Source organism: Microvirga calopogonii (assembly GCF_003347665.1).
GTDB lineage: Bacteria > Pseudomonadota > Alphaproteobacteria > Rhizobiales > Beijerinckiaceae > Microvirga > Microvirga calopogonii.
This window is the reverse complement of the sequence record NZ_QDGA01000002.1, coordinates 55,234-112,904: the sequence shown is the minus strand read 5'-3', so window position 1 is coordinate 112,904 and position 57,671 is coordinate 55,234. Positions and strand designations below refer to the sequence as shown.

Genomic DNA, 57,671 nt, shown 5'->3' with positions numbered 1-57,671 from the left:
GGCCTCAATCTCGACGTGGACCATGTGGCGTTCGCGTCCGACAAGAAATTCGACGGGTTCCAGTTCCGCAAGCTCAACAATCCGGAACTCGCCCAGATCGCCGGCCGGGCCGGCCGTTACATGCGCGACGGCACCTTCGGCTCCACGGGCCGCTGCCCGCCTTTCGATGCGGAAACCGTCGAGGCGCTCGAGAACCACACCTTCGACCCGGTGCGCATCCTGCAGTGGCGCAACCCCGACCTGGATTTCTCCTCGCTCGCCCGCCTGCGCGATTCCCTCGGGATGCAGCCGAGGGAGCATGGCCTCGTGCGGGCGCCCACGGGCGAGGACGTGACGGCCCTCGAGGTCCTGGCGCGGGAGGACGACATCCGGGCGATGACCCGCTCCCAATATGCCGTGGAGCGGCTCTGGCAGATCTGCCAGGTGCCGGATTACCGGAAAGTTTCCCCGCAAACCCACGCGGATCTTGTCGGCCAGCTCTATCGTTTCCTTATGAAGGATGGGGCCATCCCGGCCGACTGGTTTGCACGCCATCTGTCCGCCATGGACCGGACGGACGGGGATATCGACACCCTCTCCAACCGCATCGCCCAGGTCCGCACCTGGTCCTTCGTCGCTAACCGTCCCGACTGGTTGAAGGATCCAGAGCATTGGCAGGATGTTGCGCGTCAGGTAGAGGACAAGCTATCGGATGCGCTCCATGAACGCCTCGCCCAACGATTCATCGACCGGCGGACGAGCGTTCTCATGCGGCGCTTGAGAGAGAAAACGATGCTCGAAGCGGAAATTACGACCACCGGCGACGTCACCGTCGAGGGTCAGCACATCGGTCACCTGCACGGCTTTCATTTCGTGCCTGATCCCCAGGCCGACACGACGGAGGCCAAGACCCTGCGCAATGCGGCCAGCAAGGCGCTGGCCGGGGAGATCGAGGCGCGGGCGGACCGGTTCGCCGAGGCTCCCGATGCCATGCTGGTGCTGTCGAACGACGGCACGATCCGCTGGATGGGCGACCCGGTCGCCAAGCTGGAAGCCGGCGACAAGCTGTTCGAGCCCCGTGTGCGCATCCTCTCGGACGAGCATCTCACGGGCCCGGCCCGGGAGAAGGTGGACACTCGCCTGCGCGCCTGGCTGAAGGCCTATGTCGTGCGCCTGCTCGGGCCCCTGCTGCAGCTCGAGGACAGCGCCGAGCTGTCGGGCCTTGCCCGCGGCATCGGGTTCCAGATCGGCGAGGCCCTGGGCGTCCTGGAGCGCGCGAAGGTTCTCAACGATGTGCGCAGCCTCGACCAGGATGCCCGCGGCGCCCTGCGCAAGGCCGGCGTCCGGTTCGGCGCCTATCATCTTTATCTTCCCGCTCTCCTGAAGCCGGCGCCCCGCGTTCTGGCGACGCAGCTCTGGGCTCTGCAGAACGGCGGCCTCGAGCAGAAGGGCATCGACGAGATCGCCCATCTCGCCCAGTCCGGCCGGACCTCGATCCCGGTCGATCCGGAGATCGGCCATGGGCTCTATCGCGCGGCCGGCTTCCGCGTGCTCGGTGGCCGGGCCGTGCGCGTCGACATCCTGGAGCGTCTCGCCGACCTGATCCGCCCCGCCATCGCCTACCGTCCCGGCATCACCCCCGGGGAGCCGCCGGCCGGTGCGGCCGATGGGGAGAGCTTCGTCCCGACCGTGTCCATGACCTCGCTCGTGGGCTGCGCGGGCGAGGATTTCGCCACGATCCTCAAGTCCCTCGGCTACGTGATGGAGCGCCGTCCCGGCCCCGCCATCACCGTGCCGCTGGTCGAGGCTCCGAAGGCCGTCGAGCCCCAGGCTGTCGCAGCCCCGTCCGCGGCAGCCGAGGGCGATGTTGCCGCTCAGGCCCCGACCGAGGCAGCCGAAACCGCTGTCGGTACGGAAGAGATCGGTGCGGTCGCTGTGGCCGAGCCCGAGGCGAGCGTCTCCGAGCAGGAGTTGGCGACGAGCGCCGCCGAGGCCGTGGCTTCGCCCGAGGGGCAGCTTCTGGCTCCCGCAGAGGCTCCGACCGAGGCTGCCGCGGCTGAAACCCCGGCCGAACCCGAGATGATCGAGGTCTGGCGCCAGGGCCGCCGCCATCACGAGGGCGGACAGGCCAGGCACGGCCGCGAGGCCCGGGGCGGGCGTCACCAGGAACGCGGCGAGCGTCGCCAGCGTCAGGGCGGCGAAGCCCAGGGCGAACCCGGTGAGCGCCGTCCGCGTCCGGAGCGTCGCGAGGCGCAAGGGGAGGGCGGGCGTCCGCAGAACCGTCCGCCGCGCGGTCCGGGTCGTGGAGAGGACCTTCGCGGTCCTCGTCCTGACAAGCGTCCCGACAACCGGCGCGAGGGCGGCCATGAGCGCCGCGAGAAGCAGCCGGACCCGAACTCGCCCTTCGCTAAGCTGATGGCCCTCAAGGCGCAGCTCGAGGACAACAAGAAGTGAGGATGTGACGCGCATGCGTGAGGACCGGCAGCGGCTCGACAAGTGGCTGTGGTTCGCACGCTTTGCGAAGACGCGGACGCTGGCGGCCAAGCTGGTCACCGGCGGCTTCGTCCGGCTCAACGGCCAGCGCACCGACAATGCCGCCAAGGCGGTGGCCGTCGGCGACGTGATCACCCTTGCGCTTGCCCAGACCACGCTGGTGGTGCGGGTCGAAAGCCTCGGCGAGCGGCGCGGCCCTGCGCCGGAAGCAAGGCAGCTCTACATAGATCTCAGCCATGACAACGCGGCGCTTGTCAGCGACGGCGACAACGGCTAGAGCGGCGGCGTTGGCTACCTTTTGTTTGCGAACAGACCCTCGAAGGACCGTTCATGACCTACGTCGTCACTGAAAATTGCATCAAGTGCAAATACATGGACTGCGTCGAGGTGTGCCCGGTCGATTGTTTCTACGAGGGCGAGAACATGCTCGTCATCCATCCCGACGAGTGCATCGATTGCGGCGTCTGCGAGCCGGAATGCCCCGCCGAGGCGATCAAGCCGGATGCGGAGCCGGGGCTCGAGCAATGGCTGAAGCTCAATGCCGACATGGCGAAGAGCTGGCCCAACATCACCATCAAGAAGGATCCGCCGGCCGACGCCAAGGAATTCGACGGCGTCGCGGGCAAGTTCGAGACGTATTTCTCGACCAATCCGGGCGAGGGCGACTGAAGCCGGACGAGGCGGAGGCCCGCCTGCCGGGCCGCTTGCTGCCCATCTTCCTTCACGGTCACGGCCCTGCCTGCAGCGGAAACGGGAACTAGTTCCCTCACGATGCGTTAGCTTCCAAAGCGCGGCCATAAACGGGCCTGCTTAACGCTGTCCTTTGAAATATTTTTGCTTTTTCGGCCGGACTGTGATAGGGTCCGCAAATGCCGTCGCTTGCGCTCAAGCCGTGCACCGTCCTTGCAGACCGGCGGTTCACATCATTGAAGCAAAGATTCGCGTCCTTTGACTTAAGGGAGCGCTGCTGCCTTGGTCAAGGGTATGAGCGTATTTAGCCGCTGGCTTAAATCAGGGAGACGAGCGGAATAGTCAAGTTCCGTGACGCTCAATCTCGATCCTCGTTCCCCTGGGTCCCTGCCCAGTGGAACCAAAGCCCCTCGCTGCCAAGCGAGGACCATGCAAGGAGGCCTCTCTCGCATGACAACCGCCAAGAAGTCCGCCCAGCGCCTTGGGTTCAAGTCCGGTGAAGCGATTGTGTATCCCGCTCACGGTGTCGGCCGCATCACGGCCATCGAAGAGCAGGAAATTGCAGGCTTCAAGCTGGAGCTCTACGTGGTCTCCTTCGACAAGGACAAGATGGTCCTTCGCGTTCCGACCGGTAAGGCTTCCAGCGTGGGCATGCGCAAGCTTGCCGAACCGGCCCTGGTGCAGAAGGCTCTGGACGTGCTGACGGGTCGTGCCCGCGTGAAGCGCACCATGTGGTCGCGCCGCGCCCAGGAATACGAGGCGAAGATCAATTCAGGCGACCTGATCTCCGTTACGGAAGTCGTGCGTGACCTTTACCGCTCCGAGGCTCAGCCCGAGCAGTCCTACAGCGAGCGTCAGCTCTATGAATCCGCCCTTGACCGGGTGGTTCGCGAAATCGCCGCCGTCAACAAGATCACGGACACCGAAGCCCTCAAGCTCATCGAGCAGAGCCTTGCCAAGTCCCCGCGCCGCGTGAAGGGCGCCGAGGCCGAAGCCGAGGGTGACGACCTTCAGGAAGAAGCCGCCTGATTCGAAGGCGCCTTTTCATCCTGCAAAAAGCCCGGCGCCAAGCCGGGCTTTTTTCTTGGCTGAAGCCTTGTTTTCCAAGGTTTGGAATCTATTTTGCAAAACTTGGCTGTGAGAAGTGAACTTTTCGCGGCCTCGCTCGTTGTGTCTCTGCCAAGGGAGAGCACACAATGGGAGAAATCTCAGGGGTTCGCCGCCGGTTCGTCCGCGCTGCCATGAATGCACCTTTTCTCGAACGGGAAGAGGAGCATCTTCTTGCCGTGCGCTGGAAGGAGAACCGTGATGAAGCGGCGCTTCATCAACTGACCGCTGCCCACATGCGCCTCGTGATCGCGCTGGCAGCCCGTTTCCGCCACTACGGCCTTCCGATGGCCGATCTCGTTCAGGAGGGCCATGTCGGTCTTCTCGAAGCCGCCGCGCGTTTCGAGCCCGAGCGCGAAGTCCGCTTTTCGACCTATGCGACCTGGTGGATCCGCGCGTCCGTGCAAGATTACATCCTTCGCAATTGGTCAATCGTTCGCGGCGGAACGAGTTCCGCCCAAAAAGCACTTTTCTTCAACCTGCGCCGCCTGCGGGCCCGCCTGACGCGCGGTGGCGAGGAGCGCATTTCTTCCGACGTGCATGCGAAGATCGCCGAGGCGATCGGTGTGTCCAAGGCCGACGTCGCTCTCATGGACGCCCGGCTCTCCGCGCCCGACACATCCCTCAATGCGCCCGTCCTGGATGCCGATGCGGGCAATTCCGCGGAACGCGTCGAATTCCTGGTCGACAACAGCCCGTTGCCGGATGAGAGCGTCACCGACGTGATCGACACCGAACGCCGCGTGCGCTGGCTGCAGCAGGCCCTGGAAGTGCTCAACGAGCGCGAATTGCGGATCCTGCGCGCCCGCCGCCTCGACGACGAGCAGGTGACCTTGGAATTCCTGGGAGACAGGCTCGGAATCTCGAAGGAGCGCGTGCGCCAGATCGAGAACCGGGCGCTCGAAAAGCTCAAGCGCGCCCTGGTGGAAAAATATCCCCAGGCCTCGGGCGCTTTCGTTTAGGCGCCTGACAGGTCGAGCATCCCCATCGGCGAAGCGAGCAACCGCTTCGCCGATTTCTTTTTTGCAACGTACGCAGGATTACTCGACGACGATCTTGTAACGCTCGCCCACCTTGAGGGCATCGCTCCTGTTGAGCCCGTTGAGCAACAGGAACTTGTCGAGCGCCCGGTCGACGGGCATCCGGGCTGCAAGGGTCTGGACCGTGTCGCCCCGCTGGGCGGTGACGACCTGCAGCTTCAGAGGCCTGATCCGACGGGCTTCGTCGGGCTGAACCTGCCGGACGCTGTTGAGGGTCTGCTGGAAGATGCCTTCCAGGTCTCCCCGGTTGCCGCGGGTCGCCATGATGAGCCGGAAGGTGGTGTTGCCGATCCGGATAGCCGAAAGGCGGAAGGTCCATTCCTTGCCGTTGGACACGGCCGTGACGATGGGCAGGCCGTTCACCATGCCGGTCGTCAGGGTGCCGGGCTCGATCGTATCCGTCCAGGTGGAGCGCAGCACATCCTCCAGGCTCTGTCCGATGGGCGTATCGGCGGCATCGAACAGGAGGCGGCGTTCTCCGTCACCCGAGGAGCCCAGCACTGCCTGGGAGGTATTCTCCAGCGTGAAGCCCTCCGGAGCCTCGAAGGCGACGCCGAGCCTCGAATGGATGAACCGGCGGCCCTTCACGACGCCGTCGGCCGGATCGTCCCCATAGGAGAGGCCGTCGAGAGCCGTCAGATAGGCGAGGCGCCCCGTTTCGCCCGTTCCCTGCATGCCCGTGCGGCGCGCCGCCTGGAGCGAGCGCGCCACCCGGTCGTCCGTGCGCGGGTGGGAGGCGTTTCGCTCGGCCGTGGAGGAATCCGAACTGGCGCTCGAGCGCCCGAGAGCCGTCAGGAAGCGCGAAGCCCCATAAGGATCGAAGCCGGCCCGGGCCAGGACCTTGACGCCCGTCTGGTCCGCTTCGAGCTCCTGTGCGCGCGAGAAGCTGGCAAGGGCCGAACGGGCCTGGTTCTGAGCCATGGCAGCCTCTTCGGCATCGTTCAGCACGTTCTCGGCCACGCGTTCGATCAGGTCCGACCGGGCCTGCAGCTCGCTGCGCTGGGACGCGTGGCGCAGGGTGACGTGCGCGATCTCGTGCGAGAGCACGGCCGCGACCTCGGAGGTATCATTGGCGAGAGCCAGAAGTCCGCGCGTGACGTAAAGGCGTCCGTTCGGCAGGGCGAAGGCATTGACCACGGGCGAATTGAGGATCGTCACCTGGAAGGCCTCGTCGGGCCTGTCGGTAGCCATCACGAGACGGTTCGTCACGTCGGTCAGCATCTGCTGGAGCTGCGGAGCCCTGCCTTCGCCGCCGAACGCCCTCACGAGCCGGAGATGGTCCCGGTCGCGGTCCGGGCCGATGACGCGTGGCGCATTGGCCGGCAGCGAGACGTCGCTGCCGAAGCCCGAGCAGCCGGCAAGAAGGACTGCAAGCATCACGCTGCCGAGGATCGGAAGGCTACCTTTTCGACGTGTTGTGCTCATGCTCGTTCATCGTGGCAGGCGGCCGCCTTCAAGGCGTTCGATCATGTCCGGGATGAGAATGGAGAACGATGTCCCTTGCCAAGGCTGCAAAACGCCTCGGGCCCTGATCCATCGACCCTTGAGCGCCTCGGCGCCCATGCCGCGGTCGGACATCTGTCTCCAGGTTTTCCTAGGAATGATGATCGTGAAGTCTTCTGCCCATTGCCCCCCGAAGTTCAAATAGGTCCGCTGCTTGCGCTCGCCGATGCTTCTGACGCGACCCTCGACCAGGATGAAGCTGCCGATTCGGTCCCGCAGACGCTCGGGTTGATTGACGTCCATCGGCTTATAACGGTCATCGGCCCAAAGACCAAGGCGTCGTTCGCGGGCGGTGGCCTCGAGGGCGAGCAATTCAGGTTGGCAGAAGGTATCGTCCAGGCCGGCATCCGTGATCGCAAGGCCCGCTTCCACCAGGCTGTGGCTCCAATCGAGGGAGGGCATCGCACCGCCGGATCGGATCCGGACGGATTTCCGGCCCCAGCGGTCGGAGCGTTCCCCGGCTTGGACGAGGTTGGGCTCGCCCGCGCGCTCCCGGAGCCAAGCCAGGGCCTGATCGCGATAAGGCGGCGCATCCGGAAGCCGGACTCCGGCAAGCAGGGCCGGACCAAGGGATGCCAGAACGAGATCGCCTTCCGGGGAAAGATCTTGCAGGCGGTCCGGCCGAGCCTCGGCCGAGCAGACCGCGCCCGCCCCCTCGCCCGGCGCAGACCGCGCCAGTCCGCCGAGAGAGGCGAACGCGAGGCCGGCCCCGAGGCCGATGGTCAGCGATGTCCGCAGGGCTGATCCCGTCATGGGACGGGATCATACCCATTCAGAGCGAAACGGCTACGCTTGTTCTACCACCGGATGACCACGACCCTCTGGCGTCCGTTGCCGAGCTCCACCGCCTCCGTGCCTTCCGCCTTGCGGTTCTGCGACTTCGCATCCTCGATGATTTCGATTTCGGCCACGTGAGCCGCAAAGGCCTCATCCACCTCGGCGACACAGAGGAGGGTGTCGGGGGGGAGATTCTCGACCTGTTTCAGGAAATCTCGAAGCGTCTGCGCCATGATATGCCTCCGGTTCCTTCTCAACCGGGTCGGGCCAAGCTCGGTTCCTTGGGGCCTCACGGACGTGGTCGCGATGAGCTCTCCCCTGACGGGGCTTGCAGGCGTAGAATGATGATGCCGGTCGCGCAGCAACAGGAGGTGAGCCATGAATGGGCATCGCACTCTCGCCTGGTTCGCGTGCAGCGTCATCTCGACATTCGGCTTCATCGCCCCGGTATCCGCCCAGCATCAGGGCATGGCGGGCTCCATGAGCGACGAGGACATCATCAAGAGCGCCATGGCGGCGGCACCGCCCGCAGTCGCCAAGGACGCGACCATCGTGGATGTTTCGCCGGACGGAACAGCCCGGGTCGTCCGCAAGGGAACGAACGGCTTCACCTGTCTGGCGGACAATCCGAACACGCCTGGGCCTGATCCCATGTGCGGCGACCAGAACGCCATGGAATGGGCTCAGGCCTGGCTCGAGAAGAAGGAGCCGCCGCACGACAAGGTCGGCTTCCTGTACATGCTCTCCGGCGGCACGGATGCCAGCAACACCGATCCCTATGCCCAGAAGCCCGATCCCAACAACAACTGGATCGAGACCGGGCCTCACGTGATGGTGGTCGGGGCCAAGGGCATGATGGCGGGCTATCCCCGCACCCCGAAGCCCGACACCACGCAGCCCTACGTGATGTGGCCGGATACGCCCTACGAGCACCTGATGCTCCCGGTTCGGGCGCCGGAACCCGTGACCCGGTAGCCCCTCGCCCGGGCCGCCGTGCCCCTGACCGGCGACACGACGGCCCCGGTTCGCCGAAATTTCCTCGATGCTCGTTGCGAATGAAGGGCCACATCCCCCTGGAATGACCCTGCCGACCATGCTAAATCCCCGTCCTTACGCGGTCCCGTAGCTCAGCAGGACAGAGCAGCGGTTTCCTAAACCGAAGGTCGGAAGTTCGAGTCTTCCCGGGATCGCCAACCTTTTCGAAGCACCAGATCAACCGCGGTACTGTTCGTCGGTGACGTGCTCCAGCCAGTCGACGGGCGAGCCGTTGAGCTTCTCCTGGATGGCGATGTGGCTCATGGCCGTGGTCGGCGATGCGCCGTGCCAGTGCTTCTCGCCAGGTTCGAACCAGACCACGTCGCCGGGCCGGATCTCCTCGATCGGGCCGCCCTCGCGCTGGACGAGGCCGAGGCCCGTCATCACGATCAGGGTTTGACCGAGAGGGTGCGTGTGCCACGCCGTGCGGGCGCCGGGCTCGAAGGTCACGAGGGTTCCGACCACGCGGGCCGGGTCAGGCGGGCTGAACAGCGGGTCGATGCGAACCGTTCCCGTAAAGTACTCCGCCGGTCCTTTGCCGGAGGCTTGAGAACCAGCTCTCTTGATGTCCATGGTTTCATCCTTGAAGGGCAGATCGTCGGGCCCGGAGAGCCGCGCCCGACGTTGCGCCGGGCTCAGGCTTTCACGAAGGCGAGCAGGTCCGGATTGATGACTTCGGCATGGGTCGTAAGCATCCCATGCGGGTAGCCCTTGTAGACCTTGAGCGTGCCGTTCTTCAGCAGCTTGATCGACTTCAACGCGGCGTCTGCAATCGGCACGATCTGATCGTCGTCGCCGTGCATGACGAGCGTCGGCACCGAGATCGCTTTGAGATCTTCCGTCTGGTCCGTCTCGGAGAAGGCCTTGATGCCTTCGTAATGCGCCTTGGCCGAGCCGATCATGCCCTGGCGCCACCAGTTCTGGATCACGCCGGGAGAGACCTTGGCTCCATCGCGGTTGAAGCCGTAGAACGGGCCTGATGCCACATCGAGGTAGAGCTGTGCCCGGTTATCGGCGACCCCTTTGCGGAAACCGTCGAACACCTCGATCGGTAGGCCTTCCGGGTTGTTCTCGGTCTTGAGCATGAGCGGCGGAACCGCGCTCACCAGCACCGCCTTGGCGACGCGGCCCGCCGGCTCGCCGTGCTTTGCCACATAGCGGGCGACCTCGCCGCCGCCGGTCGAGTGGCCGATATGGACGGCGTTCTTCAGGTCGAGCGCTTCGACCACCGCGAAGGCGTCGGCGGCGTAGTGGTCCATGTCGTGGCCTTCGGAGACCTGCGCCGAGCGTCCGTGTCCGCGCCGGTCGTGGGCCACGACGCGGTACCCGTGCTGCAGGAAGAACAGCATCTGCGCGTCCCAGTCATCGGCGGAGAGGGGCCAGCCGTGGTGGAACATGATTGGCTGGGCATTCTTCGGGCCCCAGTCCTTGTAGAAGATCTCGGTGCCGTCCTTGGTGGTGATCGTCGCCATGGCAGTCGTTCCTTTCGCTTGGGTGGGAGGTGTCGCCGCTTCCGGGGAATCCGGAAGAGCAAGGGAGGCCGTGAGGGCCGCCGCCGCCGCCAGGGTGTCGCGGCGGGTCAGGGAGACGGGAGAAGCGGGTGACGCAGGCATCGCGATTTCTCCTTTCAGGCTGCGGTCGGCTTTCCACCAGGCCTGTCGACCGCGAGGAAGTGTTGGACCAGCGGTGCATCCGGCCCCTGGTGGAATCGACGGGCCTCGGCCTGAATGTCGGCGTCGGACTTGGAGACGCGCCTGTGCTGGCGCATGTGCTCGGCCCAGGACTCGACGAAGAACCATTCGACGATGTGCTCCGGATCGGCCGCGTTCTCCGAGATGCCCCAGGCATAGGCCCCATCCCGGCGCCGTTCCTCCGAGAGCCGGTGCAAGGCCGTGAGAAAGGCGGGGCGGTCGTCTTGCCGGACCCGATAGGTGATCATGATCAGAACGGGCCCACGGTCGTGTGCCACGGGCTCGGCCATGGCAGGCTCGGGCCAGTGCAGTGAGGGTGTGAGGTCTCCTTCCCCGGAGGGCAGCGGCGCCCGATGGGCCAGGATCCCACTCAGGACCAGAACGGCTCCGGCGACGAGAAGAGTGGTGTCGGTGCCGATCTCCTGGGCCACGAAGCCCCAGCCCAGGCTTCCAGCCGCCATGGCGCCGTTGAAGACAGTGAGATAGATCGCCAGTCCCCGGCCCCGGATCCAGTTCGGCAGGATGGCCTGCATCGTCCCGTTGAGGGTGGTCAGCATCGTGATCCACGCGATCCCGAGCACGAATGTCGCGATCAGGCCCACGGCTTCGAAATCCGTCAGCGCGAGAAGGATGGTCGCTCCAGCGGTGATCAGGGTCGCGGCCAGCACCAGACCATCCTGACCGAGACGGACACGGGCGCGAGGCATGACCAGAGCGCCGCAGATCGCACCGGCCCCGACGCTGCCGAGCATGAGACCGTAGAAGCCCGGACCGCCGCCGATTTCCTGGCGAGCCACGAGAGGCAGGAGGGCCCAGACCGCGCTGGCGGAGCCGAAGAACAGGACCGTGCGCCAGAGGATGCGATGAAGGCTGCGACTGGCGCGGGCGTAGCGGATACCGGCCCGCAGGGCTCCCCCGAAATGCTCCCGCAAGCCATCCTCGGCGCCGGCGTCGCGCTTCCACCACAGGAGGGCAGCGCTGACGATCACGTAGGTCAGGACATCGATTCCATAGACCGCGGCCGCGCCGAGGCCCGCCAGGATGAAACCGCCGAGAGCCGGACCGATGGAACGGGCGATGTTGATACCGAGAGAGTTGAGCGCCACCGCGCCCTTGATGTCGGCCTTGGGCACGAGCTCAGGTGTGATCGCCTGCCAGGCCGGGGTCGCCAGCGCAGCTCCCGTTCCCCCCAGGAACGTGAGCAGGATCAGGCCCTCCACCGTCACGTTGCCCGTCCAGGCCAGGAAGGCAAGGGAGGAGCTGACGAGCCCGAGGCCGATCTGGATCATGATCAGGAAGCGGCGGCGGTCGAGGATGTCGGACAGGACGCCGGCCGGGATCGCGAAGAGAAAGACCGGAAGGGTCCCGGCGGCCTGGATCATCGCCACCGCCGCAGGCGAGGCCGAGAGGTCCGTGACGAGCCAGGATGACGACACATCGCGCATGAAGGTGCCGATATTGCCGAGCACGGTGGCCGCCCAGATGACCGCGAACAGGCGATGATGCAGCGGCGCGAAGGTGCTGGGCGGGGCGGCGCCCTTTGCCATGCTGGTGTGGGCCTCGGTCATCGGTGCGGCCTCGCGTTATTGACGAACAGCGCTCCGACGGCCAATCCGCCGACGATGGCGACGTGCTCGAAGAAGGTCGCGGTCTGACGTCCGCGATCCGGTCCATCGAAGACCCAGAACGGATGTGCCAGGAGCGTGGCGATGGCCGTGAACACGGCCAGAACGCCGGCGCCCAACCAGCAGAAGCGGCGGGTCAGGAATAGGATGGAACCACCAAGTTGCGTCACGATGACGGCTGCGGCAACGAGAGGGGCAGGTTGCAGCCCTAGACCCGCGACCTCGTTGGTCGCGCCGCCGAAATCCAGGAGCTTCACGATTCCGCTGATCAGGAACGGCGAGGCCAGCGCCACCCGGGCGATGTAATCCAGTGCCGGGACTGCAAGGATGCGGGCGATCGGGCGTGGCACGGCGATGTCATGCATGGTGCATCTTCCTCAAAAGGCCCAGCAGGAGCAGCCGAGAGCGCCCCAGAATGAACGGGAGTCGGAGGCCGGGACATTGCTGGCCCAGGCTCCGGCATGGGCGTGGCCGTGAACGCCGCAGCTGCTCGCGCAGCCGCAGGCTGCCGCCGCGAAGGCGTACTTCATCTCGGCATTCTCAGCCCTCTGCTGGTAGCCGCCGAAGCGCCCCACGGGCGACCAGTCCGGCATGGGTGGCGGCAGGGGCGGCGCCAGATCCTTGAACTCGGCGTCTCCATGGACAGGCTTGCCGCCGAGCAGCGTCAGCACCGAGGTGATGTCCTGGATACCATCCTCCGGCACGGAGAAGTAGTCGTCCGACAGGACTGCCAGGTCGGCGAGCTGCCCCTCCTTGATCTGGCCTTTCTTGCCGATCTCCGTCGAGAACCAGGTGTTGGCCTCGGTCCACAGCCGCAGGGCGGTCTCGCGGTCGAGCCGGTTTGCGGCCGGATAGAGGGTGAGGCCTCCCAGGGTCTTTCCGGTCACGAGCCAGGATAGCGAGACCCAGGGGTTGTAGGAGGCGACGCGGGTCGCGTCGGTTCCGGCTCCCACCGGAACGCCTGCTTCCATCATGCGCCGGATCGGCGGCGTGCGTTGGGCGGCCTTGCTGCCGTAGCGCGCGACGAAGTCCTCGCCCTGGAATGCCATGCGGTGCTGGACCGCGATGCCGCCGCCGAGTGCCGCGATGCGGTCGATGTTGCGATCGTCGATGGTCTCCGCATGGTCGATGAACCAGTTCAGCCCTTGCAGGGGCACATCGCGGTTCACCTTCTCGAAGACGTCGAGGGCGCGCGTGATGGTCTCGTTGTAGGTGGCATGCAGCCGCCACGGCCAGCGATTCTCGGCGAGCAGCCTCACGACCGGCTCGAGGTCCGCTTCCATGGAGGGCGGCATGTCGGGGCGCTCGACCTTGAAGTCTTCGAAATCCGCCGCCGTGTAGACCAGCATCTCGCCGGCGCCGTTGTGGCGGTAGAGGTCGTCGCCCTGACCGGGCTTCACCTGTGACGCCCACGTGTCGAAGTCCTTCAGCTCTTCCTTCGGCTTCTGGGTGAAGAGGTTGTAGGCGAGACGCACCGTGAGCTGACCCTCCCGGTGCAGGTCCTCGATGATGGCGTAATCGTCCGGGTAATTCTGGAATCCGCCGCCCGCATCGATGACGCCGGTGACGCCGAGGCGGTTCACCTCACGCATGAAGTGGCGCGTCGAGTTCTTCTGGTATTCCGGCGGAAGCTTCGGTCCCTTGGCCAATGTCGCGTAGAGGATCGTCGCATTGGGTTTGGCGATGAGCGCGCCGGTGGGATTGCCCTGGGCGTCGCGCTGGATCTCGCCACCGGGTGGGTTCGGCGTGTCCTTGGTGTAGCCGACAGCGCGCAGAGCTGCCGCATTCAGAAGCGCGCGATCATAAAGATGCAGGATGAAGACAGGAGTATCCGGCGACACCGCGTTGATCTCGTCGAGGGTGGGCAGGCGCTTCTCGGCGAACTGGTGCTCGGTGAAGCCGCCGACCACGCGGACCCATTGCGGGGCCGGCGTGCGGTCCACCTGTTCCTTGAGCATGCGCATGGCGTCGGCCAGGGAGCGAACGCCGTCCCAGCGCAGCTCCATGTTGTAGTTGAGCCCGCCGCGGATGATGTGCATGTGGCTGTCGATCAGGCCCGGGATGACGCGCCGGCCCTTGAGGTCGATTCGCCGGGCGGACGGTCCGGCCAGAGGCATCACGTCCTGCTCGCTTCCGACGGCCATGAAGCGGCCGTCGCGGATGGCGGCAGCCGTCGCTTCCGGCTTCTGTCGGTCGAGCGTGGTGATCTTGCCGTTGAACAGGATCAGGTCGGCTTTCATGGATGGGGCTCCCATCGAGGATCGGGTTGTGTCTGTCGCATCGGCCGGCATGTGTGACCCGTGAAGGGCGAAGCCCGCTGCGGCGCCGAGAAAGATGCGGCGCGTGGTCATGACGCTTTATCGCGTGCCTCGGCCGTCTGCTCGGAGCGCCGTGCGCCTTGCGGCAGGTGACCGAAGACGTGCGGACGCACCTGATACAGCCAGGACTGTGTCGGAGTTTCTTTCTGCCAGATGCTTTTGAGCAGCGGCGGGATCTGCTCGCCGGCCAGGATGCCGAACAGCCCGACCAGGGCAACCACGGGCGGTGCCGGCGAGCGCACGTTCAGCATGCTGTAGATGATGCCGACCAGGAGACCGGCTCCGAGCGACATGAGATAGACTTTCATCAAAGCCTCCCTGGCGAATGCATCAGGAGGGGCGGCGCATCGATGACGACGCGCCACCACCTTGTGTGCAGGGCGGTTCCAGGTCGGGCAGGATTGCGGTGCCTGCCCTGACCCACGCTATTCGGCAGCGACTGCGGCAGATGCCTTGTGGTCACCTTCGCTCGCGCCGAACATCGTCTTGGCGTAGATGATGCCGAGCCCGTAGGCGCCGCCGTACTTCTTGGCGATGCCCGTAGTCATGTCGTAGGTCTCGGCGCGGGCCCAGTCGCGCTGAAGTTCGAGCAGGTACTGCAAGGACGTCATGGGCCTGACGCCGGCCTGGACCATCCGCTCCATGGCCCGCTCATGAGCCTCCTCCGAGACATCGCCGCAGGCATCGGCAATCACGTAGACCTCGAAGCCCTGATCGAGCGCTGAAAGGGCCGGGCCGACGATGCAGACCGAGGTCCACAAACCCGACAGCACGATACGGTTTTTGCCGATCTCATTGATGCGCTCGATCACGGCCGCATCTTCCCACGTGTTCATCGACGTGCGGTCAAGAAGCGCCTGGCCCGGGAAGGCATCGGTGATCTCGGAGAACATCGGCCCCGAGAAGCTCTTCTCGGCCACCGTCGTCAGGATGGTCGAGACACCGAAACCTGACGCCGCATGGGCCACGAGGGCAGCGTTGTTGCGCAACATGACAGCGTCGATCGACTTGGTGGCGAACGACATCTGCGACTGGAAGTCGATCATGATGAGGGTGTGGTCCTTCGGCGTGACGAGCTGGACCCCGGGGGTGGGCGTGGCCTTGGTGGTCATGGTCTTCTCCTAGGTTGAGCAGGGCCTGCGGCATCACGGGATGCGCTGGGACGATTCTTCGGGCGCCGAGCACTCTTACGCCGTGCCGACGGATACGCGGGTCGCCCGATACGATGTTTGTTCTTGCCCGACTGGGGTTACGGTTTAATGTCTTCGGGGGCTGCGTTTCCCGGGCTCTCCGGAATGACCGATGGCCGACTGGATGCACGAGAGGAGCTCTTCCGCCTCCAAAGGCTTCGCGAGGTAGATCTTGACGCCTGCCCCCAGAGCCTGTGCGCGGACGCGGTCGTCGGGATAGGCCGTCATGAGGATGGTCGGGATCGGAAAACCCAACCCGACGAGTTCGCGATGAAGTTCAAACCCGCCCATTGCTGGCATCCGCACGTCTGCAATCAGGCAATCCATCTTGTGCAGATTCTCCGAATTCAGGAGCGCCGCCGCTGAAGCGAACCCCGTAGCCGCAAACCCCAATGCCTTCACCAGATCGACGATAGCCTCGCGGGCGGATTCGTCGTCATCCACGATCGCGATCAGCAAGTCGTCCGTCATTCGGAAACCTTCCGAAATCCCGACGACCTTGAGCCGGGATGGCGGCGCGGCAGTTCCAACGCCGTCGTGACTATCGCAACGGAAGGTAAGCGGGTTCAATTGACCTGTGGTGGCGGGTGTCTACGCCTTTGTGGTAACCGCAGCCAGGCTATCGGCGATCCTGACGAGTTCGGGCAGGGAGGCGGCATTCATCTTGCGCATCACCTGAGCCCGATGGACCTTCACGGTCATCTCGCTCAATCCCAATGCAGCCGCGATCTGCTTGTTCATGAGGCCCGAGACGACGAGAGCCATCGTCTCCTGCTCCCGCGGCGTCAGCGAGGCGTATCTCTCGAACAGAGCCGTGCGTTCCGCCTCGCCGGCCCGGCGGCGGCGGTCGAGCGCGATGCCGGCATGGACCGCATCGAGGAGATCCTGGTCCCGGAACGGCTTGGTGAGAAATTCGATTGCCCCTGCCTTCATGGCAGCCACCGACATCGGAATGTCGCCATGTCCGGTGATGAACACGATCGGGAGCCGACTGCCGGTCGAGGCCTGCAATCGCTGGAACTCGAGCCCGCTGGTGCCGGGAAGTCTTACGTCGAGCACAAGGCAGGCGGGGAGATCGATCAGGGGACCGTCGAGGAAGGCCGCGACAGAGTCGTAGGAGCGCACCTCGTGACCGACCGAACGAAGCAAGTCCTCGATTGCCTCGCGGACATAGAAGTCGTCATCGACGACGAAGACCACCGATCCGTCTCTGCTCATCGATCCGATCCTGAAAGGGGCGGGTTGCTGGGCAAGGTGAGGTGGAAGACAGCGCCGTACGGGACGTTGTCGCTCATCCACAATCGGCCGCCATGATCCTCGATGATCGATCGGCTGAACATCAGCCCCATTCCCATTCCTTCCGGCTTCGTGCTGAAGAACGGATCGAAAATCCGGTGACGGACGATGGAATCGATGCCCGGGCCCGTGTCCTCGACCGTCACCAGGACCTCTCCTTCCAGCGAGCGCGACGTGACTCGGACGATCCGGGAGCGGTCGGTGACGGTACTCAAGGCATCGACGGCGTTCGCGACCAGGTTCGAGACGACCTGTTCCATCTGCATCGGATTGGCGGTGACCGGAAGTGCTCCCACCTCCAGGTCCGCCTCGATCGAAACCCGCCCCAGGTGTGTCTCCTCCTCGATCCGGCGCAGGACCCTCACGATGAGGCGGTTCATGTCGACTGGCACGCGCTCGCGAGAGTCCTTCTTGAAGAGGTTCCTGATGCCGTCGACCACATCGCGGGCACGGTGACCGTCACGTACCACGCGCTCGAGAGCGGATCGCGCCTCTCCGACGCGCGGGATGTCGTTGTCGAGCCATCTCAGGCCGGCACTGGCATTGGTGATCATGCTGGCCAGCGGCTGATTGATCTCATGGGCGATCGACGCCGACAGGGCTTCCATGGCCGTCAGCCGACTTTCCCTCGCGAGGCGCTCGGACCGGACCGAGCGGGCGAGCCGGATCTGCAAGGTCGTCGTCTCGGACAGGAGAACGAACAGAACCAGGCTGGCGGATGCAAGGCCGAAGACCCGTCCGGCCCACCAACCAGTGCTCAGACGTGTGCCGCCGCCCAGATACGAGATCAGGATGATCTCGATCAGCAGCGTACCAAGCACCACCATCAGCCAGAGGTCGAGCGTTGAACGAAGCCGGGCCCAGAGTGCAGCGAGGCTGGCCAGATAGAGGACCGCTGACGCGACCGGGATGTAGTGCCAGAACGGGGCAACCTGCCTCGCATCGAGCATGAAAGCCGGAAGGTCCTCCGCACGGAGAGCCACGGCGAGGACCAGGGTCAGCGCCACGCCGGCGACCAGGGCGGCCCGGCCCATGATGACCCTGCCGAGTGAGCCGCGGATACGATCCCGAGGCTTCCGGTCCTTCGTGAGGGCATAGGCGAGGATACAGACGGCGAAGCCGAGACGCCGGCCGGCGGCGATCACGGCCGTGACCTGCATGTCCGCGCCCAACCCAAGAGGGGTGAACACTCCGGGAAAGGTGAGAGCCCACGGGATGACGAGCAGGCCGGAGAACAGATAGCCGGTGCCCAAGAGAAGCACGGCCCGTGAGCGGTCGACCGAGAACAGCGCAAAGAGAAAGGCCGCCGTGAGCAGCTCGATGAGAAAAGCCGCGGCTGCGTAGCCCGGGATCAGGATCTCGGTTCCTGGGAGGCCGACATGGGCAAAGGGAGCGACGAGAAGCATCGCGGCGATCAGGGCCGCCACAATCCCCACGGCCAGTCGCCGCTGCCGGCGGTTGGGGATTGCGGTCGACAGCAGGAACGGGTGTCTTTCCTGCGCTTCTGTCATGGATGCATCGCGATTTTCATCGTCGCGAGTTGATACGGGATTCGCCGATCGGATGGAAGGATTGGTGGGACGCACAATGAGTGCTACGAACCGACCTTCGAAGCGGGTGCGGACATGCGGAGGGGCTTTCCCGCACGATCTGCTCCCTCAATGGGTGCATTCTTGAATTCCGTGCTGCCCGCGTCACCGAGCTGATCGTTATAGAAATACGTTCGCCGGACTCGTGCAGCATGAGCGGCGCCAGCCGATCGGGCGAATTGTGGAATCCGGATCGCCGGTTCGTCAGCCCATGCCGTCCTTCATCGCGCCACCCGCGCAAAGGCCGCTTTGGCGTCGTCGAAATCGGGGGCGTCGATGTGGCGGTAGCGGGCCTGGACGAGGCCGAAGAGACCGAAGGCGAAGAGGCCCAGGGCCGTGAGTGCCAGGAGCACCCAGCCGTAGGGCTGCCGTTGCAGGGCCTGGAGCGCGCCGCCGAGGCCGTGCACGTCCGAGGACGAGGCGTGGAGGGCCGCCAGGATCAGGAAGCCGCCGATCATCAGGAACACGACGCCGCGGGCGGCAAAGCCCATGCGGCCGAGAGTGACGAACCAGTCACGCTTGTCGCTAGGCAGCGAGAGGCGCTCCGCCACTTTCCCCCGCCAGGCTTTCCAGATGAAGGCGAGGCCTGCCCCCGCCACCGAAAGGCCGACCAGGCCGACCAGCCATTGGCCGAAGGGCTGGCTCATGAGCCAGGCCGTCCAGTCCTGGGCCGCCTTGTCTTCGCCGCCTCCCGAGCCCCGTCCGAGGGCGAGATTCAGGGCCGAGACGGCTAGTCCCGCATAGATGATCCCGCTGATCAGATGGGCTCCCCTGATGCCCCAGCCTTTCGCATCGGAGCCGCGATGGTCGGCATCGGTGAGCGCCTCCAGCACCCGCCAGGCGCAGAAACCGAAGAGGCCCAGGGCGATCAGGATCAGCCAGAGCTTGCCGAACGGTTGCGTGAGCAGCGCCTGCAGGGCGCTGCGGCTGCCTCCCGTCTGACCGCCCGAACCGATGGCGGCAAGGAGAGCCAGGCCCCCGACGAGACCATAGACCACCCCTCGCGCTCCATAGCCGAAACGGGCCAGGGCCTCGACGGGGTTGGGACTGATCCTGGGCATGACGGGCGGCTCCACTGTGTTGGGAATGAACCGCCAAGCCTTCATAGATGTTCCTTAAGCCGGATCATCCGGTACGGGCCTGCTCTGCTGGCGCCAGATCGTCAGGAGGGCGGCCATGAGGACCGGGCCGAGGAAGAGGCCGATCAGGCCGAAGGTTTCGAGCCCGCCGAGAATGCCGAACAGGGTCCATAAGAAGGGAATGTGCGCTGCCCCGCCGATCAGGGCCGGTTGGATGAGATTGTCTCCGATCAGCATGACGACCGCGCCCCATCCCACGACGCCCGCGGCAGCGAGAACGGATCCGCCGCCGAGAACCAGCACGATTGCGGCGGTCACGAAGGCAAACCACGCACCCATCGGCAGCATGGCGAAGGCGGCGGTCAGAAACGCGAACAGGACGGCATGCGGCACGCCCGCGACCACGAAGCCGATGCCGATCAGGGCGGCTTCGCCCACGGCGACGAGGATCGTCCCGTTCACCGTCCCGCGCACGGCCGACGCCATGGTTTCCGCCAGCCGCTCGCCCGGCGCACCGAACCAGCGATCGATGGCGGCGAGCACGTGCTGGCCGATCTCCCGGCCGTGACGCAGAAGCATGAACAGGACCAGGAATGTCAGGAAGGTATGCAGAAGACGCGTCAGCAGCGCGCCGCCGAGGGTTTTCGACCACTCGGTCAGAGTTTCGCTGTCGATGCCGCTCAGGAGCTGCCCGGCGGATTCAGGATGTCCTAGATGGGCCTGCCACCAGGTGTCCAAATGCTGCCCGAAGAGCGGCAGGCGATGGATCCAGTCCGGCACCGGCATGCCGTTCTGCTGCAGCCGCGCGAGCCATTCCATGACGAACTGGCTTTCGCGGCCGACCTCGGTCAGCACGAGGGCGATCGGCACGAGGAGGAGAACGGCGAGGCCGATCGTCATCAACAGGGGAGCGGCGAGGCGCGAGCCTCCCAGGCGGGCCTGGAACCTGCGGTAGAGAGGCCAGACGCTGATGGCGATAATCGCCGCCCAGCCGATGGCGGTGAGATAGGAGCCGATCATCCAGAGAGCGAGCCCGATGAGCGCCGCCGCGCCGATGAAGCGCGTGGCCCGCCGGGCGCGGGCATCGGGAGCGTCGCCGTCGAACGGCTGGGAAAATGGAGCCGCGGCTTTCTCTTGCATAGGGGGAATGTAGGCCGCTTTGGCCGCAAGCCAATGGCGCTTCAGCGCTTCGCCATTCGGCGGGCAAGAGTCGTGGCATCTTCCGCGAGGGGCGGCCCGGCTAGCAGGAGCAGCAGGAGAGCGAAGGGAAGCGCGAACAGGAAGCCGATATGGCTGAACCCGATAGCGCCGACGACGCCCCCGATGAAGAACGAGGCGAGCAGCAGGATGAGCAGGCGCAGCTTCTCGCGGTCCGCCACGATCCGATCCGGATTGTGCGCATTCCGGTTCCAGTAGAGAAGCTTGCCGAGCTCGATCCCGATATCGGTGACGATGCCCGTCACGTGGGTGGTGCGCATGCGCGCGCCCGAGATCTTCGTCACCGTGGCGTTCTGCAGGCCCATGATGAAGCAGAGCAGGGGGATTGCAACCGCGACGAAACCCGGCGATGGAGGTGCAAGCCAGCCCAGGATCCCGAAGCCGAGGAGCAGGAAGGATTCGACCATCAGCGGCATGGCGTAGCGGCTGCCCAGGTGATGCCGCCGGCCCCAGTTGATCAGCATGGCCGAACAGGCCGCTCCCATGACGAAGGGCACGAAGCCCAGGAGGCCCAGGCTCGCCAGCCCGAGCGAGCCTAGGGCGAGATTGTCGGCCATGGACGAGAAGATGCCGGACATGTGCGACGTGTACTGTCCGACGGCGAGGAACCCGCCGGCATTGATCGCCCCGGCCACGAAGGTGAGGGACATCCCCAGCAGCGTATCCGTCACGTTCGTCCGCTCGAAAGCCGCGATGGTCTTCACCGCCCGGATGGTGAAGTCGCGCGTTTCCGGCTTTGTCGACTGGGCGCTCATGGCAGCCAGCTTAGCGCATCGTGCGGAAAAATGGACCCGGCTTTCGTCGCGACGCGCTGAGCTGTCAATGGATGGATGGTCTTTCGTCCATTACTGCGCAATGCCGGTCGAGGCCGAGGCACGCCGCTCCATGGGCGGAATGCGGAAGGTCTTGAGGATCTCGGCCTCGCCCACGGAATCCGCAAGCGAAGAGCCGCCGACGAAGACCTGGATGGTGCCTGACTCGACGAGATAGGTGCCGTCATCGAGGTGGAAGCCGAGTGACTCGACAGGCACGCGCAGGGTCACCTGCTTCGTTTCGCCGGGCTTGAGGGCGATCTTCTCGAAGGCCTTCAGCTCGCGCAGGGGCCTGCTGCGGCTTGCCACTGGATCGCGGGTATAGAGCTGCACGACCTCCTGGCCGTCCCGCGCGCCCGTGTTCTTCACGTTGACGGAGACCTCCAGAACCTGGCCTTCGTCGAGCTGCTCGTTCGCAATCTGCGCATCGGAATAGGCGAAGTGCGTGTAGCTGAGGCCCCAGCCGAAGGGATAGAGCGGCGTGATCGGCTCGTCGATGTAATTCAGGGTGAAACGATTGTTCGGCAGGGTAGGACGGCTGCTGGGGAGGCGGTTGTAATAGAATGGAAGCTGCCCCGTGGCACGCGGCCATGTGAGCGGCAGCTTGCCGCTCGGGCTCACATTGCCGAACAGCACGTCGGCCACGGCGGGGCCCGCTTCCGTCCCCGGATACCAGACCATCAGGATCGACGGGATGCGTTCCGCCACCGGGCCCAGCACCTGCGGACGTCCGCCCATGATGACGAGGGCGACGGGCTTGCCGGTCTTGGCGAGCTCCTCCAGCACCTCGATCTGCTTTCCGTTGAGCTCCAGATGAGCCCGGGAGGCCGCCTCGCCCGACAGTTCCTGCGGCTCGCCGAAAACGGCGATCACGAAATCCGACTGCCTGGCGGCGTCGAGCGCTGCGGGCAGATCGTCCGTGGTGCGGCAGAACAGGTCGCAGGCCGGAGCATGCCGCACATCGATCCCCGCGCTCTGCGCGCGACGGCGGATGCCTTCGAGGATCGTGACGCTGTCCTCCTTGTGGCCTCGCGCCGCGTGAGGGCCCATCTGGTCCTGAGGCGCATCGGCGAGCGGTCCGACGACCGCGATGGAACGGACCTTCGGCGGGATCGGCAGCACATCGTCGCGGTTCTGCAGCAGCACGAAGGTTTCGCGGGCAACCTCGCGGGCGGCCTGCCGGGATTCCCGCGATGGGAATTCCGAATCCAGGCGAGAGGGATCGATATCGGGATGATCGAACAGGCCCAGCCGGAACTTGGTGCGCAGCACGCGCCGCACGGATTCGTCGATCACGCTCTCCGGCACACGGCCGGCGCGCACCTCGTCGGGAAGATGCTTGATGTAGAGCTGCCCCATCATGTCCATGTCGACGCCGGCGAGGATTGCCTTGCGGGCGGCCTCCGCTCCATCGGCCGCGATACCGTGGTTGATGAGTTCGCCGATGCCGACCCAATCGGAGGTCACGAAGCCGTCGAAACCCCATTGGGTGCGCAGCACGTCCGTCAGCAGCCACGGATTGGCCGTCGAGGGCTCACCGTTCAGGGCGTTGAAGGCGGCCATGAAGCTCGCCGTGCCCGCTTCCACTGCCGCGCGGAACGGCGGCAGATAAGTGTCGTACATCTCCGTGCGCGGGATATAGGTGGTGTCGTAGTCGCGCCCGCCCTGCGGAGCGCCGTAACCGGCGAAATGCTTGGCGGCCGCAGCGAGACCGCCCTTGCGGAAGCCTTCCACGCGGGCCGCCGTGAGGGCGGCGCCGAGCGTCGGATCCTCGCCGAAGCCTTCGACGATGCGGCCCCAGCGGCTGTCGCGCGACAGGTCGGCCATGGGCGCGAAGGTCCAGTTCACGCCGACATAGGACGCTTCCCTGGCGGCCCATTCGGAGGCGAAGCGGGAGATGCGAGGGCTGAAGGCGGCCGCCTCACCAAGCGGTAACGGAAACTGGGTGCGGAATCCGTGCAGGACGTCGAGCCCGAAAAGCAGCGGGATCTTGAGGCGGCTTTGCCGGACCAGCGCCTGAGCACGCGCCACATCCTGGGCGCTGTTGAAGTTCAGGACGGCCCCCGCCTTCCCTTCGGAGATGTCCTCCCAGCGCAGCGGCGGGCCATGGGAGACAAGATTCAGCTGGCCGACCTTCTCTTCCAGGGTCATCTGCCCGAGAAGCTCGTTCACGCGGCGCTCGATGGCCTGCTCTTGGGATTCCTGGGCGCCTGCCGTTGGGAGAAACGAGACCGTGAGGGTCAATGCAAGCGCCAGTTGCGTCAAGCCAGGGACATCAGAAAGCCGCACAATTAACTCCTTTATGGAACAATAACACTTAATCGCGAGGTCACCCCCGCTTGCCGCCTGCTCGTGTTACATAAGATAGGTCTGCAAGTGGCGTCTGGGGGCCGTCAGGTCAAATCATATTTTAGAGGTCAAATCATATTTTAGAGAAGCCTTATGCATCTGCTGCCAGTCTCGTTGAAGCTGTCTCTGCTGAGCCTGTCCGGTGCCCTGATCATGTCGGGCTTCGCGCTGGCGGCTGCGGCCTATGTCAGGAGTTCGGCCCTCGTCGCCGCAGCCGCGGGGCTTTTCCTGCTGCTCGCTGCCGGGGCGCCTCTGCTGATCGGACGGCAGATCAAGCAGGCCCTCCGCCACGGAGATGACGGTGCGTCCGACGAGTTCACCGTATTCGAGGACGTGACGGCCGCTCCCTTCGAGCCGCCCGCCGAGACCAGCATGTCCTTCGCAGAATTCTCCGTCTTCGAGGAGACGCCCGCTGCCGACGAAGACGACGCGCTGCGCCGCATGCAGAAGGCGCAGGCCGTCGACCGGTTGCGGGACGGCATCGCTCACGATCTCAACAATCGGCTCATGGTGATCAGCGCCAATATCGATGCGGCGGCCCGCCAGTTGAAGGATCAGCCGATCCTGCAGCGCAAGCTGCTCTCCGCTCTCGTGGCCTCCGACCAGGCCGCCAAGCTCATCGCCCAATCGACCGCCTTCGCCCGACAGGGCGAGGCCAAGGTGCAATATGTGAACATTGCCGAGCAGGTGAGTTCGGTGGCCGATCTCATGAGCCATTCCCTGCTGCGCGACACGGTCGAGCTGCGGGTCTCCCTTGCGGATGATCTCTGGTCCATCGAAGCCAACCCGGACGACATCCAGACCGCCATCGTGACCTTGAGCGCCCATGTCCGGGATGCCCTGCCCCAGGGAGGCACCATCACGCTCGAAGCCCGGAACGTGCAGGTCGAAAAGGGCTCGTTGCCGGATCTGACACGCGAGGGCGACTTCGTGCAGCTCGCGATCCGCAGCGCCGGCCCCGAAGAGGTGCGCCATTCTTCGGAGACCGATCTGGAGCAATCCTTTTCCGTGCGGGATCTCGACCTGTCCTCCTGGCTGGCCCTGCGCCAGAGCCTGCACTTCCTGCAGGATCTCGGTGGCGCATCGGAAGTGCGGCGGGACGGGGGGGAAACCTCCATCATTCTCTATATCCCGCGGACCGATGCGGCGACCCTGCTGCCGTCGGGTTCCTTGAGCGAGGACGACGCAACGGATGAGAGCGTGCAGGGCCACACGGAGATTCTCGTCGTGGACGACGAACTCGAGGTCGCGCTCGCGCTGCAATCGACACTGGAGGAATTCGGCTACGTCACCAGCATCGCCACCGATGCGGCGCAGGCCGTGAAATCCTTGAGCGTGCGCAGGCCCGCCCTCGTGCTCGCCGATGTGGCCATGCCCGGAACGATGAACGGCGTCATGCTGGCACGTGAAGTGCGGCAGATCTATCCGAGCCTACCCGTGCTGCTGATCACCGGCAATCCCGACGTCGCAGGCGGGGACAGCGAATTTCCGCTGCTCCAGAAGCCCATCGTCAGCCGGGACCTGCATGTGGCGATCCAGCGGCACCTGAATGTGCACAGCGACAACAAGGTCATTCCGCTGTTCCCGCGCACCTCGAGGCGGGCGCGCTGAATCATTCGGCAAGCGCCGTTGCGGAGAGTGGAGCTGACGCTTCGCGCGCCGCTTCGGTCAAAGCCGCGAACAATCGCTGGTGCGGCTTCTTCCAGACCAGAAGCTCCGGATGCCATTGAACGCCGAGCAGGAACGGGGCGCTTTCGCTCTCGATGGCCTGCACGATGCCGCTCTCGTCGCGGGCGGCGATCTTCAACCCCTGCCCGAGACGGTCGACCGACTGGTGGTGCAGCGCGTTCACCTGACAGGGATTGCAGTTCAGGATCCGGTCCAGCCGAGAGCCGTGCTCGATGGTCACGGTCTTGCGCGGCAGCACGGTGCGCATCTTCGGCGCCTGGACATAAACCTCATAGATGTCCGTGTGCAGGGTGCCTCCGAGCGCCACGTTGATCATCTGCGATCCGCGGCAGATGCCGAGGATCGGAAGTCCCGCCGGGAGCGCCGCCTTGAGAAGACTGAGCTCCAGCTTGTCGCGTTCGGGATCGATGCGCACGTCCGGCAGGACCTGCCCGCCGTAGATCTCCGCGCCGATGTCGTCGCCACCGCCGATCACCAGCCCCTGCAGCGGCTCCGCCGGCAACGGTTGGCCGGGCATCAGGCGGACGGAGCGGGCGCCCGCGCGGTAAAGCGCCAGCCGATGCATGAGGTAGCTGCGCCACCCGCCATGCCTTGACGTGGTGACGCCGATCAGGGGGCTCGTCATGACCGTACGATCTGCTCCACCACGTTGGCCCAGCTCTTGTCCTCCCCTTCGAACGACAGATAGGCGGCGCCGACCGCATCCAGTTTTTCCCGGTCCCCCGCCAGTCGCTCGACGCAGACCCAGCGGTTCCAGTCCGGCGCGATGCTCCAGCCGGGGTCGCTCACCCGGGCATCGGGCAGGCGGTAATGGAAGGTCGGGCGACCGTTGATCTTCTCGTTCGGCAGGACGGCGCGCACCCGCGCGGCATCGAAATGATGCAGGAGAGGAAGGAGATCGAGATCCCGGTTCCGGGTCGCATTGTGCTTGAGATAATCGTCGATGAAGGCGGGAATGTCCGGCCAGTAATCGGAACCGGCGATCCTGCGGACATACTCGGCCGGAAACGGATCGGCAAAGCCCAGAAGGTTGCGGGTCGCGTCCGGCGAGGCCTCGCGCCGGAGCCACGGATTGAGCAGGGCGAAGCTCTTCATGAAGGCCGTGAGCGTGGCTGCATCGCGGCGTGGAATCTCCGGGTTGAAGTGCAGCCCAAAGGCATAGAACGGCCCGTCCTGCGTGCCCTTGGCGCCGACTCCGCGCAGGATCGTCAGGATTCGGTTGAGTTCCTGCAGCCGGTCGACCGGAATCGGTGCGGTGACCAGTTCGCAGGGAACGAGATAACGGGCCGCGAAGCCGAACAGCGCGGCGATCTTGGGCAGGACGCCCTTCTGCGTTCCCGCCTGCTTGCCCGGGTGCAGGATCCGGCTGTCGAGCTCCACCGCGAGGTCGCCGATGGCCGATTCCTTCAGGGCGAAGGCATGCGGATCCATTTCGATGAGCCGGCCGCCGAGTGCTTCCTGCAGGGCCTGCACGGTCCTTTCGGCGGACGGGCCCACGAACTCGATCTCGATCCCGACCGTGCGCATCTGCCCCTCCTCGTTGAGGAGGGCAGGAGGCAGCGAAAAATCGATCTCGGTTGAAAGCGCCGGCTGCGCCATCGAGAACTCCGAAAGACAACACGGAAACGTGAGCAATGGGATGAACGGGCGCGCTTCCGCTCAGGTTCCTTGCACCATTCCTTGAAGAGCGCATCGTCATTGCGGAAAACCGGGTCCACTCTTCACGGACGTGGCCTTCCGGGCCCGCACGATGCGCTGTGAGCACTTCCCCGCATCTCCGCAGGTGTGGCTTTCCGGCTTCGGGTTGGCTACAAGCGCGCCATCATGATCTTGAGAGAATCGACCTTCCAGCGCGCTGCCTGGGTGACGGAGCTGCGCGCAACTTTAGCCCTCGGCTGGCCTCTGGTTCTTGCAACCATTGCCCAGAACGCCCTGATCACGTCCGACGTCATTCTGATGGGCTGGATGGGATCGGAGGTGCTGGCAGCGGGTGCGCTCGGCACCAACCTCTACTTCGCCTTCCTGATCTTCGGGATCGGCCTCGTCAATGCGACCTCGCCCATGATCGCCGAGGAGCTGGGCCGCAAGCGCCATTCCGTCCGTGAGGTGCGCCGCACGGTGCGCCAGGGGCTCTGGGCGTCGGTCACGGTCGCCGTTCCGATCTGGATCGTCGCCTGGAACGGAGAGACGATCCTGCTCGCCATCGGTCAGGCGCCCGAGCTCGCCCACCATGCCGGCCAGTATATCCGGGCGCTGCAATGGAGCCTGCTGCCGTTCCTGCTCTTCCTGGTGCTGCGTTCGTTTCTGGCGGCCCTGGAACGTCCCGGCTGGGCCCTGTTCATCGGCCTGCTCGCCATCCCGGTCAATTTCGGTGCGGCCTATGTCCTGATGTTCGGCGCCCTCGGCTTACCGGCCTTTGGCTTGATCGGGGCAGGGCTCGGCACGGTGATCTCGAGCATCTTCATGTTCGCGGCGCTCGCCCTGGTGATCGTCCTGCATCCCAGGCTCAAGCGCTATCATATCTTTGGGCGCTTCTGGCGGGCCGACTGGCCGCGCTATCGCACCCTCTGGCAGATCGGCCTGCCCATCGGCCTGACGCTGATGTTCGAGGTGACGATCTTCAATGCGGCCGCCATGCTGATGGGCCGGATCGGCGAGAGCGAGCTGGCGGCTCATGCGATTGCCCTGCAGATCGCGTCCTTCTGCTTCTCCGTCCCGCTCGGCATCGGACAGGCCGTGACGGTGCGCGTGGGCCGGGCTTACGGCGCGCAGGACGCGGCAGGCGTCACCCGTGCCGGCTGGACGTCCTTCGCGCTGGGCACCGGCTTCATGATTGTGACGGCATCGCTCATGCTGTTTGCCCCGCACCTGCTGCTCGGGGTCTTCCTTGACGTGAACGATCCCAGGAACGCGCTCGTCATCGATCTGGCGCGCACCTTCCTGGTGGTGGCCGCCATCTTCCAGCTGGTGGACGGCGCACAGGCGGTCGGCGCCGGAATGCTGCGCGGGCTGCAGGATACCCGCGTGCCGATGATGTACGCGGCGCTCGGCTATTGGGGCGTGGGCCTGCCGCTCGGCGCAACCCTGGCCTTCGGCACGTCGCTGCGGGGCGTCGGCATCTGGATCGGGCTTGCCAGCGGGCTCGCCGTGGTGGCCTGCCTGATGCTGTGGCGCTGGTTGCGCCGCGACCGGCTGGGTCTGGTCACGGCGACGCCGCGGGACGTTCAGGAGGCGTTCGCCAGCTGACCGATAAGACGGGACAGGTCGACGGGCGCGAACTGCGCGTCCTCCTGGGTCACGCGCACCTCCTCGACCGTGAGCCGCCGCCACTGCGCGAGCTGGGCCAGCGCCTCCTGCACCAGGTCTTCCGGAGCGGACGCGCCCGCGGTCAGTCCGATCACGGCGGCACCGTCGATGAAGGAGAGCGTCAGGTCCTTCGGATCCTGCATGAGCAGCGCCTGGCGCCCTTCATGGACAGCAACCTCGCACAGGCGGTTCGTGTTCGATGAATTGCGCGCGCCGCAAACGATGATCCGCTCCGCGCGCCTGGCGATCACGCGCACGGCCATCTGACGGTTCTGCGTGGCGTAGCAGATTGTCTTGACGTCCGGCCCCTGAATGGCGGGAAAGCGCTTCTTCAAGGCTGCGATGATCTCGCGCGTATCGTCGACGGAGAGCGTCGTCTGGGTGATGTAGGCAATACGCTCCGGATTGAGGACCGTAACGGTCAGCGCTTCCGCGACGGTCTCGATCACATGGACCGTGCCGTCGATCTGTCCGGTGGTGCCTTCGATCTCCACATGCCCGCGATGGCCGATGACGATGACCTCGCGTCCGGCCTTCGCATGGCGCTGTCCTTCAAGATGGACGCGACGCACGAGCGGGCAGGTGGCATCGAGCACGGAAAGACCTCGGCCCGCCGCTTCCCGCTCCACCGCGCGGGAGACGCCGTGGGCGCTGAAGATGGCGACGGCCCCGTCGGGGATCTCGGCCAGATCTTCGACGAAGATCGCACCCTTGCGCTTCAACTCCTCCACAACGCGGCCGTTGTGCACGATCTCGTGGCGCACATAGACGGGCCTGCCCGTCCGTTCAAGGGCGTCCTCGACGGCCCTGATGGCACGCTCGACACCGGCACAGAAACTCCGTGGTGCCGCGAGCAGCACGGTCAGCGAGGGATGGTCCTGGATCATGCCGCATCCTCCGTCTTCAAGGGGCGGTCGCGCGGAGCGGTCGGGCGGGTGCATCGGGCATGCCGCAACAGGGAGGCGGCGTGCTCGCCTGCCATGACGGCGCTCTCGATGGTGGCGGGAAGGGAGCCGAGCCAGTCTCCCGCCAGAGCGAGGTTCGTGAGAGGCCGCAGGGGAGGCTGCGGGAGTTCCTCCGCCGCCTGGCGGATGGTCGCGCGCTTCTCCTTCACCACCCGGCTTTCGGGCTGACGGTCGCTCGCCGCATCGAGCCCGACGCGGCGCAGCGCCGGCGCGATGTCGCGCCAGATCCTCGTCGCCAGGTCGGCGGCATTGTGATCCACCACCGCATCGGCCGCCGAGACCGTGACGCTCACGTGAGTGGGACGGACCAGCGCCCATTGCGCCAGCGCACCGGTGAAGCCGATGAAACGCGGGTCCGCCAAACCCTTCATCCGGTAATGAACGTTGAGGATGGGTTCGAAGGAGGTCGGCACGGGGAGCGTGGGAAGAAGCCGCTCCACCTCGTAGGGCGGCAGCGCGAGGATTACGCGGTCGTCGGGGCCGAGCATCACGGTGCGATCCGTCAAGGCCAATCCGATGACGCGGTGCCGGCTCGTCAGCAGCGTGCGCAGGCGCTGCCCCGTGAGAACGGCTGCACCTCTCGCCGCGAGCGTGGCGATGGCCGGCTCGATCAGGTCTTCGCTCAAGCCGTTTCGCGCCACCAGGAGGCGCCCGGCACCCGGCCGGATGAGCTGACGCAGGGCGGATGCGAGACGCTGCGAGGAGGCCTGCGCGGGCGGCGTGTTGAGCACAGCCACCGTCAGAGGCTCGATCAGGCTGTCCATGATCGGACGATCCCCGATGATGGACGCGACCGGGCAATCCTTCGCCGTGAAGACAAGGCGCAGGATCCGCGCCAGATCGGGCAGTGTCAGGCCCTGCGGACGGCGCGAGGGGAGAAGCCACGACCAGGGCGAGAGGCCCACCCGCCGCATCTCTCCCGTTCGTCCGTCATAGAGCGGAAGCCCTTTGGGTTCCGGCTCGAACCAGCAGTCGCGGGCGCCGATGGTCCTGAGGAGATCGAGCGCATGTCCATTGGCCGTGAACAGCACATGGGTGCCGTTGTCATGAATGAAGCCGTCGGCGGGCTGGAGGGTCCGGCAGCGTCCGCCCGGCTGCGGCGCGGCCTCGTAGACGACGGCTTCGCCGCCATCGGCCGTGACGGTGAGCGCGGCGCTCAAGCCCGCGATTCCAGCCCCGACGATGTGAGTGCGCTTTGCCGTCATGCGGGCCTCATGGCGCGGGTGATGAGATGCAGCCGATCGGCGGTGCTCAGGCGCAGCCTGCCCTGGCGCAGGCCCCAGCCGCGCGCCTGCAGCCGGTCGAGCACGCGGCGGTAATTCTCCATCATCAGGATCGCCGGTTTCAGTGCCCGGCGATCGAGACGCATGAGGGCGGCATCCGCTGTCGCAAATCCGGTACTGGCCTCTTCGGCAAGGTTTTCGCAGACGCGCGCGAAGCGCGGATCGGCTACGAGCATGGCCGCGGGAGCATCGCTCAATCCGAGCCGCGCAAGCCGCGAGAGGGGAACGTAGACCCGTTCGCGGGCAGCGTCCTCGTCCACATCGCGCAGGATGTTCACGAGCTGCAGGGTGCGTCCGAGATTGAGTGCGAAGTCGTGAGCGGACGGAGCGCCGAATATGCGGATCGAGAGCGCGCCGACGGAGCCCGCGACACGGCGGCCATAGAGGCCGAGTTCATAGTCGTTGGCCAACCGCACCCGGTCGGCGCTGTCGGTCTCCATGCCGTCGAGCAGGGCATGGCACTCCTCCAAAGGGAGCTTGAAGAGGGTCGAGGCGCGGGCGAGCTCGCGCCCTATCGGTGTTTCCGGTGCGCGGTGCAGCCGGTCGATCTCGCGCCGCCACTCGCGCAGGAAGACACGCTTCTCGGAAGCAGGCGCTGCGCTGTCGGCGATATCGTCCACCGTGCGGCAGAAGGCATAGACCGCGTGAATGGCGCGGCGGCGTTCGGCTGAGAGACTCTGCATGCCGAGACGGAAGGACGAGCCCGAGCGCCGCACCGCCGCCGCCGTCACGCGGCGGTCACGAGAAGAAGGCCTCTGAATTGTTCCGCGAAGGCCGCGCAGAAAGGCGATGCATGCATCGGCCTTTGTCACCTGAACGCGCTCCAGAACGGGGTCGGCTTGTCTTAGGCGTTGGCTCAGGCGTCGGGCAAGAGCGATGGTCGCGATGCTCTGCGCCCGCAGACGCGGGTTCCGCAGACGCTCGGGCAGGCACTGCGCCTGATCGATCAGCGTGTCGACCCGGTCGAGCATGGCGTCGAAGACGTCGCGGCGGAGCGTCGTCCGCGACGGATCGAAGAATGCCGTCTCGGAGCCCGCCGCCAGCATCCACCGGATCGGGATGTAGATGCGTCCCATCCGCTCACGATCCTTGCCGCAATCCTGCAGGTGGTTGAGGATCTGCAGCGCCGTGCAAAGGGCATCGGCCGGCCCGTGGGCCGAACTGCGCTCGCCATGAAGGATCAGCAGGAAGCGGCCAACCGGGTTGGCGGAAAAGCGGCAGTAATCGACCAGTTCCGCCCAATCGTTGTAGCGGGCCTTGACCACATCCTGACGGAACGCGCGCAGCAGCTCGCGGGCTTGGACCAGTCCTGCCTTGTGCTGCCTGTCGATTGCATGAAGGCGGGCGGCCTGAGGGATGGCCGGATCGCCGGATACGAGCGCCTGTTCGAGCACGTCCAGGCGCGCCAGTTTTTCGGCGGCCTCGAGATCGGGCGCGTCGGCGATGTCATCGGCCGTGCGGGCGAAGGCGTAGAAGGCGAGCACGGCATCCCGGTGCTCACGCGAGAGCACGAGGGACGCGACCGGGAAGTTCTCGTCATGCGAGCGCTTCGTCGCTCTTGGGAGGTCCAGGCTCACGGCTTTTCCTCCAGAGGATAAAGCCTGCCTTTCCACCCTGCGCGACGCGCCTGCCCGATCCGCAGGAGCACGCTCCACTGGATCGCTAGACCGACCAGGATGGTGAAGGGATGGAGAGGGATCGACCAGGGGTTCTCTCTCGTCGCGAAGGTCACGAGCGTTCGTGCGCCGAGGGAAAGAAGAGCCGCGCAGGCAAGCAGGACACTCGACGCAAACGGCAGGAGTAGGAACGGCAGAACGTGGCCGCCGAGCAGAAGCACGGTCCAGATCGGCAGTGCCACGGGCGTGGCCATGCCTTCGTGAGCGTTCTTGGCAAAACCGGTCCAGGCCTCGTCGAACCGTGTATACATGCGGCAGGTGGCGAGGCGTTCGCCCGGCACGAGATCCGTCATATAGCCCTTGCGGCGGAAGAGCCGTGCCAGCTGGATGCCGTCGTGGATGCACGCGCGGATCGCCGCGTGTCCGCCGCTCGCCCGGTAGGCTTCGCGTTCGACGAGCATGAGCTGGCCGCAGGCCGCCCCCAGTCCCGGATCGCGGGAGAGGCGCATGAAGCCCATGGGAAGATAGCCGAGCAGCAGCAGGTTGATCGTCGGCACCGTCAGCAATTCGCCGAGCGTGATCATGATCTGGCGCGGCACGGCGCTGACGAGATCGGCATCGCTGGCCTGCGCATGGCCCGCGAGCCAAGCCGCCGCCTGGGGGGCCAGACGCACATCCGCATCCACGAACAGGAAATGCGTGCCCCGCGCGGCCTCGGAGAGATGGTGGCAGGCATGGACCTTGCCGGTCCAGCCCTCATCCAGAGGCGGAGCGGTGAGGAGGCGCACGCGGGCATCGCGGGCCGCATAGGCGCGAACGATGCCGGCCGTCGCATCCGTCGATCCGTCGTCCGCGACCAGAACTTCCACCGCCACGCCCATGCTGCCGAGAGCCGCATCGAGAGCGGGGCCGATGTTCTTTGCTTCATTGCGGGCCGGAATGAGAATCGAGACGAGGACGTCTCCTTGTGGAGCATGGCGAGGTGTCGCGCGCAAAATACCCAGGTTCATGAGCGCAAGCACGAACGGGATGGCGGCCAATGCGAGCAGGACGAGAGCAAGCGCCGTCATGAGGGGCGCCCCTCGTGCGACGGATCGAAAGCGCGCCCACGCAGGGCCGCCACCACCCGCCGCCATCCGTCGTAAAGCCCGCCGATCCCGGCGCGACCTTCGAGCACCGCCCGGAAGCGGGCCGGGTCGCGGCTCTGCACGTCGGCGCTCAAGTGAGTGAGCGTCGTGGTCAGCTCACTTTCGAGCCGCTTCAGGCGGTCAGGACGCGTGAGGTTCAGGAGATCCTGTCCGCGCATCGGTTGGCCGAAGGCGATGAAGGCTTCCGCTCCGCGTTCCAGCCAGAAACTATACTCGATGGCGAGCGGCAGGACAGTGCAGCCGGGGGCACGCTCGACGAGGTGCGCCACGCCGGGCTTGAGGCCGAGAGGCCTGTCGCGCACATCGCCGAAGCGTCCCTGCGCGGTGATCCAGAGGGCACGGTCGGCACCTGAGAGAATCTCCGCTCCCGCCTTGAGAAAATCCGCCGCGCCGCGTGGGCTGTCGAGATCGACGCCGAAGGCGCCGATGCGGCCGAAGATGCCGTATTGCTTCAGCATTGCGGCATCGATGGGCGCATAGCTTTCATAGGCCGGAAAGAAGCGGTCGGCTGCCAGGATGTAGACGGCCGCGTCCCACCAGGCCGGGTGATTGGAATAGACGATGACCGGACCCTGCTGCGGCACATTCGGCATGCCCCATGGGGCGATCCGCAGGGCGTTCATGTGGCGCGTGAAGTAGCGCCGGAAGGTCGAGACCATGAAGCGATGGAGCATGGTGGAGCGGCGCGCGACGGGAGAAGCTCCAACGCGACCCGATGAAGAGCGCTCCGTCCCTGACTTGCCCGTTTCCCGCCTCAAGACACGTTCCGTAGTTTCTCGACCTTGCCATCCGCATCGAGGGCGTCGGCGGCGATCCAGCCCGACATCATGACCATCGGCATGCCCGGGCCCGGATGGGCCGCGCCGCCGGCCAGATAAAGGCCGCGAACCTGACGGCTGCGGTTGCCCGGCTTGAACGCGCCCATGAACTTGCCATGGCTCGCCAGACCGTAGATGGCCCCGTTGAGCACCTTGTAGCGGTCGTGGATATCCTGAGGCGTCAGGTGGCGTTCGACGACGATGCGATCCTCGATATCGCTCATGCCGGCCGTGCGTTTCAGCTTGTCGATGATCACCTGCCGGTAGGCGGGGAACATCTGCGACCAGTCGTGATGGGGACGAAGATAAGGCGTATGGACGAGCACATACAGCGCCTCGCCACCCTCCGGCGCGACGCTTGGATCGGTTGCTGACGGCGCCGCGAGATAGCAGGTGGGGTCGGGCGCGGGTTCGCCGCGTCGGTAGATGAAGTCGAACTCTTCCTCCGGATCGCGGGAGAACACGAAATCGTGATGGAGGATATGGTCATAACGCTTGTTCAGGCCGAGATAGAGCACCACGCCCGAGCAGGCGGGCTCGAAGTCCTTGCGCGCGTAATGCTCGCCTACTTCGCCGCCGACGAGTTCGCGATAGGTGCGGATCGAATCCATGTTGGAGATGACGTTGTCGTAAGGCACGACTTCGCCGCTCGCGAGAACAAGGCCCGTGACCGCGCCGTTCTCGATCCTGAGCGAAGCCACGTCGCTGTCGGTCCTGAACGTGGCGCCGAGTTCGGTGGCCAGTTTCGCCAGGGCCTCGGCGACCGCGCGGGTGCCGCCCATGGGATACCACACGCCGTCGGCCGCCTGCATGTGGGCGATGGCGCAGAGCACAGCCGGCGAGCCGTAGGGCGATGAGCCGACATATTGCGTGAAGTGATCGAGCATCTGCGCCAGGCGTTCGTCCTTCACCTTGGACCGGATGGTGCCGGCGACGGACGAACCCATGCGCAGAGACAAGACATCCCGCAGGGTCGTGGGATTCATGTTGGCGCGGATGTTGATGGTGTCGAAGAGATCCTCCACCGGCTTCCAGAAGAAGAACCGGTTCGAGATGTCGTGAAGATGCGCGGAGATTTCCTGGAAGCGCTTGTATCCGTCTCCTGCGTTCTTTCCGGGCGCGAAGCGGTCCATGGTCTCGGCCATGGCGTCGATGTTCTCCTGCAGGTCGATCCGGGTGCCGTCGTCGAAGAAGCAGCGCCATTGCGGATCGAGCCGCACGAGATCGAGATAGTCGGAGAGATTGCGGCCCGCCTCCGCGAAGATTCGCTCCAGAACCCGCGGCACGGTCAGGATCGTCGGGCCCATATCGAAGCGGAAACCGGCCTCGTGAAGAACCGCCGCCTTGCCGCCGATCCAGGGATTCTTGTCGTAGAGGGTGACCTTGTGCCCGCGGGCCGCCGCGACGCAGGCCGCCGCCAATCCGCCCAATCCTCCGCCGATGACCGCAACCGAACTCCGTTGAGCGTTCACGCATTCCTCCCGCGCGGCACGAGCCGGTCCGTCATCCGCCCATGTCCAATCGTGATGGTTCTAGGAAGCGCAGGGGCCAGTTCAAGACGGATCACGAACGTTTGGGCGACGGGCGCAGATCATGCGAAGCGAGTGCCGACCTGGGGCACGGATCACCGGATCGAAGCCTGCGGCGGCCAGGCGTGGCCGTACGTGGTTCACGTCGCGCGTATTCCCACCCCAGAGCAGGTTCTTCAGCCGGTTGACGGCGGAAATCGTCCCGTTCCCCTCCTGGGCCAGGGCGGCGACGAGAAGCCATCCACCGGGCCGCAACGAACGGAAGATCCGCCCGATGGCCTCCTGGAGGATCGCATCCGGCAGGAACATCTGGGGCAGGAAGGCGAGGTCGAAGGCTCGCTCGTCCTCCAGATCCTCGGCGCGTTGCCGGCGAATGACGATGCGCTCACCGAGCCCGGCCTCCCGCACATGCCGCTCGCCGATCAAGGCCGGATGAGGTGCGGGCTCAAGTGCGACTGCCGTCAGATGGGGAAAATGTCTGCAGAGCGCAATCGAAAGGCCTGCGGCTCCCGCGCCCACATCGAGAAGGGCCGCGCCGGGCGTCTCGAGACGCGGGACGAGGCCCGGCAGGAATTTCAGTTTGGGCACAGCCCGGGTGGTCCAGAGACGGGTCAGGGTCCCTTGGGATTCGATGATGGCCTCATCCGTATGTGTCCAGCCATCGAGGGTCAGGGTGCGGTCGGCAACCCTATGCCGGAAGTTGTCGGCCTGAAGAAGAGGAGCCCGAAGGGCTGCACGGAACGTCTCCACTCCCTCGGACGTCGTGAACGGCATGAGGGCGGGAGCCGCCTGAACTCGATCGTGATCCCACACGACGAACCTGTGGCTTGCGAGGATGTCGATCAGTGTCCGGACGAGCGCCGGCGACAGCGAGACGGCTTCCGCCAATGTGTCGACGGTCGCCGGTTTGGCGAGATGGGCGAGAAGACCTGTCTCGGCGCAGGCCGAGAGGGCACTGGCCGCCCAGATGGCCGTGTCGGCGTCTTCGAGCACCTTCAGCACGTCGCCCGTTCGCTGGAACGACGGGGCAGCCGGACCGTGCCAGGACGGCAGGCCGATGGAGCCGAGGCCTATGCGGTCTCCCCCGTGGGACAGAAGAGCATAAGCGCGCCACAGCATGAGACACCTATCGGATCGGGATCACGACCGTCGTCGCAGGCTCCCGGACGACGATCCGGGCGGCATCGAAATTCGGAGGTCCGCGGCGGCCCACATCGTTCGAGAAGCCGTAGGGCTCGCTGGGCAGGCCGATGAAGCTGCGGTCGAGCTTGCCGTTGCCGTTCACGTCATGAAAGACCGCGATGGCATAGGTGCCCGGCTTCACGTTCCTGATGCGCAGCTCTACGGTTCCCGCCGTGGCCTGGCCGCGATCCTTGTACGGGCAGGTGGACTCTTCGAAGCTGGTGTCGCAGATCCCGGCATAGACCATGTTGCCGTCAGGCTGAACGCCTTGTGCGCGGATCGTCAGTGTTGCGGCATGAGCGGATGAAACGGAAAGGAGAAGAACGGCTGCCAATCCCATGCGTCTCATCGGGCGTTCCTCTATAGAGCCGCTTCGCCGAGCGGTGCGACGGAAGGCTGCGCTTCATGGTCGCCCGCCCTTTGGCGCTCGCGATCCTCCAGCAGCAGCCGCGTCGTGATGCGCGCTCCTTCATAGATCACCGGGAGACCGCTGCCCGGATGCGTGCCGCCGCCGACCAGATAGACGTTGCGGCCGAAGCGGTTGTGCGGGCGGAAATACAGCATCTGCGTCAGGTTGTGCGCAAGGTTGAAGGTAGCGCCCTCGAACACGGAGAACTCATCCTGCCAGCCGCGCGGCGTCACCACGCGTTCGAAACGGATACGGCTCTCGATGTCGCCCAATCCGAGCACCTTGAGCCGCTCGAGCGCGAGCTTGCGATAACGCGGCGCCTCGCGCGTCCAGTCGATCCCGCAACGCAGGTTCGGCACGGGCACGAGCACGTAGAGGCTCGTGTGGCCCTTCGGGGCCAGCGATGCATCGGTCGCGCCCGCGTGTTGGACGTAAACGGATGGTTCTTCGGGGAGGATGCCGTTGGTGATCTCGTGAATGTTGCGCTCGTAGTCCCGCGACAGCAGGATCGTGTGATGGGCGAGATCGCCGACATCGCCTTCGATGCCGAGATAGAGCATGAAGGTGGAGCAGGAGATCTTCGCGCGATCGAGCTTCCTGTCCGTCCAGCGCGGGCGCATGGCCTCCGGTACGAGGCGGCGCATGGCATGGCCGAAATCGCCGTTGATCACCACGGAACCCGCAGCGAAGCGCTCGCCGCCCGCCTCGAGGCCTACGGCCTCGCCATCTTCGTAAACGATGCGCTCGACCGGCGTGTTGAGGCGAATGTCGACGCCCATCTTGCGCGCGACCTTCGCCATGGCTTCCGAGACAGCGCCGCAGCCGCCCATGGGATGAAACACGCCGTGCTCGTATTCGAGGAACGACAGAATGGTGAACAGGCTCGGGCACTGGAACGGTGACATCCCGAGATATTTCGTCTGGAACGAAAAGGCGAGACGCACGCGCGGATCGGCGAAGTAGCGCCTGAGATCGCTGTCGACGCTGGAGAAGGGTCTCAGCTTCGGCAAGGCTGCCAGCATCGCCGGCGAGAAGAGGTCGGCGGGGCTCGAAAAGGCCTGTTCCAGCACTGGCCGGAAGGCTTCGAGCTTGTCGCGGTTGTCGTCGAGAAACCTGCGCACGTTGCGCGCATCGGCGGGAGCGAGACGAGCGATTTCCTGTTCGAGGCGGTCAAGGTCGTAAGTGGCGCGAATGGAGCCGCCACCCTCGAAGACGACGTGATATTGCGGGTCCAGGCGCTTGAGTTCGACATGATCTTCCAGCCGTTCGCCGCAGGCCTCAAAGATGTCCCTCAGAACGCGGGGATAGAGGAAGAAGGTCGGGCCGATATCGAACCTGTAGCCGCCGGGCGCATGGATGGTCCGGGTGCGGCCGCCGACGGCAGGCTCCCGTTCGAACACGGTGACGGGTACACCCTCGCGCGCCAGCAGCATGGCGGAGGCCAAGCCACCGGGCCCGGCCCCCACGATGGCGATCTGAGGTGATCGGGCGGATTCGCGCATGAGCCGGGAGCCCTGACTGGCGTGGAACATCGGTCATCTGAACTAGACCGGTAGCAGCTCCCGACCAGAGGCAACGATGCAAAATCACGACAAGGTGAAAAACTGCCTTGAAATAAAGTAACGTTATGTGAGACTATCTAGGGAGGAACGGCAGTTTGTCCAGGCTATATCTCGGTATAGTTTCACATCTCTGAAGAGTGAGTGAACGTATAAAAATCCGAAGCGCCTTATTCTTGCCTTTTTAAGGCTCAGTTTCACTTCCAATCGAAACGGAAGGGGAGACTGTCTTTGAAGAACATCCTCACCCGGGCATCTGCAATTGTGCCTATTCTTCTCGTAGCAGCCTGCAATACAACCGCCTCAAACGACCCGCTCACCACAGGATCCATCTCACAAGCCAATATCGAGGCCGGCCCGGCCATTCAGCGCGGCACCGCCTCCTGGTACGGCCCAGGATTCCACGGCCGCAAGACCGCCAGCGGAGAGCGCTTCGATTCCTCCGACATGACCGCCGCCCACCGATTCCTGCCGTTCGGCACGAGGCTCAAGGTCGTGAATGAATCCAATGGCCGCTCGGTCGTCGTCCGGGTGAACGATCGCGGTCCCTTCACTCATCGACGGATCATCGACCTCGCGAAAGGCCCCGCACAGGCGCTCGGCCTGACCTCCGAGGGCACGGCTTACGTGTCGCTCCATCGTCTCGATTAGGCGCTTCTTAATTCCTTCCGGCGATTCTTGCCCCGATTCGGGACCAAGGGTTGCTTACATGGAATCGAGATCGTCTCAGTCGACGAACGTCATACGCTTTCCGGGCGCACGCTCGTCGGCCAATCCCCATCGTGATCAGCGGAGCCTGATGGATGCGGTTTATGCCGCAGGCTCTCTGCCGATCGCGGCAGGCGATCGCGCCACTAAGGTCATGGCAACGCGGCTCACCATCTTCGGCTTCGTCGTGATCGATGAAATCCAGGCGGACGGCAGCGCGCGTCGCCTGCGGCCCTCCGAGGCGTTTCATGCGTCCACGGCGTGCCCGTGGCGCGTGTCGAAGCCCTCGGGCCGCTATCGGCTCGCCGAGGAATGGACCGAGTCGGATCGCGAAGTCTTTGCGGCCCTGCAGGCCTGAGCGAGGCTGAAGGTCTCGCCTTTTCCATCCCCTGAACTATTTTCCTGCGCCACCGCACCGATGGCGCTTCTCAGGGGATGCCGATGCATCTGGTTCAGATTCTGCTGCCTCTTGCCGACAACAAGGGCCGCCGTCTCGACGGGGCGGTCTATGCGCGGGTTCGCAAGGAGCTGTCGGAGCGATTCGGCGGGATCACGAGCTTCACGCGCGCGCCCGCCGAAGGCGTCTGGAAGGAGGGCGGCCATACGTCTCACGACGACATCGTCGTGTTCGAGGTGATGGCTCGCGAACTCGATCACGCCTGGTGGGAGCGCTACCGCGCGGACTTGGAACGGCGCTTCGAGCAGGAGACCATCGTGATGCGGGCGATCAGAGTTGAAATGCTGTAGCCAGGGAACCCGACCCGCACTGCTTCGCTTGTCGTTGAAAAGTGGAGCATTCCCATGGCCAAGCCCCTTGTTGTTTCGATCCCCCACAATCTCGGCCAAGCCGAAGCGATGCGGCGGCTTCACGGCGGCATGTCGGGCCTGAAGTCCCAGTTCGGCGACAAGGTCGCGTCCATCGACGAAAGTTGGGACGGCAATCGCATGGATTTCCGCGTCGGAGCCATGGGCCAGAATGTGAGCGGCCATCTGGAAGTGATGCAGGATCAGGTACGTGTCGAAGTGCAATTGCCATGGATTCTGGCAATGGTCGCAGAGAAGGCCAAGACTTTCATCCAAAAGCAAGGCACTCTGCTGCTTGAGAAGAAATGATTACCACAATTCTCATGAATAGCCGTTCACAAAGATGAACGCACAGGGAACCGAAAGGCTCCATCTGCGTTCTACAATCGATTGCGACCACGACCCTACGCTGGTGCGCTTCACTTTAGACATCGCATTTATTCACCACGGGCCGTGTTCTTCCGTCCGATCGCGACAACACACCTGTATTTGAGGATGGCGCTATGCATGAGCGTTTGACGACGCACTCCTATGCCCTTCGTTCGCCTGCCAAGTCCGCTTCAGAAAAACCGCTCCTCGTCTGTTTCTCCCATCTCCGCTGGGATTTCGTTTGGCAGCGGCCGCAGCATCTCCTCAGTCGAGCTGTCAAGCATTACGACGTGCTGGTCATCGAGGAGCCGGTCTTCAAGGCGGGTGCGAAGCCCCATATGGATGTGAGTGACCGGCCGCAGGGCGTGACCATCGCCGTTCCGGTTCTCCCTGAAGGTCTGTCGCATGAAGATATTCTCGCCGAGCAGCACGATCTGATCGAGGAACTGATCGGCCGTGAGTCGATGAGCCCGCGGGTGTTCTGGTACTACACGCCGATGGCCATGGCCTTCACCAGCGACCTCGAATGCGACCTGTGCGTCTACGACAACATGGACGAGCTTTCGCTCTTCCGGGGCGCGTCGCAGGAACTGCTCGACCTGGAGAATGCTCTCTTCGCCCGCTGCGACCTGGTCTTCACGGGCGGCATGAGCCTTTACGAGGCCAAGCGCAATCGCCACCGCAGCGTTCACGGCTTCCCGTCATCCATCGACTTCAACCATTTCTCCCAGGCGCGTTCCATCGACAAGGATCCCGACGACCAGGCGCAGATTCCGCATGTCCGCCTCGGCTTCTTCGGCGTCGTCGACGAGCGCATGGACATCGACCTGTTGGCTGAGGTCGCGGATCTGCGTCCCGACTGGCAGTTCGTGATGATCGGTCCGGTCGTGAAGATCGATCCATCCAGCTTGCCGCAGCGGTCTAACATCCACTGGCTCGGTGGAAAATCCTACAATGAGCTGCCGCAATACCTGTCGGGCTGGGATGTAGGCTTCATGAACTTCGCCTTGAACGAGGCGACGAAATTCATCAGCCCGACGAAGACCCCGGAATTTCTGGCGGCCGGCGTGCCCGTCGTCTCGACGCCGATCACCGATGTGGTGCGGCCCTACGGCGAGAAGGGTCTCGTCGAAATCGCCAAGGGCGCCAAGGACGTGGTCGCCAAGGTCGAGACGATTCTCGCTCGACCGAAGGAGGCCTGGCTCGCGAAGGTCGATCGTCATCTGGCGGCCGGATCCTGGGACAAGACCTGGGCTTCCATGCACAAGCTGATGCTGGACGCCACCGGCGACTCCGCGAGCGACCGTCCCGCCTCGTCCCTTCCCGTTTATGCCACCACGCCTGCGGAGTGATCTGGAATGTATGATTGGTTGATTGTCGGCGCCGGCTTTGCGGGCAGCGTTCTGGCGGAACGCCTTGCCACGGAGCGCAACGAGCGCGTCCTTCTGATCGATCGTCGCAATCACATCGGCGGCAATGCCTATGATCGATACGACGATGACGGCCTGCTCATCCACCAGTATGGGCCTCATATCTTCCACACCAACTCCAAGCAGATCTTCGACCATCTCTCCCGCTTCACAGAATGGCGCTTCTACGAGCATCGGGTGCTGGCGGAAGTCGACGGCATGCTTGTGCCGATTCCGATCAACCTCGATACGGTCAACAAGCTCTATGGGCTGAACCTCACATCCGAGCAGTTGCAGGACTGGTTCGCGGAACGGGCTGAAAAGAACGGCGAGATCAAGACCTCGGAGGACGTGGTGGTCTCCGCCGTCGGCCGCGAGCTCTACGAGAAGTTCTTCCGCGGCTATACGCGCAAGCAATGGGGTCTCGACCCGTCGGAACTCGACAAGTCGGTGACCTCACGGGTGCCGACGCGCACGAACCGGGACGACCGCTATTTCACGGACGAGTTCCAGTTCATGCCCAAGCACGGCTACACCCGGATGTTCGAGAAGATGGTGAGCCATCCGAACATCCATGTGATGACGCAGACCGATTACGACGACGTCAAGCATGCCGTTCCCCATCGCCGTGTCATCTATACCGGGCCGATCGACGAGTACTTCAATTTCCAGTTCGGCAAGTTGCCATACCGCTCGCTTCGCTTCGAGCATGTCACCCTAGACAAGGCCTGGCACCAGCCCGTGGGCGTCGTGAACTTCCCGCAGACGCACGATTACACCCGCGTCACGGAATACAAGCATCTCACCGGTCAGGACCATGCCAAGACGGCGCTCACATACGAGTATCCGTCCGCCGAAGGCGATCCCTACTACCCGATCCCGAAGGCGGAGAACCAGGAGCTCTTCAAGAAATACGAGCGCCTGGCCATGGCAACGCCCGACGTATGGTTCGTCGGTCGGCTGGCGACTTATCGCTACTACAACATGGACCAGATCGTCGGTCAGGCTCTCGCCACCTTCCGACGCATCAACGAATCCCTTCCGGTCGGCGCGGATACAAGTTCAGTGAAAGTCGTGCCGAATTCAGCCGCCATGATCTCATAGTCGAAATGCATCGAACAATCCGCGCTAAGCATAGTTGTTGAGTTCCTGTCAGTAATAGCTCGGAGTGCATGATGAATCGACCGCTGGAACTCTGGGGCGGCCTGGAATGTACGGTCGCGAGAGTTGGCGACGACTACCGCGATCAAAGCCTGGAGACCGGTCATTACGACCGAATCGCGGATCTCGACCGCATCGCCGAACTCGGGATCCGTACGTTGCGTTACCCGGTGCTCTGGGAGAAGATTTCTCCCCAGAGCCCGGAACGTACGGACTTTTCCTGGCACGATGAGCGTCTGGCGCGTCTTCAGACGCTCGGCATTCGTGCCATCGCCGGCCTGTGCCATCATGGCAGCGGCCCGCACTACACCCATATGCTCGATCCGGCCTGGCCCGAGCTTCTGGCGCGCCATGCCGCCAACGTGGCGGAGCGCTATCCGCATCTCGATCTCTATACGCCTGTCAACGAGCCGCTCACGACCGCGCGATTCTCGGGCCTTTACGGGCATTGGTATCCGCACGGCACAAGTTACGAGTCCTTCCTCAAGATCCTCGTCAACGAGTGCAAGGCGACCGTTCTGTCCATGCGGGCCATCCGCAAGGTTCGACCGGATGCGCAGCTCGTGCAGACGGACGACATGGGAAAGACCTTCTCGACCCCGACGCTCGCCTATCAGGCCGAGCACGAGAATCAGCGTCGCTTCCTCGGATTCGACCTTCTCTGTGGCATGGTCGATCGCGACCACCCCTGGTGGGACATCTTCCTGGAGAACGGCGTCGCGCAGGCCGATCTCGAACTTCTTCTGGAGGCGGATGCCGCGCCCGACATCATCGGCATCAATCATTACCTGACGAGCGAGCGCTATCTCGACGAGCGGACGGCGCGCTACCCCGAGCATCATTGGGGCGGCAACGGCAGGCATCGATACGCAGACGCGGAAGCCGTCCGTATGCCGCTGCCGTCCTCCGATCTCGGACCGGCCGCCCGCCTGCGGGAAGTGTGGGAACGCTACAAGCGACCCATGGCCGTCACCGAGGCGCATCACGGCAGCTCCCGGGACGATCAGCTGCGCTGGCTCATGGAAGTCTGGAACGACGTCAATGCGCTGCGCCATGAGGGCGCGGATATTCGGGCGGTGACCATCTGGTCTCTTTATGGTGCCGTCGATTGGAACAGCCTGCTGACCCGCCGCAACGGCTTCTACGAGCCGGGCCCCTTTGATGTGCGCGCTCCCGAGCCACGCCGGACGGCGCTTGCACATGCGGCAGAGGCGCTCGCCAAGAACGGAGACTTCGATCATCCGGTGCTTGATCGGGCAGGCTGGTGGAAGCGTGACATCCGGTTCTACAAGCCTCCGGCGAGGCAGTCGAAATCCTGTTGGCTCGCCGATGAGCCGCGACAGCTCCTGATCACGGGCGCGACGGGAACCCTCGGCCGCGCCTATTCCCGCCTCTGCGATTTCCGCGGGCTCAATCACGTGCTGCTCTCGCGTCAGGACATGGACATCGCGGATCCGAAGAGCGTCGCCGAGGCTCTGGCGTGCTATCGGCCTTGGGCCGTGATCAACACGGCCGGGTATGTGCGCGTGGTGGAGGCGGAGAACGACAGGCAGGCCTGTTTCCGGGAAAACGCCACGGGAGCGGAGGTGTTGGCGAAAGCCTGTGCCGATCTCGATGTTCCCCTCGTCACCTTCTCGTCCGATCTCGTGTTCGACGGAACGTTGGGCCGGCCGTACGTGGAGAGCGACGAGGTCAATCCCACGACCGTCTATGGCGAGAGCAAAGCCGAGGCGGAGCGCAGGGTTCTGGCCGCGCACGAAAAGGCTCTCGTTTTGCGCACCAGCGCCTTCTTCGGCCCATGGGACCGCTACAATTTCGTCTGGTCGATCCTGAACGCTCTCAGCAAGGGCGAGGGTGTGAAAGCCAGCCTCGATGTGGTTTCGCCCACCTATGTGCCCGACCTCGTGAACACCTCGCTCGATCTCCTGATCGACGGCGGCACGGGCATCTGGCACATGGCCAATATTGGTGAAACGTCCTGGCGCGATCTGGGGGCCATGGCGGCGGAACGTGCGGGCTTCGATCCGGGCCTCGTGGTGGATGCGGGCGATCTCCCGGTCCTCAACACGGCCCTGTTCACGGAACGCGGCGTCCTCATGCCGCGCCTCGACAGCGCCCTCGACCGGTTCTTCATCGACAGTGAAGAGGAATGGTCCGACGATGCGATGAAGATGGCCGCCGAGTAGAATCTCCGCACAGGAAACAAAAGGAAAGGCGGCCAGAACGATCTGGCCGCCTTTTCGTTGGACGCCGCAGAAAACCTTACGCCGCGGCCTCGGCCGCCCGAACGGCTTCCTCGAGGCGCGCGGCCCGGGACTCCACGGCCAGCTCCACGAGAGCATCCGTCAGCACCGTCGCGGTCGGGTCGGCCAGAGGCTCGTCCCGGAACAGGCGCAGGGTCGAGGCCACGAGGCGGCCGCGGCCGTAGGAGCGCTCGACGCCCAGCGCGACCGGCTTGTGGATCCATCCGACCACGAGGCCGGCGAACACGCGGGCCTGGAAGTCGAGCAGGTTGCAGTTCGCGATCACGTAGTCGGGCAGGACCCGGTCCATCGTCTCGTCGAGCAGCGGTCCCGACGGGAAGCGGGAGAAATGACCCGAGCGCCGCAGCCAACCGAAGGAGGATGCCCAATCGCCTGACCAGAGGGTGCCGGCGCGCGCCTGCACCCGCACGGCCTGCCAGTGCGGGAAGAACGGATAGAGGGTCATATCCTCTTCCGGCAGGAGCAGAAGCTTGGCGCCCGACCGCACGTGATCCGCAATCGCCTTGTTGTGCGTGCGCGACACGATCAGGGTCGATTCCTCGAACGCGCGGGCGATGGTGTAGCCCAGGGCCCGGAAGCGCTCGCGGACGTCCTCGTCCGGGGACCACACCAGTTCGCGCGCATGAACCGGCCGCGCACGCTTGGGATGGATGGCGATATCGTGGTGGTTATGCGCGACGACGCGTCCATCCCCGGTGCGCAGGTCGAGGCTGATGCGCCGCAGCGAGGGTTCGTCCATCTCGGGCAGGCGGATCTCGATGCGGCCGAGGTCGAGCACGTCCGGCGCCTCGACGCGCGGCAGATCAATCACCTGGCTCTCGCCGCAGAGGGAGATCTCCAGCTTGCAATCTTCCAGAACCGGACCGGCCCCATGAGCGATCGCCAGGCCGAGGGAAGCGGTCTCGCCTGACCAATAGGATGCGCGCTCCCATTTCGGCACGATCACCGTGTCCGAATTGACGATGTGGAACAGTTCGTGGAACACGCGCGGGTTCCGGCGCATGTCCAGCAGGCCGTTGGATTCCCAATGGCAGTCGTGCAGCTCGGTGATCACGTAACCGGCGAGGTTCGGCTTCCGGCGCATGGATTCGATTTCGTATTTCAAGGCGCGGAACTGCTGCCACTGGGCCGCGATGACGAAGCGGCGCAGATCGCCGAAGACACGGTCGAGGCTCCAGTCCGAGAACCGGTTCTCGACGCCGTGGGCATACATCACGCCCTCGCCCCAGTCGTGCCCGGTCTCGAACCACCAGGGCTCCTCACCCTTGGCGTCGCGCAGATCCTTCGGATAGGGAAGGCCCCAATTGCCGAATTCCGAGCACATAAGCGGCTCGCGTCCGGTAATGACCGCATCGCCGTGAGGCGAGTAGAGCCAGGAGGCGCGGCTCGAGAGCTCGTCGACGAACTGGTCCCAGGCCGCGCGGTGATCGGGATATGCGGCGTAGAAGTGATAATCCGCAATGTCGGATTCCACGTGGAAGCTCGGTGCGAGCGGAGAGTTGTCGACCACGAGGCGCGTCGGATCGTAAGCCTTCAGCCAGGCGAAGGTGCGCTTGAGCCAGTCGCGGTGATCCGCATCGTTGACGAGATCGACGCCCCAGTTTTCGTTGATGATCGTCCAGATGACGATCGAAGGATGGTTGCCGTCGCGGTCGACGATGCCCTTCAGCAGCTTCTCCTTGCGCCCGCGGGAACGGTCGGTGGCCATGCCGCCGTTCGGCAGTTCCGTCCAGATGAGCATGCCCATCCGGTCAGCCACTTCGTAATAGCGCGGATCGGCCGCCTTGATGTGGCAGCGCAGGCAGTTGAGGCCCAGTTCCTTGGCCTTGCGGAACTGATCTTCCAGGAATTCCACGGAAGGCACAGTGCAGATCGTGTCCGGATAGTAGTCCTGGTCGAGAGCGGAGCGCAGGTAGAGAGGCTCTCCGTTGAGATAGAACTTGCCGTTGCGCGTCTCGATGGAGCGGAAGCCGAAATTATCCGCGATCTCGTCCTTCACCTCGCCGTTGCGGATGAGCTCGAGGCGAATGCGGTAGAGGTTGGGATGGTCGGGCGACCAGGCGCGCACGTCGTCGAGAGTGAACTCGAACGGCATGGACGTCACGCCCACCTGCGTTTCATGCATCTCGTCGAGCACGACATCACCCGACGGGTCCGTGACTTCGATGCGGATCTGGGTTGCGTCGGTGAGCGGACGCGCGAAGAACACGCCCGAGGTCACCCGTCCCGTGGTCAGGTTGGGGACGAGGCGGACACGGTTCATGTGATCGGGAATGCGACGCTCGAAATAGACCGACTGCCAAATGCCGGAGAGAGGGCCATACCAGCTCTGCTTGCCGAACGGGATTTCGGCAAAGGGCGAATCCGGAAACTCGGCCGGGTTGTCGGTCGGGCTGTCGACGCGGACCTTGATCTCGTTCGCCCCGGGTTTGAGATACGGCGTCACGTCGAACGAGAAGGGCAGGAATCCGCCCTCGTTGTGGCCGACCACCTCGCCGTTGATGAAGACCTTGGTGTTGTGAAAGACGGCGCCGAAGCGGATCCAGACACTGTCGTGCAGCCAAGCTTCGTCGATCTCGATCGTCCTGCGATAGATGCCGATGCCGGCACGCATGCGCAGGTCCGCGAACTGGGCCTGCCACGGACTGGGCACGGTGATATGGCGAACCTCAGCCGGGCCCGACAGACGGTCGTCGGCCACATGCAAAAATTCCCAAGTCCCGTCCAGATCGATCCGATTGTCCTGCATGACGTCTCCTTGAATCAGAGATTACCCAAGGGTTTCGAAAACGGCGAAAACATGACTGAATGCGAGTGGCGGCGGGGAGGTGTCCCGCCTGCGACATCGCGTGTCACCGAACCCTTTTCGCCCCATCGCCCCCTCGTCTCTGACCGTCGTTGGTGGCCCGTCTCGAACAACGGAGAAAGGCTTCATTGGATCCCGGGTCCGGGCCGGCCCGGGCGCTTCGATCCACCAGCCAGGAATAGGAACCGGCTCTTCCATCTCGCGTTGCCCTGATAATGCCGAGCCTCGCTGCTCGCCGACACACCCCGTTTCTCGAAGAGGCTACAGATGGCTCAACAGATTCCTGATGATCGCGCCCGACAGGGAGGATCAGGCCGCCCGGTTCTGGGTGTTCTGATCGGTTCGCTCCTGCTCCTCGCCGTTGCCGTTTCCGGTTATCTCATCTGGGCGGGCTCCACGTCTCCCGACGACCCCGGGACCGATGCGGCTCGTGCCAATGTGACGGGCTCGACGACCGGCTCGTCCAACGCCAACCCCAGCAATCGGACCTCGCCGGCCAATCCGGCTTATCCGGCCCCCGGCGCGCGGCCCACGGCCAACGAAGCGCCGAAGCAATAAGCAATTTTCCTTACGTAAGCCGGGAGAGGACGAGCGCCTCTCCCGGCTTTTTTGTTGCGCTTCCATGGTCAGGCGGCGACTTTTCGCCGTAATGATTCGCAAAGAACCGGCCCGCTGACGCATCGTGCTGCGAAGATGTGCCGGTCTTTTCGCCTGCGCGGACCTCCGGTTCGCACGGGACGATGCACTTATGAGAATGCGACGGGGTTGGACTGAATGACGGGTATTGGCATGAAGGGGCTCTTTCGGGCCGCCGTGATCGCGTTGAGCATGGCAGCGGGCGGCGCATCCTATGCGCAGCAGGCTCAGACCTCTCCCAACACCCAGCCCCAGCCCCAGCCCCAGGCGGCGCCGGCTCCCGCCCCGGCCGCGGCGCCGGCCCCCGCACCGGTTTCTCCCGAGACGAAGGCCGCCCGCGCCAAGCTCGACGGCTTCAAGGCCGATCTCGAGCAGAAGGAGGCGGCGGTCCAGGGGCGTGTCATGGCCGACGCGGATCTGCAGAACATCCGCCAGCAGCTCGAACCGATCATCGCCGAGATCCGCACCGTCATCGAGGAGCAGGCTCCGAAGCTCGATGCCAGCAAGCAGCGTCTGAGCCAGCTCGGACCGAAGCCCGAAAAGGGGCAGCCGGAGGAGAGCGCCGACGTCGCCCGGGATCGCGCGGAGCGCGAGGCGGCCGTGGCGGAGCTCGACGAGACCCAGCGGCTCGGGCGTGCCCTGCTGGTCCAGGCCGAGCAGCTGAGCACCCAGATCGGCGACCTGCGCCGGGCAGGGTTCACCCGTGCCCTGTTCGAGCAGAGCGATGGGCTCATCAGCCCCAGCCTCTGGATGAATGTGGTCCAGGCCGTCCCGCGGGAGTTGCGGTCGCTGGGCATCGTCATGGGCGATGCCCTGGAGCAGCTCCAACGCACCACCTCGCTCGGTGTCCTGCTCCTCATGGGGCTGGCCATCGGCGTGGCGATCGCCCTTTATGCCGGGCGGCGCTCCATCGCGCCGCGCCTGGTCAGGCGCGATCCCGCCATCACCGACCCCGCACGCCGCAGCCGCCTCCTGGCTGCCGTCGGCGTTCTGATCCTCGGGGCGGGCCCGGCCATCGCGGGCAGCTGGATCGTCTGGGTGGCCTTCGACTCCGTCGATATCGTCCCGTCGCGGATCGAGCAGATCGGCAAGGCCATTCTGAGCGGCCTGGCCTTCATCGCCTTCGTGCGTGCCTTGATCGATGCGATTCTGGCGCCGGACCATACCTCCTGGCGGCTGATCCCGGTCCGGGATGCCTCCGCCACGCGGATCATGAGCTTCTCCGTCACCCTGGCCACCGTCATGGTCGTCGGCAAGGTGATCGAATCCTTCAACACGGCCATTGCGGCGGCCTTGCCCATCACCGTCATGACCCGGGCGGTCTTCGCCCTGGCATGGGCTCTCGTCTTTGCCGAACTCCTGCGACGCTTCGCGGCCCGCGAGAACCAGGACGAGGCCTGTCTCGGGCCTTACGTGGCGCCGGACGTGGACATCGGCGGCCCCCTGCGCAGCCTCGGCTGGTTCCTCACGGCGCTCATCGTCGGCAGCGTGCTCGGAGGCTATGTGGCGCTGGCCTCCTTCCTGGTCGATCAGGCGGCCTGGATCTCCATCGTGGTCGCCCTGGTGGGGCTCTGCATCGCGCTCGCCGATGAATTCATCGGCGGTTCGCTGCGCGGGCAGACGAGGCTTGCCACCACGCTCCAGGCCAATACGGGCCTGCGGCGCCGCTCCCTGGAGCAGATCGGCGTTCTCGGCAGCGGCTTTGCCCGGCTCGCCCTCATCGTCATCGGCTTCCTGCTGGTGCTGGCTCCGTGGGGCATCGAATCCTCCGACGTGACCGGCTCCTTGCGAGCCATGTTCTTCGGGTTCAGCGTCGGCGACGTCACGATCTCGCTGTCGTCGATCCTCATCGCGGCCGCTTTGTTCGCCGCAGGCTTCGCCGTCACGCGCATGGTCCAGCGCTGGCTCAACAATACCTTCCTGCCGGCGACGGACCTCGATGCGGGCCTGCGCAACTCGATCAGCACGGCGGCGGGCTATGTGGGCATCATCATCGCGGGCGTGCTCGCCTTCACCTATCTCGGCCTCAGCCTGGAACGGGTGACCATCGTGGCCGGCGCGCTCTCGGTCGGTATCGGTTTCGGCCTGCAATCCATCGTCAACAACTTCATCTCGGGCCTGATCCTGCTCTGGGAGCGGCCGATCCGCGTCGGCGACCTGGTGGTCGTGGGCGACGGCGAGGGCTACGTGCGCCGGATCAACGTGCGTTCCACGGAGATCCAGGCCTTCGACCGCTCGACCATCATCGTGCCGAACTCGAACCTGATCTCCGGTATCGTGCGCAACCGCGTGCGCAACGATCGCGTGGGGCGCGTCCTCGTCTCGGTGCCGGTCCCCCGTGCCTCGGATCCGGACCAGGTAGCCGAAATCATGCGCAAGGCCGCGCTCGCCCACCGCGAGATCATGAGCGAGCCTGCGCCCCGGGTGCTGTTCAAGAAGGTGACGGAAAACACCATCGATTTCGATCTCGTCTGCTTCGTGGACGACATCGATTCGGCAGGCCGCGTCTCGAGCGACATCTATTTCGACATCTTCCGCGGCCTGCGGAAGGCCGGCATCGGCCTCCCCGCGCCGGCGCCTGCTCCCGCACCGGACGAGGAGCCGCAGGACAAGGCCGCGAAGGCGGACGAAAATGAGGACGAAACCTTAACCCTTCTCAAGGATAAGACGCCCGCATGAAGTGTCTTATCCCGTTGATCCTCTCCGCCCTCGGTCTTGCCGGCTGCCAGAGCGAGAAGCCCGCCCAGCGTAGCCAGACCCCGAGCTTCTACGTCTCGATGGCGAGTGCCGATGCCCGTGTGGATGCCGCCATGGCTCGCGACATGATCGGCGCCTATCGTGGCAACAACGGCTTGCGTCCCCTGACCCTCGATCCGGACCTGCAGGCCGCCGCCCAGGCGGAGGCCGATGCCATGGCCCGTGCCGACAAGCCGAGCTCGGCGGAAACCTTCAAGGCCCGCCTGGCCTCGAGAGGGTTCGCGGCACCGGCCGCCAACATCTCGGCCGGCTACCACACCTTGGCCGAAGCCTTCTCCGGCTGGCGCGAGAGCCCGCAGCACAACCGGGTGCTCCTCGATGCCAAGGCGACCCGGATCGGGATCGCGACGGCCTATACGCCGAATTCCAAGTACAAGGTCTATTGGGTTCTGGCGGTCGCCGCCGACCGGCGCTGACCACATGCCGCGCCCCGAAGCGGGGCTGTTCCGGAACCTAACGTATGTGAACGCGCTTTAGCTTGAGGAACTCTCAAGCTCAACGAGTACGCGTTTCATCAGATGCCGGATTTCGATCCCAAATTAGGCAAGCAGCTGCCTCCGCCGCCGGCTTTGGGGAGCGAGCAGGAGGTCGGACCCGGCCAAGGCACCACGCTGGCCAAGGAAGCCGCCACAGCCGCCACTCACCATCCGGAAGCCCCGCATTCCCCCGAGGTGGCTCCGAGCATCGTGCGGGAGCTGTTCCTGCTCTTTCGCGACATGCTCCGGAAAGGGAAGGGCTGGCCCATGCTCCGTCTCGGGGCGGCCATTCTCGTCATCCTGGTCGGCAACATGTTCGGCCAGGTGCGGCTCAATCAATGGAACGGCGCGTTCTTCGATGCGGTCGAGAAGCGCGACACCTCCGCGTTCTTCCATCAGCTCCTGGTCTTCATGGTCATCGTCGGCGTGCTGCTGGCCCTCGTGGTGGCGCAAACCTGGCTGCAGGAGCGCCTGAAGATCCGGCTCAGGCAGCGCCTGACCCAGGTGCTGCTCGACATCTGGCTCAAGCCCAACCGTGCCTACCAGATGGGCTTCATGGGCGAGAACGGCGCCCAGCCCGACCAGCGCATGCAGGAGGACTGCCGCCTCTTTTCCGAACTCTCCACGGAGCTCGGCGTCGGCATGCTGCAGGCCTTCCTGCTCCTCGTGAGCTTCATCGGCGTCCTGTGGGCCCTGTCCGGTCCCGTCAGCTTCACCCTGGGCGGGCGCGAGATCACGATTTCCGGCTACATGGTCTGGGTCGCCGTGGGTTACGCCGGGATCGGCTCCGGGCTCACCTGGCTCGTCGGCCGCCCGATGATCCGGCTGAACACGCTCCGCTATGCCCGCGAGGCCGAGCTGCGCTTCGCGCTCGTGCGCGTGAACGAAAGCGCCGAGAGCGTCGCCCTCTACAACGGAGAGCCGGACGAGCGCCGAAACCTCGATGAATTCGTCGAGGCGGTTCTCAAGGCCTCCCGCCGCCTCTCCGGCGGCCTCGCCCGCCTGACCTGGATCACCTCCGGCTACGGTTGGCTCGCCATCGTGGTGCCGATCCTGGCCGCCGCGCCTGATTACTTCGCGGGACGTCTTTCCTTCGGCGAGATGATGATGGTGGTCGGCGCCTTCAACCAGGTGCAGTCGGCCCTGCGCTACTTCGTCGACAACTTCCCGAAGATCGCCGATTGGCGCTCCGCGGTCCTGCGCGTCGCCACCTTCCGGCAGGCCGCCATCGATCTCGACGAGGTCGCGGCCGAGAGCAGCAAGATCGAGACTAGCCCTCATCCCAAGGGCTGGCTCAGCTTCGAGGGCGTCTCCATCGCGCTCAACGACGGCAGCATCCTCATCGAGGATGCGACGGCCGAGATCCAGCCCGGCGAGCGGGTGCTGATCATGGGTGAATCGGGAGCCGGCAAGAGCACGCTGTTCCGTGCCATTTCCGGCCTCTGGCCCTGGGGATCGGGCCGGATCCGCATCCCGAAGCCCGAGGAGATGATGTTCCTGCCGCAGCGGCCCTATCTCCCCTTGGGAACCTTGCGGGCAGCCGTCAGCTATCCGGCCTCGCCCGAAACCTTCGACGATGCCCGGATTCGCGAGGCCCTCGAACGCTGCGGCCTGGGCGAGTTCGTCGAGATGCTCGACAAGCATGAGCGCTGGGACCGGAGCCTGTCCCTCGGCCAGCAGCAGCGGGTGGCCTTTGCCCGGGTGCTGCTGCACCGGCCGAAATGGGTGTTCATGGACGAAGCGACCTCCGCCCTCGACGAGGAGAACCAGGCTTCCATGCTGGGCCTTTTCGAGAATGAATTGAAGGGCGCGAGCGTGCTGTCGATCGGCCACCGACCCGGCCTCGAAGAGTTCCACACCCGCACCCTTCACATCCGCAAGACCCGGGAAGGCGCCATTCTCCTGGCCCGGCCCCGGTCGCGGCAGAACGGGGACAAGCCGTCGAAACTCGGGCCGAAATGGATCGGGCGCTTTCGCCGGAGCCTCAAGCCGGCACGGAGCCGCGCATGATGGAGCGGAACCGGTCCGAAGCGTCACGGCTTTTCAAGCAGAGGGAATTGCGTAACCCTTGATCGGAGGCGAAGTACCGGTCGTCACGTATCGCAGGTAGAGCTCCATGCGGCTGATCAGGTTGTATATCCGTGTTCTCGGCCAGCTCGGGTCCGACATGAGGGTCGGCGCATTGCTGGCCCTGGCCAATATCGCGCTCGCGATCTCGGCCTTCGCGGAGCCGATCCTGTTCGGGCGCATCATCGACGTTCTCACCCGGGCCCAGATCCCGAACTCTCCGCCCGTGACCTTCGGCGTTCTCATGCCGCTCATCCTCGCCTGGGTGGCGTTCGGATTGTTCTCCATCGGCGCCGGCGCGCTCGTGGCGCTTCATGCGGACCGCCTGGCCCATCGCCGGCGGCTGTCCGTGGTGGCGAACTACTTCGAGCATGTGCTCGAACTGCCGCTCGCCTTCCACACCTCGACCCATTCGGGCCGCGTGCTGAAGGTGATGCTGGAGGGCTCGGGCGCCATGTCCTGGCTCTGGCTCGGCTTCTTTCGCGAGCATCTCTCGGCTCTCATCGCGCTCGTCGTCCTCCTGCCGCTCACCGTGTTCCTGAACTGGCGCCTGGGGCTTCTCCTCGTCGCGCTCGTCGCGGTGTTCGCGTTTCTCACCGCCATCGTGCTGCGCAAGACGGAAACCCTGCAGGGTTCCGTGGAGCGCTATCATTCGAGCCTCGCCGAACACGCCTCCGATGCGCTCGGCAACGTGCCGGTGATCCAGTCCTTCACCCGCATCGAGGCCGAGAGCCGCTCGCTGCGCACCATCATCCAGCAATTGCTCCAGGCGCAGAACCCGGTGCTGTCCTGGTGGGCGCTGGCCTCCGTCGCGTCCCGCGCTTCTGCCACGATCACGGTCACGGCGATCTTCCTGCTCGGCACCTGGCTGCACCTGAGCGGTCTTGCCACCATCGGCGACGTGGTCATGTTCATGAGCATGGCCACCATGCTGATCGGCCGGCTGGAGCAGGCGGTGAGCTTCATCAACCAGCTCTTCATGCAGGCGCCGAAACTGCAGGAATTCTTCGAGATCCTGGACACGACTCCCGCCGTTCACGATCGTGCCAATGCCAGGAACGTGGAGCGCTATCGCGGCGACGTGGTCTTCGACAACGTGAGCTTCTCCTACGACGGCAAGCGTCCTGCCGTGCAGGACGTGACCTTCACCGTGCAGGCGGGCGAGAACGTGGCGCTGGTCGGCGCCACCGGCTCCGGCAAGTCGACCACCCTGGGCCTCCTTCATCGCGCCTTCGATCCGCAATCGGGCTGCATCCGCATCGACGATCTCGATATCCGCGACGTGACGCTCTCGTCCCTGCGACGCAATATCGGCGTGGTGTTCCAGGAGCCGATGCTGTTCGCCCGCACCATCCGCGAGAACCTTCAGGTCGGGAAGCCAGATGCCACCGACGCGGAGATGATCGAAGCGCTGGAACGGGCGCAGGCCATCGAGTTCATCTCCCGGCAGTCGGAAGGTCTCGACACGGTCATCGGCGAGCGCGGGCGCTCCCTGTCGGGTGGCGAGCGCCAGCGCCTGTCGATCGCCCGCGCGCTCCTGAAGAATCCGCCGATCCTCATCCTCGACGAGGCGACGAGCGCGCTCGACGCCGCGACCGAGCGCAAGCTTCAGCTCGCTCTGGACGAGGTGATGAAGGGACGCACGACCTTCGTCATCGCCCATCGGCTCGCCACCATCCGCAACGCCAACCGCATCCTCGTGTTCGATCAGGGACGCGTTATCGAGACCGGAACCTTCGACGACCTCGTGGCGAAGGGCGGTCGCTTCGCGGAGCTTGCGAGGGCGCAGTTCATGGCCGCCGAGGAGCCTCCGCCCAAGCGCGTGAGAGTGTCGGCACACGCATGACGCAAAGCTTCGATCCGCGCACAACGGGCGTTCGCCACCACGTCAACGGCCTGACTCTTCATGCCATCGAAGCAGGCCCGGAGGACGGGCCGCTCGTGATCCTGCTCCACGGTTTTCCAGAATTCTGGTGGGGATGGCGCTATCAGATCGGTCCTTTGGCCGAGGCGGGCTTTCGTGTGCTCGTGCCTGATCAGCGCGGCTACAACCTCAGCGACAAGCCCGATGGCCGACGCGCCTACGATCTCGTCATATTGGCGAAGGACGTCGTGGGTTTGGCCGATGCACTCGGACGCGACACGTTCTCCCTGGTAGGGCACGACTGGGGCGGGCTCGTCGCCTGGTGGACAGCCTCGCGATATCCGGATCGTGTCGAGAAACTCGTCGTGCTCAACGCGCCTCATCCGGCCGTTGCCGGATCCTATATGCGTTCGCACCCGAGCCAGATGCTGCGAAGCCTCTATGTGGGGTTCTTCCAGATCCCATGGCTGCCCGATGCCATGCTCTCGGCGAACGGCTATCGCAGTCTCAAGGACGCGCTCCAGCGCACGAGCCGCCCCGGAACGTTCTCGGACGAGGACATCGCGCAATACGAGAAGGCCTGGTCGCAACCCGGCGCGGTCACGACCATGCTGAACTGGTACCGGGCGCTGCCGTTCAAACCCGACATGAAGGATCCGACCGTGCGTGCGCCGACGCTCGTCATCTGGGGAACAGGCGACCGGTTTCTGGAGAAGGGCTTGGCGGAGGCGAGCCTTGCCTTGTGTAAGACCGGCAGCGCTCGCTGGATCGAGAGCGCGACCCACTGGGTCCAGCATGAGGAACCGGAGGCCGTGAATGCCGCGATGGTCGCGTTTTTGAAGCCGTGAAGGCACGCTCCGCTCTCATGTCCGTGTATCGATAATTGCGATGGCGTAACGCGCTGCCCCTGTCATTCCGGGACGCCGCAGGCGAACCCGGAACCCATAAACTCGACGTTGTGAAGAAGGAGTGGGCCGGAATACGCCTCTTCCTGCAGCGTCGGCGGGTATGGGTTCCGGGTTCCGCTTCGCGGCCCCGGAATGACAGTGCTGCGC

50 protein-coding genes and 1 tRNA gene (1 of these 51 running past the window's edge) are annotated in these 57,671 nt (G+C 65.0%); 22 read left to right on the top strand and 29 right to left on the bottom strand.

From position 1 onward, the window contains the following. From DDF70_RS03070 to DDF70_RS03050, 5 genes are all read left to right on the top strand, one after another. Window positions 1–2,433 carry the 3' portion of a helicase-related protein gene (locus DDF70_RS03070; protein WP_114943401.1) on the top strand. It extends 699 nt beyond the left edge of the window, so only the last 2,433 of its 3,132 coding nucleotides appear in the window; its start codon lies beyond the left edge, outside the window; the stop codon is at window positions 2,431–2,433. A gap of 13 nt (window positions 2,434–2,446) precedes the next feature. Next, window positions 2,447–2,749 carry an RNA-binding S4 domain-containing protein gene (locus tag DDF70_RS03065; protein WP_114943400.1) on the top strand — a complete coding sequence of 101 codons (303 nt, stop codon included), beginning with the start codon at window positions 2,447–2,449 and terminating at the stop codon, window positions 2,747–2,749. Between the two features lie 53 nt (window positions 2,750–2,802). Further along, window positions 2,803–3,141, top strand: a complete 339-nt coding sequence (fdxA, locus tag DDF70_RS03060; protein ID WP_114943399.1) for a ferredoxin FdxA — start codon at window positions 2,803–2,805, stop codon at window positions 3,139–3,141. Between the two features lie 471 nt (window positions 3,142–3,612). After that, on the top strand, window positions 3,613–4,191 hold the full coding sequence (locus DDF70_RS03055) for a CarD family transcriptional regulator (RefSeq protein ID WP_114943398.1): 579 nt from the start codon (window positions 3,613–3,615) through the stop codon (window positions 4,189–4,191). Between the two features lie 167 nt (window positions 4,192–4,358). Continuing rightward, window positions 4,359–5,231 carry an RNA polymerase factor sigma-32 gene (locus tag DDF70_RS03050; protein WP_114943397.1) on the top strand — a complete coding sequence of 291 codons (873 nt, stop codon included), beginning with the start codon at window positions 4,359–4,361 and terminating at the stop codon, window positions 5,229–5,231. A 78-nt stretch (window positions 5,232–5,309) separates the two neighbouring features. On the opposite strand, the gene DDF70_RS03045 is transcribed toward DDF70_RS03050, so the two are convergent. The 3 genes from DDF70_RS03045 to DDF70_RS03035 are packed head-to-tail and all read right to left on the bottom strand — an operon-like array spanning window position 5,310 to window position 7,822. Continuing rightward, window positions 5,310–6,734, bottom strand: coding sequence for a M48 family metalloprotease (locus DDF70_RS03045; RefSeq protein WP_114943396.1), 1,425 nt, complete (start codon window positions 6,732–6,734; stop codon window positions 5,310–5,312). A 6-nt stretch (window positions 6,735–6,740) separates the two neighbouring features. Continuing rightward, entirely contained in the window at window positions 6,741–7,565 is an 825-nt protein-coding gene (locus tag DDF70_RS03040; protein ID WP_114943395.1) for a thermonuclease family protein, read from the bottom strand. Window positions 7,566–7,609: 44 nt separating this feature from the next. Continuing rightward, window positions 7,610–7,822: a sugar phosphorylase gene (locus tag DDF70_RS03035; protein WP_114943394.1), complete on the bottom strand. Its 213-nt coding sequence runs from the start codon at window positions 7,820–7,822 to the stop codon at window positions 7,610–7,612. Window positions 7,823–7,967: 145 nt separating this feature from the next. Between DDF70_RS03035 and DDF70_RS03030 the strand changes: the two genes are divergently transcribed. Then, entirely contained in the window at window positions 7,968–8,564 is a 597-nt protein-coding gene (locus DDF70_RS03030) for a hypothetical protein (protein WP_114943393.1), read from the top strand. Between the two features lie 141 nt (window positions 8,565–8,705). After that, window positions 8,706–8,782: transfer RNA gene (locus DDF70_RS03025), tRNA-Arg, on the top strand. Between the two features lie 19 nt (window positions 8,783–8,801). Here the strand turns inward: DDF70_RS03025 and DDF70_RS03020 are convergent. From DDF70_RS03020 to DDF70_RS02955, 14 genes are all read right to left on the bottom strand, one after another. Continuing rightward, window positions 8,802–9,197: a (R)-mandelonitrile lyase gene (locus DDF70_RS03020; protein ID WP_114943392.1), complete on the bottom strand. Its 396-nt coding sequence runs from the start codon at window positions 9,195–9,197 to the stop codon at window positions 8,802–8,804. A gap of 62 nt (window positions 9,198–9,259) precedes the next feature. Then, on the bottom strand, window positions 9,260–10,096 hold the full coding sequence (locus tag DDF70_RS03015) for an alpha/beta fold hydrolase (protein WP_425374051.1): 837 nt from the start codon (window positions 10,094–10,096) through the stop codon (window positions 9,260–9,262). Between the two features lie 155 nt (window positions 10,097–10,251). Continuing rightward, complete coding sequence (locus tag DDF70_RS03010; protein ID WP_425374050.1) at window positions 10,252–11,862, bottom strand: MFS transporter; 1,611 nt, start codon at window positions 11,860–11,862, stop codon at window positions 10,252–10,254. A gap of 17 nt (window positions 11,863–11,879) precedes the next feature. Continuing rightward, on the bottom strand, window positions 11,880–12,305 hold the full coding sequence (locus DDF70_RS03005) for a DoxX family protein (protein ID WP_114943389.1): 426 nt from the start codon (window positions 12,303–12,305) through the stop codon (window positions 11,880–11,882). Between the two features lie 12 nt (window positions 12,306–12,317). Then, window positions 12,318–14,291: an amidohydrolase gene (locus DDF70_RS03000; protein ID WP_114943388.1), complete on the bottom strand. Its 1,974-nt coding sequence runs from the start codon at window positions 14,289–14,291 to the stop codon at window positions 12,318–12,320. Beyond that, complete coding sequence (locus tag DDF70_RS02995) at window positions 14,288–14,566, bottom strand: XapX domain-containing protein (RefSeq protein ID WP_114943387.1); 279 nt, start codon at window positions 14,564–14,566, stop codon at window positions 14,288–14,290. Before DDF70_RS02995 ends, DDF70_RS03000 begins: the two co-directional genes overlap by 4 nt. Before the next feature lie 117 nt (window positions 14,567–14,683). Further along, window positions 14,684–15,370 carry a hydrolase gene (locus tag DDF70_RS02990; RefSeq protein WP_114943386.1) on the bottom strand — a complete coding sequence of 229 codons (687 nt, stop codon included), beginning with the start codon at window positions 15,368–15,370 and terminating at the stop codon, window positions 14,684–14,686. A 144-nt stretch (window positions 15,371–15,514) separates the two neighbouring features. Continuing rightward, complete coding sequence (locus DDF70_RS02985) at window positions 15,515–15,919, bottom strand: response regulator transcription factor (protein WP_114943385.1); 405 nt, start codon at window positions 15,917–15,919, stop codon at window positions 15,515–15,517. Between the two features lie 120 nt (window positions 15,920–16,039). Continuing rightward, window positions 16,040–16,666, bottom strand: coding sequence for a response regulator transcription factor (locus DDF70_RS02980; protein WP_114943384.1), 627 nt, complete (start codon window positions 16,664–16,666; stop codon window positions 16,040–16,042). Beyond that, window positions 16,663–18,255, bottom strand: a complete 1,593-nt coding sequence (locus tag DDF70_RS02975) for an ATP-binding protein (protein ID WP_114943383.1) — start codon at window positions 18,253–18,255, stop codon at window positions 16,663–16,665. The genes DDF70_RS02980 and DDF70_RS02975 overlap by 4 nt, the downstream gene beginning before the upstream one ends. Before the next feature lie 299 nt (window positions 18,256–18,554). Further along, a complete protein-coding gene (locus DDF70_RS02970) occupies window positions 18,555–19,394 on the bottom strand; it encodes a DUF1206 domain-containing protein (protein ID WP_114943625.1) in 840 nt (279 codons plus the stop codon). Window positions 19,395–19,448: 54 nt separating this feature from the next. Beyond that, window positions 19,449–20,552: an AI-2E family transporter gene (locus tag DDF70_RS02965; protein ID WP_114943382.1), complete on the bottom strand. Its 1,104-nt coding sequence runs from the start codon at window positions 20,550–20,552 to the stop codon at window positions 19,449–19,451. A gap of 41 nt (window positions 20,553–20,593) precedes the next feature. Then, complete coding sequence (locus tag DDF70_RS02960) at window positions 20,594–21,385, bottom strand: YoaK family protein (protein WP_114943381.1); 792 nt, start codon at window positions 21,383–21,385, stop codon at window positions 20,594–20,596. A 90-nt stretch (window positions 21,386–21,475) separates the two neighbouring features. After that, window positions 21,476–23,731 (bottom strand): glycoside hydrolase family 3 N-terminal domain-containing protein, encoded by a 2,256-nt coding sequence (locus DDF70_RS02955; protein ID WP_114943380.1) that lies wholly within the window; start codon window positions 23,729–23,731, stop codon window positions 21,476–21,478. 153 nt (window positions 23,732–23,884) lie between these two features. Between DDF70_RS02955 and DDF70_RS02950 the strand changes: the two genes are divergently transcribed. After that, complete coding sequence (locus DDF70_RS02950) at window positions 23,885–25,402, top strand: response regulator (RefSeq protein ID WP_114943379.1); 1,518 nt, start codon at window positions 23,885–23,887, stop codon at window positions 25,400–25,402. A 1-nt stretch (window position 25,403) separates the two neighbouring features. On the opposite strand, the gene DDF70_RS02945 is transcribed toward DDF70_RS02950, so the two are convergent. Then, a complete protein-coding gene (locus tag DDF70_RS02945) occupies window positions 25,404–26,105 on the bottom strand; it encodes a gamma-glutamyl-gamma-aminobutyrate hydrolase family protein (RefSeq protein WP_114943378.1) in 702 nt (233 codons plus the stop codon). Continuing rightward, window positions 26,102–27,079, bottom strand: coding sequence for an amidoligase family protein (locus tag DDF70_RS02940; protein ID WP_114943377.1), 978 nt, complete (start codon window positions 27,077–27,079; stop codon window positions 26,102–26,104). The genes DDF70_RS02945 and DDF70_RS02940 overlap by 4 nt, the downstream gene beginning before the upstream one ends. Window positions 27,080–27,304: 225 nt before the next feature. Between DDF70_RS02940 and DDF70_RS02935 the strand changes: the two genes are divergently transcribed. After that, window positions 27,305–28,726: an MATE family efflux transporter gene (locus tag DDF70_RS02935; protein ID WP_114943624.1), complete on the top strand. Its 1,422-nt coding sequence runs from the start codon at window positions 27,305–27,307 to the stop codon at window positions 28,724–28,726. Here DDF70_RS02935 and ispH read toward each other — a convergent pair. From ispH to crtI, 9 genes are all read right to left on the bottom strand, one after another. Further along, window positions 28,705–29,673, bottom strand: coding sequence for a 4-hydroxy-3-methylbut-2-enyl diphosphate reductase (gene ispH / locus DDF70_RS02930; RefSeq protein WP_114943376.1), 969 nt, complete (start codon window positions 29,671–29,673; stop codon window positions 28,705–28,707). The genes DDF70_RS02935 and ispH overlap by 22 nt on opposite strands. Further along, the gene (locus DDF70_RS02925) at window positions 29,670–30,956 is read right to left on the bottom strand and encodes a hydroxysqualene dehydroxylase (RefSeq protein WP_114943375.1); all 1,287 of its coding nucleotides are present in this window, start codon (window positions 30,954–30,956) and stop codon (window positions 29,670–29,672) included. The genes ispH and DDF70_RS02925 overlap by 4 nt, the downstream gene beginning before the upstream one ends. After that, a complete protein-coding gene (locus tag DDF70_RS02920; RefSeq protein WP_162820198.1) occupies window positions 30,953–32,611 on the bottom strand; it encodes a squalene/phytoene synthase family protein in 1,659 nt (552 codons plus the stop codon). The genes DDF70_RS02925 and DDF70_RS02920 overlap by 4 nt, the downstream gene beginning before the upstream one ends. Continuing rightward, the gene (locus DDF70_RS02915; protein WP_114943373.1) at window positions 32,608–33,720 is read right to left on the bottom strand and encodes a glycosyltransferase family 2 protein; all 1,113 of its coding nucleotides are present in this window, start codon (window positions 33,718–33,720) and stop codon (window positions 32,608–32,610) included. The genes DDF70_RS02920 and DDF70_RS02915 overlap by 4 nt, the downstream gene beginning before the upstream one ends. Further along, complete coding sequence (locus tag DDF70_RS02910) at window positions 33,717–34,457, bottom strand: lysophospholipid acyltransferase family protein (protein ID WP_114943623.1); 741 nt, start codon at window positions 34,455–34,457, stop codon at window positions 33,717–33,719. Before DDF70_RS02910 ends, DDF70_RS02915 begins: the two co-directional genes overlap by 4 nt. Window positions 34,458–34,552: 95 nt before the next feature. Then, window positions 34,553–36,088 (bottom strand): phytoene desaturase family protein, encoded by a 1,536-nt coding sequence (locus DDF70_RS02905; protein WP_114943372.1) that lies wholly within the window; start codon window positions 36,086–36,088, stop codon window positions 34,553–34,555. Between the two features lie 81 nt (window positions 36,089–36,169). Then, on the bottom strand, window positions 36,170–37,264 hold the full coding sequence (locus DDF70_RS02900; RefSeq protein WP_114943371.1) for an SAM-dependent methyltransferase: 1,095 nt from the start codon (window positions 37,262–37,264) through the stop codon (window positions 36,170–36,172). Window positions 37,265–37,271: 7 nt separating this feature from the next. Continuing rightward, a complete protein-coding gene (locus DDF70_RS02895; protein WP_245435352.1) occupies window positions 37,272–37,676 on the bottom strand; it encodes a DUF2141 domain-containing protein in 405 nt (134 codons plus the stop codon). An 11-nt stretch (window positions 37,677–37,687) separates the two neighbouring features. Further along, entirely contained in the window at window positions 37,688–39,268 is a 1,581-nt protein-coding gene (gene crtI, locus DDF70_RS02890; RefSeq protein WP_114943369.1) for a phytoene desaturase family protein, read from the bottom strand. Window positions 39,269–39,526: 258 nt separating this feature from the next. Between crtI and DDF70_RS02885 the strand changes: the two genes are divergently transcribed. The 7 genes from DDF70_RS02885 (at window position 39,527) to DDF70_RS02855 (ending at window position 45,932) form a co-directional block, all read left to right on the top strand. Further along, a complete protein-coding gene (locus DDF70_RS02885; protein ID WP_170316020.1) occupies window positions 39,527–39,946 on the top strand; it encodes a septal ring lytic transglycosylase RlpA family protein in 420 nt (139 codons plus the stop codon). A 148-nt stretch (window positions 39,947–40,094) separates the two neighbouring features. Further along, entirely contained in the window at window positions 40,095–40,361 is a 267-nt protein-coding gene (locus tag DDF70_RS02880) for a hypothetical protein (RefSeq protein WP_114943368.1), read from the top strand. 83 nt (window positions 40,362–40,444) lie between these two features. Further along, complete coding sequence (locus DDF70_RS02875) at window positions 40,445–40,750, top strand: hypothetical protein (RefSeq protein ID WP_114943367.1); 306 nt, start codon at window positions 40,445–40,447, stop codon at window positions 40,748–40,750. A 54-nt stretch (window positions 40,751–40,804) separates the two neighbouring features. Continuing rightward, on the top strand, window positions 40,805–41,116 hold the full coding sequence (locus DDF70_RS02870) for a polyhydroxyalkanoic acid system family protein (protein WP_114943366.1): 312 nt from the start codon (window positions 40,805–40,807) through the stop codon (window positions 41,114–41,116). A gap of 194 nt (window positions 41,117–41,310) precedes the next feature. Beyond that, on the top strand, window positions 41,311–42,528 hold the full coding sequence (locus DDF70_RS02865) for a glycosyltransferase family protein (protein ID WP_114943365.1): 1,218 nt from the start codon (window positions 41,311–41,313) through the stop codon (window positions 42,526–42,528). 6 nt (window positions 42,529–42,534) lie between these two features. Then, window positions 42,535–43,689: a UDP-galactopyranose mutase gene (glf, locus tag DDF70_RS02860; protein WP_114943364.1), complete on the top strand. Its 1,155-nt coding sequence runs from the start codon at window positions 42,535–42,537 to the stop codon at window positions 43,687–43,689. Window positions 43,690–43,760: 71 nt separating this feature from the next. Then, a complete protein-coding gene (locus DDF70_RS02855) occupies window positions 43,761–45,932 on the top strand; it encodes a family 1 glycosylhydrolase (protein ID WP_114943621.1) in 2,172 nt (723 codons plus the stop codon). Between the two features lie 76 nt (window positions 45,933–46,008). On the opposite strand, the gene DDF70_RS02850 is transcribed toward DDF70_RS02855, so the two are convergent. After that, complete coding sequence (locus tag DDF70_RS02850) at window positions 46,009–48,759, bottom strand: glycoside hydrolase family 2 protein (protein ID WP_114943363.1); 2,751 nt, start codon at window positions 48,757–48,759, stop codon at window positions 46,009–46,011. A gap of 324 nt (window positions 48,760–49,083) precedes the next feature. Here DDF70_RS02850 and DDF70_RS02845 point away from each other — a divergent pair, with 324 nt between their 5' ends. From DDF70_RS02845 to DDF70_RS02820, 6 genes are all read left to right on the top strand, one after another. Beyond that, the gene (locus tag DDF70_RS02845) at window positions 49,084–49,374 is read left to right on the top strand and encodes a hypothetical protein (protein WP_114943362.1); all 291 of its coding nucleotides are present in this window, start codon (window positions 49,084–49,086) and stop codon (window positions 49,372–49,374) included. 216 nt (window positions 49,375–49,590) lie between these two features. Then, window positions 49,591–52,131: a DUF3772 domain-containing protein gene (locus DDF70_RS02840; protein ID WP_245435351.1), complete on the top strand. Its 2,541-nt coding sequence runs from the start codon at window positions 49,591–49,593 to the stop codon at window positions 52,129–52,131. Further along, window positions 52,128–52,625: a CAP domain-containing protein gene (locus DDF70_RS02835; RefSeq protein WP_114943361.1), complete on the top strand. Its 498-nt coding sequence runs from the start codon at window positions 52,128–52,130 to the stop codon at window positions 52,623–52,625. Before DDF70_RS02840 ends, DDF70_RS02835 begins: the two co-directional genes overlap by 4 nt. Before the next feature lie 102 nt (window positions 52,626–52,727). After that, entirely contained in the window at window positions 52,728–54,695 is a 1,968-nt protein-coding gene (locus tag DDF70_RS02830) for an ABC transporter ATP-binding protein/permease (protein ID WP_114943360.1), read from the top strand. A gap of 106 nt (window positions 54,696–54,801) precedes the next feature. Further along, a complete protein-coding gene (locus tag DDF70_RS02825; protein WP_114943359.1) occupies window positions 54,802–56,598 on the top strand; it encodes a glucan ABC transporter ATP-binding protein/ permease in 1,797 nt (598 codons plus the stop codon). Further along, window positions 56,595–57,464, top strand: coding sequence for an alpha/beta fold hydrolase (locus DDF70_RS02820; protein WP_114943358.1), 870 nt, complete (start codon window positions 56,595–56,597; stop codon window positions 57,462–57,464). Before DDF70_RS02825 ends, DDF70_RS02820 begins: the two co-directional genes overlap by 4 nt. Window positions 57,465–57,671 lie beyond the last annotated feature (207 nt).

Coding starts and splice junctions, on each gene's coding strand:
- DDF70_RS03065 (WP_114943400.1), top strand. CDS start 2,447: ATGCGTGAGGACCGGCAGCGGCTCGACAAGTGGCTGTGGTTCGCACGC.
- fdxA (WP_114943399.1), top strand. CDS start 2,803: ATGACCTACGTCGTCACTGAAAATTGCATCAAGTGCAAATACATGGAC.
- DDF70_RS03055 (WP_114943398.1), top strand. CDS start 3,613: ATGACAACCGCCAAGAAGTCCGCCCAGCGCCTTGGGTTCAAGTCCGGT.
- DDF70_RS03050 (WP_114943397.1), top strand. CDS start 4,359: ATGGGAGAAATCTCAGGGGTTCGCCGCCGGTTCGTCCGCGCTGCCATG.
- DDF70_RS03045 (WP_114943396.1), bottom strand. CDS start 6,734: ATGAGCACAACACGTCGAAAAGGTAGCCTTCCGATCCTCGGCAGCGTG.
- DDF70_RS03040 (WP_114943395.1), bottom strand. CDS start 7,565: ATGACGGGATCAGCCCTGCGGACATCGCTGACCATCGGCCTCGGGGCC.
- DDF70_RS03035 (WP_114943394.1), bottom strand. CDS start 7,822: ATGGCGCAGACGCTTCGAGATTTCCTGAAACAGGTCGAGAATCTCCCC.
- DDF70_RS03030 (WP_114943393.1), top strand. CDS start 7,968: ATGAATGGGCATCGCACTCTCGCCTGGTTCGCGTGCAGCGTCATCTCG.
- DDF70_RS03020 (WP_114943392.1), bottom strand. CDS start 9,197: ATGGACATCAAGAGAGCTGGTTCTCAAGCCTCCGGCAAAGGACCGGCG.
- DDF70_RS03015 (WP_425374051.1), bottom strand. CDS start 10,096: ATGGCGACGATCACCACCAAGGACGGCACCGAGATCTTCTACAAGGAC.
- DDF70_RS03010 (WP_425374050.1), bottom strand. CDS start 11,862: ATGGCAAAGGGCGCCGCCCCGCCCAGCACCTTCGCGCCGCTGCATCAT.
- DDF70_RS03005 (WP_114943389.1), bottom strand. CDS start 12,305: ATGCATGACATCGCCGTGCCACGCCCGATCGCCCGCATCCTTGCAGTC.
- DDF70_RS03000 (WP_114943388.1), bottom strand. CDS start 14,291: ATGACCACGCGCCGCATCTTTCTCGGCGCCGCAGCGGGCTTCGCCCTT.
- DDF70_RS02995 (WP_114943387.1), bottom strand. CDS start 14,566: ATGAAAGTCTATCTCATGTCGCTCGGAGCCGGTCTCCTGGTCGGCATC.
- DDF70_RS02990 (WP_114943386.1), bottom strand. CDS start 15,370: ATGACCACCAAGGCCACGCCCACCCCCGGGGTCCAGCTCGTCACGCCG.
- DDF70_RS02985 (WP_114943385.1), bottom strand. CDS start 15,919: ATGACGGACGACTTGCTGATCGCGATCGTGGATGACGACGAATCCGCC.
- DDF70_RS02980 (WP_114943384.1), bottom strand. CDS start 16,666: ATGAGCAGAGACGGATCGGTGGTCTTCGTCGTCGATGACGACTTCTAT.
- DDF70_RS02975 (WP_114943383.1), bottom strand. CDS start 18,255: ATGACAGAAGCGCAGGAAAGACACCCGTTCCTGCTGTCGACCGCAATC.
- DDF70_RS02970 (WP_114943625.1), bottom strand. CDS start 19,394: ATGCCCAGGATCAGTCCCAACCCCGTCGAGGCCCTGGCCCGTTTCGGC.
- DDF70_RS02965 (WP_114943382.1), bottom strand. CDS start 20,552: ATGCAAGAGAAAGCCGCGGCTCCATTTTCCCAGCCGTTCGACGGCGAC.
- DDF70_RS02960 (WP_114943381.1), bottom strand. CDS start 21,385: ATGAGCGCCCAGTCGACAAAGCCGGAAACGCGCGACTTCACCATCCGG.
- DDF70_RS02950 (WP_114943379.1), top strand. CDS start 23,885: ATGCATCTGCTGCCAGTCTCGTTGAAGCTGTCTCTGCTGAGCCTGTCC.
- DDF70_RS02945 (WP_114943378.1), bottom strand. CDS start 26,105: ATGACGAGCCCCCTGATCGGCGTCACCACGTCAAGGCATGGCGGGTGG.
- DDF70_RS02940 (WP_114943377.1), bottom strand. CDS start 27,079: ATGGCGCAGCCGGCGCTTTCAACCGAGATCGATTTTTCGCTGCCTCCT.
- DDF70_RS02935 (WP_114943624.1), top strand. CDS start 27,305: ATGATCTTGAGAGAATCGACCTTCCAGCGCGCTGCCTGGGTGACGGAG.
- ispH (WP_114943376.1), bottom strand. CDS start 29,673: ATGATCCAGGACCATCCCTCGCTGACCGTGCTGCTCGCGGCACCACGG.
- DDF70_RS02925 (WP_114943375.1), bottom strand. CDS start 30,956: ATGACGGCAAAGCGCACTCACATCGTCGGGGCTGGAATCGCGGGCTTG.
- DDF70_RS02915 (WP_114943373.1), bottom strand. CDS start 33,720: ATGACGGCGCTTGCTCTCGTCCTGCTCGCATTGGCCGCCATCCCGTTC.
- DDF70_RS02910 (WP_114943623.1), bottom strand. CDS start 34,457: ATGGTCTCGACCTTCCGGCGCTACTTCACGCGCCACATGAACGCCCTG.
- DDF70_RS02900 (WP_114943371.1), bottom strand. CDS start 37,264: ATGCTGTGGCGCGCTTATGCTCTTCTGTCCCACGGGGGAGACCGCATA.
- DDF70_RS02895 (WP_245435352.1), bottom strand. CDS start 37,676: ATGAGACGCATGGGATTGGCAGCCGTTCTTCTCCTTTCCGTTTCATCC.
- crtI (WP_114943369.1), bottom strand. CDS start 39,268: ATGTTCCACGCCAGTCAGGGCTCCCGGCTCATGCGCGAATCCGCCCGA.
- DDF70_RS02880 (WP_114943368.1), top strand. CDS start 40,095: ATGGATGCGGTTTATGCCGCAGGCTCTCTGCCGATCGCGGCAGGCGAT.
- DDF70_RS02875 (WP_114943367.1), top strand. CDS start 40,445: ATGCATCTGGTTCAGATTCTGCTGCCTCTTGCCGACAACAAGGGCCGC.
- DDF70_RS02870 (WP_114943366.1), top strand. CDS start 40,805: ATGGCCAAGCCCCTTGTTGTTTCGATCCCCCACAATCTCGGCCAAGCC.
- DDF70_RS02865 (WP_114943365.1), top strand. CDS start 41,311: ATGCATGAGCGTTTGACGACGCACTCCTATGCCCTTCGTTCGCCTGCC.
- glf (WP_114943364.1), top strand. CDS start 42,535: ATGTATGATTGGTTGATTGTCGGCGCCGGCTTTGCGGGCAGCGTTCTG.
- DDF70_RS02855 (WP_114943621.1), top strand. CDS start 43,761: ATGAATCGACCGCTGGAACTCTGGGGCGGCCTGGAATGTACGGTCGCG.
- DDF70_RS02850 (WP_114943363.1), bottom strand. CDS start 48,759: ATGCAGGACAATCGGATCGATCTGGACGGGACTTGGGAATTTTTGCAT.
- DDF70_RS02845 (WP_114943362.1), top strand. CDS start 49,084: ATGGCTCAACAGATTCCTGATGATCGCGCCCGACAGGGAGGATCAGGC.
- DDF70_RS02840 (WP_245435351.1), top strand. CDS start 49,591: ATGACGGGTATTGGCATGAAGGGGCTCTTTCGGGCCGCCGTGATCGCG.
- DDF70_RS02835 (WP_114943361.1), top strand. CDS start 52,128: ATGAAGTGTCTTATCCCGTTGATCCTCTCCGCCCTCGGTCTTGCCGGC.
- DDF70_RS02830 (WP_114943360.1), top strand. CDS start 52,728: ATGCCGGATTTCGATCCCAAATTAGGCAAGCAGCTGCCTCCGCCGCCG.
- DDF70_RS02825 (WP_114943359.1), top strand. CDS start 54,802: ATGCGGCTGATCAGGTTGTATATCCGTGTTCTCGGCCAGCTCGGGTCC.
- DDF70_RS02820 (WP_114943358.1), top strand. CDS start 56,595: ATGACGCAAAGCTTCGATCCGCGCACAACGGGCGTTCGCCACCACGTC.